Source organism: Arcicella sp. BE140 (assembly GCF_031456255.1).
Taxonomy (GTDB): Bacteria; Bacteroidota; Bacteroidia; order Cytophagales; family Spirosomataceae; genus Arcicella; species Arcicella aquatica.
Map to the genome: position 1 here is coordinate 1 of NZ_JAVDUE010000020.1, position 57,671 is coordinate 57,671.

Genomic DNA, 57,671 nt, shown 5'->3' on the forward strand with positions numbered 1-57,671 from the left:
CCACAAGGTGAAAGAAGAGAATTTAATTCGGGTGAACGTCGTGAATTCAAACCTCAAGGCGAGAGAAGAGAATTTAACTCGGGTGAACGTCGTGAATTCAAACCACAAGGTGAAAGAAGAGAATTTAATTCGGGTGAACGTCGTGAATTCAAACCTCAAGGCGAAAGAAGAGAATTTAATTCGGGTGAACGTCGTGAATTTAAACCACAAGGTGAAAGAAGAGAATTTAATTCGGGTGAACGTCGTGAATTCAAACCTCAAGGCGAGAGAAGAGAATTTAACTCGGGTGAACGTCGTGACTTCAAACCACAAGGTGAAAGAAGAGAATTTAACTCGGGTGAGCGTCGTGAATTTAAACCACAAGGTGAAAGAAGAGAATTTAACTCGGGTGAGCGTCGTGACTTCAAACCACAAGGTGAAAGAAGAGAATTTAATTCGGGTGAGCGTCGTGAATTTAAACCACAAGGTGAGAGAAGAGAATTTAACTCGGTTGAACGTCGTGAATTCAAACCACAGGGTGAAAGAAGAGAATTTAACTCAGAACGTCGTGAGTTCAAACCACAAGGCGAAAGAAGAGAATTTAACTCGGGTGAACGTCGTGAGTTTAAGCCACAAGGCGAAAGAAGAGAATTTAACTCGGGTGAACGTCGTGAGTTTAAGCCACAAGGCGAAAGAAGAGAATTTAACTCAGAGCGTCGTGATTTTAAACCACAAGGTGATAAACCAGCTTTTGAACGCAAAGAGTTCGTAGATAAAAGAAAACCTGTTGGCAAAAGATTTGATAAAGGTGACTTTAACAAACCTCGTCCAGATGCAGGAAGTTTTGAAAAAAAAAGTAGAAGCGAAAGACCAGAAAAAACATTTGGTTCAGCCAAAGCAAATTTTGGAGGCGACAATCTATTTAAAGCACACAGACCTGTAGAACAGTCTGATAAATGGACGCCAAGCTACAAGCTTGATAAATACAAAGAGACTGCTCCTAAAAAAGTGCAGAAATTGATTGAAAAATCAGAGAAGCAATCATTGGAAGTACGTTTGAACCGTTATATCGCTAATTCTGGTGTTTGTTCTCGTCGTGAAGCTGATGATTTAATCAAGGCGGGTGAAATCAGAGTAAATGGTGCGGTAGTTACTGAAATGGGCTACCAAGTAAAACCAGGTGATATTGTTAAGTACGGTAGTAAAAAGTTGAATCGTGAGAAAATGGTTTATGTGTTGGTAAACAAACCTAAAGATTTTATCACTACAACTGAAGACCCTAACGACCGTAAAACAGTAATGGATTTAGTGAAAAATGCTTGTGAAGAACGTATCTACCCTGTAGGTCGTTTGGATAGAAACACGACAGGTCTATTATTGTTAACAAACGATGGTGAATTAGCAGATAAATTGACTCACCCTTCAAACGAAATCGAAAAATTATACCAAGTAGAATTGGATAAGCCTTTAACACAAGAGCATTTCGAGAAAATTAAAGGAGGTATTACTTTAGAAGACGGTGAAATAAAAGCGGATGATTTAGGAATTGTTACGCCAGATGGAATGGTAGTAGGTATCAAAATCCACTCAGGTCGTAATAGAATTGTTAGACGTATTTTTGAATCATTAGGATACGAAGTATTGAAACTTGACAGAACTACTTTTGCTGGCTTAGACAAAAAAGATTTACCAAGAGGAACTTGGCGTTTCTTGTCAGAAAGAGAAGTAGTGAAATTGAAGTTTTTTAAGTAGTAGCTTTCAGACTTCGGATATCGGATGTCGGCTTTATAGAATTATGATAAAAGCTTTGCAGGATTTTCTGCGAAGCTTTTATTTTTACGAGTATTTCTTAATAAAGTTTCTGTTATTAAAAGAGCTTTTATATCAATAGAAATAGCAGAAATTACCACTACGTATTTTATACGAAAAAACATACTCATTAAAAAAGCCACTGAATTTGATTCAGCGGCTTTTTTAATATCAAACAATTTTTATAAATATAATCTCGAAGCTAATAGCTCAAGGCTACCAGCTACTAATTATAAATTCATTAACGACTCTCTGCGTCTCATTTTACCTGCTGGAATACCAAACATCATTTTGAAACGACGACAGAAGTATGCAGTATCTTTATAACCTACATCAGCGCCGATGGCACGGATAGATTTCTTAGAAGTTCTTAACAAACCTACGGCAGCTTCCATTCTTTGATATTCGATATAATCTTGTGGATTGATACCTGTTAACATCTTGAAATATTGCCCAACGTAGTCTTCAGAAACGTTTGCGACGTTCGCTAATACTTTATTTGACAAATCTCCACCGATATTATCTTTGATATAAGCAAAGATGTCAATTAAGCGTGGATCTTTGAAATAAGTACTGTTTGTTGCTAATTGTTCAACAAACAAACGGTTTTTGATGATGTAACGAATAATTTCGATAACAATCTCTTCCGTTTTTATTTTAATCACACGTCCTTTTCCAAGAATATCCGTCATGTCTTCTTTCAAAATTTCCGCTAGCATGTGTGCTAGTTTGTCGTCTCTTTTGATTAAGAATGGAGGAATATCTAAAGAAGTAAAGAAGTTTACCGAATCAAAAACTTTTGCTTCAAAAGCAACCATCCCGAAAGAGTTTTCGATTTGGCCAATTCTTGATGGTTCAAGGTTATATTCAAAATAAGACTCTCTATGAGTCATAAATTCTTCATTTGAAATAGCCTTTGGTTTATCAGCACTACCATAAGTTATCGAAAGCATCTTACCTCCAGGGATAAAAAGCATGTCGCCAACCTCTGCATGGATAGCCTCCTCGCCAAAAGAAACCTCACCGTTGTACAAAATCAAGAGTGTATTTTCTACATCATAAAAGTTTTTGATACGGATAGGTTGTAATATTCTAATGTTACGTGACTTAATAAACTTCACGCCGAGCGATTCTATTATCTTATTATAATCTTCCATTTTGCATCGTAATTTGGGTAATTGGAATTATAGAGCATTTAATTTTGGACAAAACTAATAAATCCATGTAAAATTCCAAAATTAAATGTAAAAAAGTCTTATATAATTATTTTACGGTAAAATAGTTCCGCTATTCAAATTTATTGTAATATCCTAAGAATTGAAAATTTTACAGATTTTTTTTTTAAAATTTAATATTTGGAATTTTAGGGGATTTCTATAAAAACAATTATTTTTAAAAAAAATGATGCTCTTCAAAACACTATAACTATAGTAAGAACTTGCGATTTTTAAGAAACCCAAGTCATATTTCTTCTTCAAATATTACAAAAAATTATCGAAGATTCCAGAAAGCTTTGAGTAATTATTTTTAAATAATTGGAACATTAAAACTAAGTAATAGTTCTTATCGAAAAAGGCATTTAATAAGTATAAAATCGTAAATATACACACACCTAGAAACTGATAATATTTACTTTAATTATCATAAAAAGGAAATAAACTATCCAGCCTTCAAATTATACTATTCAGGGGTTGGGAATAATCAATGCTGCTGTGTAAAGGTTTGTAAGGTCTCTTTAGTAAAACTACTTAGTACAAGTTTCCCACTGATTTCTGCCCTTTCCTCTAAAAGTGTATCCCAATGGTCAGTATTTTTCCAAAAGATTTTTTTTAATGCTGTTAACGCTGCCGGATTGTAGGATGCTAGGCGTGTTGCCAATTCAATGATGGCTTTGTCCATTTCATCTACCGTTTCGAATACTTCCATAAATAAGCCTTTTTCTTTTGCCCAATTAGCCGAAAAAAAATCTGTGGCATTCAACGCCAATGTGGCAAATGAGGAAAGTCCTATTTTTCGTTCAACGGCAGGTTCAATCACGGCAGGAATTATTCCTATCGTTAGCTCGCTTAATTTGATAGCAGCAAACTTGGTTGCCAAACAATAATCAACAGTAGCAGCGAGGCCTACCCCCCCTCCGATAGCCTTCCCTTGAATGCACCCAAGAATTATTTTGGGAGATTTTCTACAAGCATTGATCACTTTTGCAAAACCTGTAAAAAATATTTTTCCAGCATATCTATCATTGATTGCCATCAATTCATTAAAATCTGCTCCCGAACAAAAAGTTCTCTCTCCTTCACTTTGCAGAATAATGATTTGTACTTCCTCTTGTTCCCCTAAGTTTTCTATGGCTATTGCTAATTCTTCCAAAAGTACAATAGACATTGAATTAGTAGGCGGATTACCAAACACTAGCCTTACCACACCCAATGCGACTGACTCAATCCTAATGGTATGCATTTTAGGTTGTTGCATAATGAAATTATTTTTAGATATTACAGTACTATTTCTATTTTAATATCATTAAATTACAATTATTTAAAGGAATAATTTTATAATATATTAGTTTTTTATCATAAAATATACATTAAAAAAGTCCCTTTTATTTCTATTTAAACAATCTCAACAAACAATTTAACATTAAAAATGTACAAATCAGAACAATTAACGTTAGTCCGACAAACTGCCAAAGAATTTGCCGAACGTAAAATAAGGCCTCATATCATGGAATGGGACGAAGCCCAGACTTTCCCGATTGAATTAATGAAACAATTGGGCGAACAAGGTTTCTTGGGTGTACTCGTCCCCGAAGAATATGGCGGAGCAGGTTTAGGCTACCACGAATACGTTGCCATTATCGACGAAATCGCACAGGTTTGTGGCTCAATCGGCTTGTCGGTTGCTGCTCATAATTCACTATGCACCAATCATATCTTACAATTTGGTTCAGAAATTCAAAAAAAGCAATATTTACCCCAACTTGCTTCTGGTAATTTTATTGGTGCATGGGCATTGACAGAAGCCAACACGGGTTCAGACTCCGCTAGAATGCAGTGTGTGGCTCGTCGCGAAGGCGATAATTATATCATTAATGGCGCTAAATGCTGGATTACACACGGTAAATCGAGCGACGTAGTCGTTGTAATGACACGTACTGGAGAGACTGGTACAAAAGACAATGCTACCGCTTTTATTGTGGAACGTTCAAACCCTGGGTTGAAATTTGGTAAAAAAGAAAACAAATTGGGTATGCGTGCTTCTGAAACTGCTGAGGTGATTTTAGAAGACTGTATTGTACCGATGTCGGCTCGCTTAGGAAATGAAGGCGAAGGCTTTAAACAAGCCATGAAGATTTTGGATGGTGGTAGAATTTCTATTGCTGCACTTTCTTTGGGTATTGCCAAGGGTGCTATGGCTGCTGCTGCTCGTTATGCACAAGAACGCCAACAATTTGGGCAGGCAATTGCTAGTTTCCAAGGTATCAGCTTTAAATTAGCCGAAATGGCTACTAAAATTCACGGAGCGGAATTGATGACTCACCATGCAGCCGACCTTAAAATGGAAGGTACGCATTTAACCAAAGAGGCCGCCATGGCAAAATTTTATGCTTCGGAAGTAGCCGTAGAAGTAGCGACCGACGCTGTGCAAATATTTGGTGGATATGGCTATACCAAAGATTTTCCTGTGGAAAAATTCTATCGTGATGCCAAGTTATGTACCATTGGCGAAGGAACATCCGAAATTCAAAAAATTGTAATCGCCAGAGAGGTATTAAAAGAATATCCTATTATATAATCAAATATTCCCTGCATCAGAAAGATTGATGCAGGGAATAATATTTAAGTATTATTCCACACTCGCAGTTATTTCGCCTTTATTCTTAATTTTGCAATACGTCAATTAATAAAACCTCGATTGATGTCATTACAAATGTTAAAGATTCTTAGACAACCTTATCCGCATAACGATTCTACTAGACGCAAGCTTTTTTTGTCGTTCGGGGCAGGTATTTTCATTTCATCTTTCTTAATTTTCTTCGAGCCATTTGGTATTGCCAATTGGCAGAATCCTCAAAAAAACTTATTACTCTCAGGCTTTGGTATTATTACTACTATTACCATGCTTTTTATCTATTTTGGTATTCAAAGGCTTTTTCCTAAGTTTTTTCAAGAAGAACAATGGACTGTCGGGAGAGAGATATTTATGGTAGCTCTCAATTTTTGCTCCATTACGGCTATCAACATCCTTTACTCACAACATTATTTCTCTAATGGTTTTAATCTATTGGGCTTTATTTCAATGATTATTTACACTTTTGTATTGGGTGTTTTTCCTGCCACAGCGATTATTTTAATCAACTATATTTATTATTTAAAACAATACAGTAAACCTCCGCAACCTAGTCATCTTCCCGAAAAACACGCAATACATGATGAGTCAGATGAAATAAACCTGATTGCCGAAAATGGAAAAGACAAAATTCAATTGAATACTGATTCGTTTTATTACATAGAATCAAGTGATAACTATTCTACTGTGGTATTTAAACAAAAAGATGATTTCAAAAAGGATTTAATCAGAAGTAGCTTAACCCGTTTAGAAAGTCAGACACAACAAAAACAAATTGTTCGTTGTCATCGCTCCTTTATTGTGAATCTCGATAAAGTTGAACGTGTTTCTGGCAATGCCCAAGGCTATAAATTACACCTTACCGAAAGCAATTTTATCATTCCTGTAGCCCGAAGATATTCTCAGATTGTCTATGAGTTGAAGTAGTACGCTTAGTTTTTCTCATGTACTTCCGTTAGGATTTTACTTACTTCTTTTCTAATCTCTGACATTGGCTTCATAAAGCTATTGTTCATAATACTGAAAATTAACACTTTACCTTTTTTAGTAACCAAATAACCACTTAGGTTATAATTATTGCTAAAAGAACCCGATTTAGCAAAAATGAATGGCTTTTCGGTAGACGATAAACTTTTCAACGTACCCGATTTGCCAGCGGCTGGTAAAAGCTGAAAAAGTCTTTCCTGTGGCACAATCAGGTAAATATTTTGCAACAATTTTACGATACTCCTTGGCGTAAACAAGTTATAACGTGAAAGTCCAGAGCCATCTACCCATCTTGAAGCATCTGGCAAATCTGTCATAAATTTCTTTTTCACGGCATCAATACCTTTGCTTACATTCAACTCACCTACTAAGGCATCAGCATTCAGTACCATTAGATGTTCTGCAATCATGTTATCACTTACATGAAGCATTCTTTTGTATAAACTATCTGCGGGAAGGCTGTAAAATGTTTTGGCAGATTTATCCAAGGCTTTATTAATCAAAGTCACTTCTTTCTTTAATGTATCGCTTAGTAAGGCAACAGTAATATCTAAACCCGTTTTGAAGGGTACATCTTGTTCAAAAGTAGGCTTCATCTTTTGAAGACTTGGATGGCTAAACAAATTAGCCCCAAGGTCACGCTGCATAGAAAAGCTATTTGTATTCGACCAGTCGTACACTTTATTTTCAAAGAATTTTGGTGACACATTTAAGGCATTCTGCCCATTCGCTTTGAACCTGACAACATTTCCATGAATAGGAAATCCAGATATTTCAGCCGCATAATCATCATTATAATCATCCCAAGCCCAGCCTTGTCCAAAAAATAAACCAGTGAAATTATCATTAGAAAAGTAAATTTTCTCTGGGCGACTTTTCAAAAAATCATATACTTTACTTTTGGCTAAATCTGGATGAAGGAAAGATGGATCTCCTGTTCCCCAAACAATCAAAGAATCGCCAGTAACTTGATAATGAAAAGCAGGAATAGAATCTCCTAAGGTTTTTAGACTAGCATAAAAAGTAAAGAGCTTAGTATTAGAAGCAGGCATAAAAAAACGATTCGCTTCTTGTTCAAACACAGTTTTTTGTTCGGTTATATCATAAAAAACAACGCCTGTTTGGTTTTGAGAAAACACTTCTGACTGCTGAATTAATCGAGCTGTGGATTTCATCTGTACCTTGCTAGTACTACACGAAAAAGAAATAGCAACCATCAAAAACATTAAGCAAGTAGGGATACGCTTCATAAACATCAAAAAAATTTAGGGATTATGCTGATAACATTGAGGAAATCAACGGAAAATACACATTTTTCCTACATCAAAATCATAAAGCAAGATATATTGTTTTGTGTGATTCTCAGTCTAGAATGTGTCCAAAAGTATTTTCTTCATTACCTTTGTGTTGCTATAACTAAGTCTTTGTAAAACTCCTAGGCTAAATTTCCGTTATCTAATTAGATTAATATTATTCCATAAAAAATATTTCGTAATCATAAAATGTCTGTAAAATATTTTCATCTCACAGTAAAAGAAATCATCGACGAAACGCCCGATACAAAAACCTTTACTTTTTGGCACCCTGTCCATCAATCTGTTAGTTACAAAGCTGGTCAATTCCTTACGTTAATACCTGTTATTAATGGACAAAAAGTGCGTAGAAGTTACTCTATGTCAAGTTCGCCCAATAAAGATGCTTCTATTGCAGTAACTGTAAAGCGTGTACCCGGCGGTTTAGTATCTAATTATCTGTGCGATTCAGTAAAAGTAGGTGATGCTATCGAGGTGATGGAACCGATGGGGCATTTTGTGGTTGAACCAAACCCGATGAAAGAACGTACTATCGTGCTTTTTGGCGGAGGGTCTGGAATTACACCTTTGATGTCTATTCTGAAATCTGTTTTACCTGTAGAACAAGGTTCAAAAGTGTATTTGGTATATGGCTCAAGAAGCGAGGAAGATATTATTTTCAGAAAACAATTAATCGAATTAGAGCTAAAATATGAGGGTCGTTTCAAAGTATTACACATACTCACGAAACCTTCTTATACTTGGACGGGCTACAAAACGCGTATTAATCAAGCATCAGCGGTAATTTTCTTGAAGCAAGACCTTGCTATTGACATTGCCAAAGCTGAATACTACCTATGCGGACCAGAAGGAATGATGGAACAGGTAGAAAATGCGTTGAAGATGTTTAATGTCTCTACGGAGAATATTCATAAAGAACATTTTGGAAGTGCAGGTTCTCATGAAATTCTTGTAGAGGAGGAAGACGATTCTATCAAAGCACAAACGGTAACGATTCAATACGAGGGTACCGACTATCAAGTATTGGTAAAACCACACGAAACGATTCTGGAGGCGGCTTTGCGTGAAGACATTGATTTGCCATACTCGTGTCAGGCGGGGATGTGTACTGCTTGTTTAGGTAAATGTGTGGCTGGAAAAGTACACATGGACGAAGAAGACGGACTTACTGAAAAAGAAATTAAACAAGGTTATATCCTTACTTGTGTATCTCATCCAAAAACGGCTGGTGTTGTTATTGAGGTTGAGTAGATTATACAACTAGCTTATATAATTTTTAAAAGGTTGATATTAGAAGCGATTAGTGCTTTCAATATCAACCTTTTTATTTTATACTCATTGATTTTTCATCTGACAGCCGATTTCTGAAAGCTGATTGTTTTTTTACCCGCTGATTTTCGGAGATTTGAAAGCACAGATTAACGCTGATTTTTAAAAAGCTAAAATCCGAAAGCTAATTGCTGAAAGCTGACAGCCTAAAGCTTAACTGCCTTTTTAATAAAATATCCCAGCCCCAACATAGACACCAATATTAATCCAAAAATGATAAATTGAATACTACTCCCCTGACTTGGGTGTTCTATCAGTTTACGGATTTCCTGTGCTTGTGTTCCTAGCCAGATGGAAAGGATTGTGCGAGGCAACATACCAAGGAAGCCTGCCGTAAGAAAGTTCTTCAACTTTGTTCCCGAAAAAGAGAATAATACATTGGTAACTGCAAAAGGCAAAACAGGCGACAGGCGAGCCAATAAGATAATCTTGAATTCATCTTTTTGAAGATTGTCAAGTATCTCTCTTACTTTGGGTTTCTCAGAGATTTTACTCAAGAATCTTCCCCCGTCTATCAGTTTAGCAGTTTTAAAACCTAAATAGGATGCTATCCAATAGCTAATAGCGATAGGAATGAAGGCATTCCAAGCTAAAAAGTAGCCACTTAGCAAAGCAATAAATGTAGTAGGCGTAAGGGCAAAAGCCATGCTAAAGCATGAGGCAATGTATACTAAAATCCATTGAAGTATCGTGAAATGCTGCACTGCTTGCTCATGCGTAATCAGCCAATAACTAATACTAGAACTAGCAAAAATGGGCATTAGACCCAAAAAGAAAGTGTATATAATAGAAAAAGTATTTTTCTGGAGGAAATCTAACATTTCACAAAGATAGATACCGACTAGTCATTCTACAAAGAACTTAGAAATCAGTAAATTTTATTGGCAGTAAATCTCCAATCGATGATGTTACTAGTATCTGGTTGTTGGCACCCAACATAATAAAGCGAATAGGTTCTTTTTGGCGAACTTCATATTCCAACATTGCCTGTCGGCAAGCTCCACAGGGAGAAACCCCTCTAAATACGTCCCCTTTCCCCGGGCGAGCAATGACAGCGATGGATTTAATTGTACGTTCTGGATAGTTGGCACCCACCCAAAATATAGCAGATTGTTCTGCACATGAGCCAGAAGGGAAGGCAGCATTTTCTTGATTATTCGCTATTACGATGGTATCATCATCTAACAAAATGGCGGCTCCAACATGGAAATTAGAATAAGGAGCATACGATTTATAGGTAGCTTTTCGGGCTTCGTTCAAAAGTTTGTTTTCCTGTACAGATAGTTCTGTATCGTTGTTGTACGTTTCGAGGGTAATTGTCAAATTAAGTTTCTGCATATCAGTTTATTCGGTATATTTTCATTAGTTTTTTAGATGGGGAAAGCTATAACGAAAAAAGGCTTTAGAATAGTTCATAATATTATCGAAAAGATAATGTAGTTATTTAAAAACAGTAGTTATACTTAACTAAAAAATTAAACCCGTAGAGAAATTCCTACGGGTTTATCTAGGGGCAGAATCTATTGACTATTTATTCTCTTTCTCAGGTAGTGCTTCAGCAGCAGTTTTCTCTACTTTCTTGCCTACTTCTTCCATTAAGCGTAAGCCTAATAATCCACTCAAGGCTCCGTTTTGGTCGTTTGAACCACCTGTTATTAAAATATCTGGCATTACCTTTATTTTCTCTTTACCGATGCTCTCAGTGATTTTCAATTGCGTAAAGTTACCTTCACCCATTGCCGAAACAGCCAATTTATACGCTTCGGCATCGGCCTTACCAATCGCCAAGATTTTTTCAGCTTCGGCAGTACCCGTTTTACTGATTTTTTCGGCTTCGGCATTCGCAATCAATTTGATACGTTCTGATTCCGCACTTGCTTGTACCCTCACTCTTTCTGCCTCCGCTCCTGCTTGTAGTTTTAAACTTTGGGCTTCACCCTGTGCTTTTTTCACAGATGCATCGGCTACTCTTTCGGCAATCACTACGCCTTGGTCGGCTTTAACAATATCTTTCTGAATATCGGCAATAGCGGTTTCTTTCTCCAATGCTTGACGTGTTTCCTGAGCCATCTTTTGGGTTTCATAGGTTACCTTTTGTTCCTCCGCTAATTTTCGGTCAGTAAGGGTTTTCATCAATGATTCAGGTGGTACGATATCACCAATCAAAGTATCCACCGCATTTACATTATATTGCGAAAGTACTTCCGCAATGTATCGTCTAGCGGTTTCCTGACGCTCTTTTCTTGACCCTAAAAATGAAATCACATCAGAATCTTGTGCTGAGTTTCTAAAATAGTTACCAATGGTTGGTTCTAATACTTGGCTCACTAAGTTGTTCATATTACCGAAACGGGCAATTACTTTAGGGGCTTCGTAGTTGGGAATGTGGATAATCTGCGAAACATCTAAATTAAATGGGAAACCGTCTTTAGAACGAACTGTTATTGTTGACAGGTTCTTATCCAATTGGTGCGATTCCGACCTTGCACTTGCCCAGTTTAACACCAAATTGGTAGTAGGTACTACTTCAATTTTTTGTACATAAGTATTTACAGGATATTTCCCTGGACCAAATGCTTCTGCCCAAACACCTTTATAGCCTTTTGAAACAATGTTACCATGTTTAAATTCTGTACCGCTAACATCAATTCCTTCTTCCCCAACGTAAGAAATCACTACACCTACATTACCAATCGGGATTTCGGTCATGTGTATTTCTTCTACTTTCACAAACCAAGGATTGAGGTTATAAGAACCTGCCAAAATTACTTGTTGCTGTAGCCCTCTATTACCGCCCTTACTCAGGAATGCATCAGCATTTTGAAAATTATTATGTCCTTCGATAGACTTACCAGCTATCTGACCTGCTTCAATTGATGCCCCGTCCATGGTAGTGATAATGCCCACCATGTTTTCATGAATTTCGGTAATGTCTGTAATCACAACTTCGAACAAAAAAGTATTAATCCTATAAGACCCCGCCGTGATTATTGCTGTTTGTCGTCCTTTTCTCCCACCATTCTTCAAGAACGATACTGTATCCTGAAACCCATCACATTCAATCTTTCTGGCAAGGATAGAACCCGTTTCAAGCTCCTTCCCATCTTTTGCCAAAATCAATCCTATTTGTCCCGTTGGAATAATAGTAAGGGGTTGAAGTTTAATATCATATTGCCAAATCCAATACCAAAAATAAATACCTGGTGCCAAGGGTTCGGCTTGATATCCTGCTTCACCTTCGGTGGCAATGATTCGTCCTTCTGGTAAAGATTTCTTATCTCCAAACAGTACGAACTTCTTGGTAACTAACCCAATCTTGTCTTCTGGAATAATAATGATGCCCAACAAGCGAAAAATAAATTTGTAGAAAACTAAGCAAAGCAAAGGAACTGCGATGCTAATAACAGTGGCAATAGGAACTTCCATTTTTTATATCTATTTTGGTTAAATTGTGAACTAAAATATTAAAGTTCATGAACCAAATTTGACAAAAAGAATGTCAGAATATCCCAAATTGTGAAGAATGGTTAGGCGGTGGCTTAAATGGGTTTAGGAGGTTTTATGTTGCAAAACATTCCTCCTTTGACGTAGTTAATTGGGTTATTTATTCCTCTTATCTATAAAAAGGTTAAGTTAGTCGAAATATATTGAGATTACGAAGTAGGTCGGGACAAAAGCATATACATTATAAAGTAACTTTATAAAAAATTAGAATAGCAAAAAAATATTCATACATACGTAATATGAAGCAAAAAAATACGCTCTCAATGGTATCTGTTGGGGCTTCAATCTGTTTAGCATTGGCTGGTTGTCATAGTAAGAAACCTCAAGACTCTAATAAAAAAGAAGATCAGCCTGCCATTGTTGATGTAATCATCGCAAAAAAACAAAGTATTAGTTCAAATGTTGAAGCCAACGGTTCTATTATAGCCAATGAATTCGTAGAACTACACACAGAAGTGAGTGGTCGTATTACCTATCTTAATATTCCCGAAGGCAACGTTGTAACCCAAGGAACGGTATTAGCCAAAATCAACGATGCTGACTTACAAGCTCAACTCGCTAAAACAAAGGTCTTACTGGATTTAGCCGAAAAAACAGAGAAACGTTTAGGCAAGCTTTTATCAATTAATGGTATTAGCCAAGGCGAATATGATACTGCCTTGAACCAAGTAAATAGCCTAAAAGCAGATTTGGCTTATACCCAAGTATTAATCGATAAAACTGTATTAAAAGCACCATTTACTGGTGTGGTTGGTCTTCGTCAGATAAGCTTAGGGGCTTTTGTTTCAGCTACTACCATTATTGCTACTATTCAGCAAGTAAATAAATTGAAAGTTGACTTTACTGTCCCAGAAGAATACTCTCCACTCATCCGTAAAGGAAGTGTTGTAGAGGTGGAAGTAGAAGGGCAAAGAGGTGGTCGTTGTAAAGCTGTGGTAGTAGCCCGCGAACCGCAAATCAACCAAACTACCCGTAATTTACTGGTGCGTGCCTTGCTGACAAACTGCAATGCCAACCCCGGCACTTTTGCAAAGGTATATTTTAGCGCAGGTCCAGCACAAAATAGTATCTTGATTCCTACCAATGCGATTATCCCAGATGATAAAACGAAAAGATTGGTCATTGTAAAAGATGGCAAAGCTAGTTATGTAGTAGTAGAGACTGGTTTTAGAAAAGAAGATGTTGTGGAAATTACAAGTGGCTTAACTGAGGGAGATTCTGTCGTGGTTGATGGCGTTTTATTTGCTCGCGCAGATAAACCTGTAAAAGTAAGAAGTGTCAAAAAACAGTAGCTATTTGAAGGTGAATGGGCTGTCAACGATTTTGGCGTCATCATCCAACATCATCATTAAAAAGATTTCATAAAATTGCTTTTCATCTTCCACAAAAAGCTGAAGGTAATTTAATCATCAATATTCATGAATATTTCAGAATTATCTCTTAAAAGGCCCGTACTTGCCACAGTGCTGAATATCCTGATTATCCTTTTTGGGATAGTTGGATTTTCGTTTTTGGCAGTAAGGGATTACCCAGCCATTGACCCACCTATGGTTACTGTAAGAACAGCTTACACTGGTGCCAACCCTGATATTATTGAAAACCAAATTACTGAGCCTCTCGAAAAACAAATCAATGGTATTCCAGGGATTCGTTCTATTACCTCATCAAGTACTTTAGGTAGTAGTTCTATTTCAGTAGAATTTAACCTTGATGTACCGTTGGAGGCAGCCGCCAGTGATGTGCGTGATAAAGTGGCGCAAGCCGTTAGAAGTTTACCCCAAGATATTGATGCGCCCCCTGTGGTATCAAAAGCGGATGCTAATAGTGACTTTATTTTGTTGTTGGCTATCCAGAGTAGAAGTAAAGGTTTATTAGAACTGAGTGATTATGCCGAAAACGTATTACAACAACGTTTCCAGACCATTAATGACGTAAGTGGTGTAAACATTTTGGGACAAAAGCGTTATGCCATGCGAATTTGGTTGAAAACAGACCGTATGAATGGCTATGGTTTATCTTTTACAGATATTCAAACAGCTTTGGCTCGTGAAAACGTAGAATTGCCAGCAGGTAAAATTTATGGAAGTAACACCGAGATGACTATCCGTGCTTTGGGTAGATTAACATCAGAACAACAATTCCGTGATTTAATCATCCGTGAAAGCAATACGGGTATCGTTCGCTTAGGTGATATTGCTGATGTGGAATTAGGACCCGAAACCCTAGAACAAAGCTGGAAATACAATGGTGTGTATGCCGTTGGTTTAGCCGTTGTTCCTCAGCCCGGAGCTAATTATATCAAAATTGCAGATGAATTTAATAAACGTTTGAGGGAGATTGAAAAAGAGAATAAATCTGATATCCAGTTTAAATTATTAATTGACAATACTAAAAACGTTCGTCGTTCATTAGAGGAGGTAGAAGAAACCTTAATTATTTCTTTTGGTTTAGTAGTATTAGTAATTTTCTTCTTCTTCCGAAATTGGCTCATTGCGATTCGTCCCCTTATCGATATTCCAATTTCATTGGTCGCTACCTTCTTTGTAATGTATTTCTGTGGTTTCACCATTAATGTACTTACGCTGTTAGGTATCGTTTTGGCGACAGGGCTTGTGGTTGATGATGGGATTGTTGTTACCGAAAATATTTTCCGAAAGCTCGAACAGGGCTTGCCTATTCGTAAAGCTGCCTTAGAAGGTAGTAAAGAAATTTTCTTTGCCGTAATTTCTACTTCATTGACTTTGGCGGTGGTGTTCCTACCTGTTATTTTCTTAGAAGGATTCGTTGGTAGCCTCTTCCGTGAATTTGGTATTGTGGTTGCGGGTGCGGTATTGATTTCAGCCTTTGTTTCGCTGACGATTACGCCTGTACTGAACGTGTACTTAACACGTAAAAAAGCAGGTCACGGTTGGCTTTATGACAAAACAGAGCCATTCTTTACAGGCATGGAAAGTGGCTACAAGGGTATCCTAAAGGGATTTATGAGGGTCAGATGGATGGCTTGGGTAATTGTATTTGCCTGTGGATTGTTGATATGGCTAGCTAGTGGAAATCTTCAAAGTGAGATTGCTCCGATGGAAGATAAAAGCAGTATTCGTTTTACGGTAAGTACGCCCGAAGGTTCTAGTTATTTATATACTCAGAAGGTTTCTGATGATGTAACTAATTTCTTGAACGATTCTATTCCTGAAAAAGAATTTGTATTTAATGCTGTGCCAGGCTTTGGTGGGAATGGTGGTACAAACTCTTCAGCAGCTCGTATTGGTTTAGTTGACCCCGACCAAAGAACCAGAAGCCAAGATGAAATAACCAAGTTATTGAACAAAAAAATGAGCAGGTTCAACAATGCTCGTGTATTTGGTGTGCAAGAACAAACTATCTCGGTGGGTTTAGGTTCACGAGGAAGTTTGCCTGTACAGTTCGTATTGCAAAATATTGACTTTGCTAAGATTAAAGACGCCATTCCGAAATTTTTGGAAGAGGCTCGTAATGATAAAACGTTCCAAAACGTTGACGTAAACTTGAAATTCAATAAACCTGAGATTTTAATGACCTTCGACCGGATTAAAATCAAAGATTTAGCCCTCACGACACAAGATGTTGTAAGTGCTGTCCAAGGTGCATTCAGTGGTAGAAGGTTAGCGTATTTCACCATGAATGGTCGTCTATATGAAGTAATTGCACAAGTTGAAAGAAAAGACAGAAAAGAGCCTACGGATATTGAAAACATTTTTGTGACCAATACGCGTGGTGAAAGAATTCCTTTGAGTGCAGTAGTGAAGTTGGAAGAAAGTAGTAACCCATCTACATTGTTTCACTTCAACCGTTTGAAATCGGCCACTGTTTCAGCCTCTTTGGCAGAAGGAAAAACTATTGGAGATGGTGTAAAAGCGATGCAAGCTATTGCAGACAAAGTATTAGACAAATCTTTCCAAACAGCGTTGAGTGGCCCTTCAAGAGATTATTCTGAAAGTTCTTCTAACACAACTTTTGCTTTTGGGTTAGCCTTAACATTGATTTACTTACTATTGGCTGCTCAGTTTGAAAGTTTCAAAGACCCTTTCACTATTATGATTACCGTGCCTTTAGCGTTGGCTGGTGCATTAGGTAGCCTTTGGTTGTTCGGACAGACATTGAATATCTTCTCGCAGATTGGTATGATTATGTTGATTGGACTAGTAACCAAAAACGGAATTTTAATTGTTGAATTTGCCAATCATAAGCGAGCCGAGGGGATGTCAAGAATTGAGGCTGTTGTTGAAGCCGCAACCCAACGTTTGCGCCCGATTTTGATGACAAGTTTAGCAACATCTTTAGGTGCTTTACCCATTGCTTTGAGTTTAGGGGCAGCATCTACTAGTCGTATTCCGTTAGGTACTGTTGTTGTAGGGGGTATTTTATTCTCTTTAATTCTTACGTTACTAGTTATTCCAGCAGTTTATACATTTATCTCTAGTAAAAATTACGTAACAGAAGAATCTAAAGTAGTAGCAGAAGAACAAGCGGCAGATTAAACTAAAGCTGAAAATCAACAAAAAAATATGAGAATCATTTTTAAAAGTAATATACTGTTGGTAAGTTGTTTGCTAATGATTGGCTTTTCAGAAGGTTTTGCTCAACAGCAAATAACATTGAACCAAGCCGTTGAAACAGCCTTGAAAAACAATTTAGATATTCAGGTTTCTAAAAATACGCTATCTGCCAACACTATCAATAATTATATTGGGGTGGCTGGCGGTTTGCCTACGGTTACGGGTGCTTTCAGTACAAACGAACAAATAACGGGACTGAACCAAGAGTTAAGCAATGGTACAAGTACCAACAGAACGGGCGTAGTTTCCAACAATACCAATATGAGTTTTACAGCAACCATGATGCTGTATAATGGTGGAAGAGTAATAGCGACAAAAAAGCGTTTAGAGGAATTACAAAAGCTAAGTCAGGAGCAATTGAATGCTACAGTACAAAATGTAGTGGCTGATGTAATGTTAAAGTATTTTGCAGTAGTTCAGCAACAAAATTTTGTAACTACCTTACTTCAATCTATCGAAGTATCAAAACAAAAATTATCCCTGATTGAAGCGCGCAAAAGCGTTGGTTTATCAAACGAAGCAGAATCTTTGCAAGCTACGATAGATTTGAATGCTCAAACACAAGCGTTACAAACCCAGAAAATAGTAATTGAGCAAAGTAAGGCTGATTTACTCCGTAGTTTAGTATTAAATCCAAAAACTGCTATTACTATTTCCGACACGATTGTATTAGATAGAAGCCTGCAATGGGAAAATTTAGATGCCAACATAAAGAAACATCCAAGTATTTTATCGGCTGAGGCACAAATTAATATAAACCTTTTGTTAGAAAGAGAAGCCAATGCGAGGCGGTATCCTACTATCAATTTGAATACAGGCTATAACTATGGTCGTAACCAAAGTGGTGCAGGTTTTACGCTATTAAACCAAACCTATGGCCCTTTTTTAGGGGTGAATGCCAGCATTCCTATCTATGCGGGGGGAGTAAATACCCGACAAGTACAAATAGCGAAAATCAATACAGAAACGGCTCGATTACAGAAAGAAATAGTTTATCAGAATTTTGAAAATGCGGCGGCCAAATCTTGGGAAGCATATAGCAATACGTTACAATTGATAGAAGCCGAACGAGAAAATTATGCGATAGCAGATAAATTATTGAAATTGATGAATCAGCGTTTTCAATTAGGTCAAGCTACTATCATAGATGTAAAACAAGCCCAACAAAGTTTTGAAAATTCGGGCTATCGTTTGAATAATTTAAACTATACTGCTAAAGTAGCTGAAATTACTTTGAAGCAAATAGCTAGTCAGTTGGGTAATTAGGCTTTACTCAAATTTTTCTTTTAGGGTGCGACTTAAGTTCCACCCTAAAAGAAAAATAACATTAATATTCCAAGATGGGGAATAGATACTTTTTCGGTAAGTATCCCCTAAACATCTTTAATTAAGGCTACAATTTCACATTCAATAAATGTGGTCTTTCTCTTTCTATCTTCAACATTAATTCGCCGAACAAAGTATTTGCCCAAGCAAACCATTTACGTGTAAATTTAGTAGCATCATCTTTGTCGAAAGACTCGTGCATAAAACCTGTATTAGCATGTGTCTTTTTCAAGAAACGCAATTGTGCCAATATTTCTTGGTCGTTTGTAGAAGTCATGGCACGCATAATAATACTCATTGGCCATATTTGATCCACTAAAGTGTGCGGGCTACCAACACCCTCAGCATCTTTTCCTTTAAAGAAATAAGGGTTATTATCACTAAAAATAAATTTACGGGTATTCTGATAAATAGGGTCTGATAGTTTCAAGGCTCCTAAATAAGGCAATGCCAGTAAGTTCGGTACGTTGGCATCGTCTTGTAACAAACGATTGCCATAACCATCTACCTCCAAAGCATAGATTTGCCCAAAAGTAGGGTGATTGATAATTGCGTATTTTTTTACTGCTGTTTCTACTTCATTGGCAAAAGCTGAACACTCTTTGGCAAATGAAGCATCCTTATAGACCTTCTCGGCAATTTCAGCTATCTGACGGAAAGATACTACCGCAAATAAATTGGAAGGAATTAAGTAAGGGAAAACCGTTGCGTCGTCTGAAGGGCGGAAAATACTATTGATTAAACCATTTGGTTTTGTCGGATTACCATAGCCATTGCCCGGCACCGTATCTGTAGACCATGAAGTAGTTCTTCCGAAATGGTATGTGCCTTTGCCATGAAAACGTTGTTGTTCTCTGCAAGTAGCAATGATGAGTTTGGCAGCTTTCAGCCATTTTTCATCAAAAACGCTTGTATCGTTAGCAGTTTTCCAATAATGAAAAGCTAATCGAACGGTATAACACAATGAATCTAATTCCCATTTTCTTTCATGCAATTCTGGCTTCATATCTGTATGGTCGCTAAGCCATTCAGATTTTCCCGGACCATCATTAAAAGCATTGGCATAAGGATCAATCAAAATACATTCTGTTTGACGGTTTACTACGCCAGCAATCAGCTCTCTTAGTTTATCATCTTGTTTAATTAAAGGCAAATATGGCCAAACCTGAGCAGTACTATCGCGCAACCACATCGCATGGATATCGCCCGTAATCACAAAAGTATCTGGACGATTATTCCTGATTTGGAAGTTAACCGTGGTATCTAACGTATTAGGGAAACAGTTTTCAAACATCCAAGCTACCTCTGCATCTTTGATGCTGGTTTTCATACGCTTGATGGTTGATTCAATCAGGGGACTATTAAATTTTCTTTGTCCTACGCCTACACGTACCGTAGGAAATTCATTGGCAAAAACAGGCGATTTTACCATTAAGCCTGCACTTGCCATAGACGAAGCCTTAATAAATGTTCTGCGGTTGATGTTCATTAATTTGTTGTTTTATAATTGTATTGAATTGGATAAGGCTTAAATATCCATATTTTATGAAGGCTATCTACCCTTTTTTGTAAAGATATATTGATGGAATACTACTCATTTGGTAAGTATTAAAGCCTTTTCTCAAACGGTAATTTTGTAATGTCATATATAAAATCTGAGCGCTAAAAACACCTAAGGCACGGACTTTTTGCCGTGCCTTAGGAAGCTACTATATATTTCTAATACTAAAAACTATATTCTTTTACCGTATCAATAAAGCATTTTACTTTTTCTGGGTCAGTATCTGGGTATACACCGTGTCCTAAATTGGCAATATATTTTTGTCCGCCAAATTGCTGAATCATCGAGCGAGTATGTGCCTTTATTTCAGCGAATGAGCCATACAATACACATGGGTCAAGGTTTCCTTGTAGCGTTTTACTATCGCCAATTAATCTTCTAGATTCGGCAATGTCCATGTTCCAGTCTAAACCTATTGTTTCGCAATTCAGTTTACCCATTTCTTCGCGCGCAAAAAATGCTCCTTTAGCAAATACCGTCACGGGTACTTCCGTAATGGCATCACAAATCTGAGCGATATATGGCAATGAATAAATACGGTATTGTTCAGGTGAGAGAATACCTGCCCAAGAGTCAAAAATCTGCACAAGGTTGGCTCCCGCAGCTATTTGTGCTTTTAAATAAGCAATAGTACTATCGGTGATTTTCTGTAGAAGAGCATGCGAAAGTTCAGGTTCTGAATACAAGTATTTCTTAGCCTTCGAGAACGTCTTTGAGCCTCGTCCTTCTATCATGTAGCAAAGCAAAGTAAAAGGAGCACCAGCAAAACCTATTAGTGGTACACGACCATTCAGTTCTTTCTTTACAATTCTGATGGCATCTAATACATATTTCAGTTCTACCTCTGGGTCTGCAATACGAAGCTTATCCACATCTGCCATTGTTTTAATTACCTCTGGAAAGATTGGCCCTACTTTTTCTTCCATCATATATGGCAAGCCCATAGCTTCGGGAATAACCAAAATATCTGAGAAAATAATGGCTGCATCTACGCCTAAAATATCAACAGGTTGGATGGTTACTTCGGCAGCTAGTTCGGGCGTTGTAGCCAACTGAATAAAACTCCCTGCTTTCTCACGAACAGCACGGTATTCAGCTAAAATTCTTCCTGCCTGACGCATCATCCAAACGGGTACACGTTCTACTTGCTCGCCACGGGCGGCTCTTAACAATAAATCATTTTGTAAAATTTCCATATAAACTACACGATTGCATGAATCGTTTGTGGTATTGATAAAAGCGAATCGTCTTAATCGCTGTAATTCTCACAAAGATACGATTGTTTCATTAGAGTGGATTTTTGATACTGAAATAAATCGTTGTGCTTTCCCTTAGATTATGATTAGTTTGTGAGATAATTGTCGTTAAAAAGCTTAGAAGCAAGAGAAGTGCTAAATCTTCCGTAAATTTGTAAAAGTTTAAAAAAGAAGTATCGCCTTTAACAAGTAGGCATACTATTTTAACATTAGTTTTATGAAAATCACAGAAGCAATATTTTTACAGAGTAATACAGAATACGAAAAATGCCCCAAACCTGATAAACCAGAATATGCGTTTATTGGTCGTTCGAATGTGGGTAAATCATCGTTAATCAATACGATTGTTCAAAAAAAGGGCTTGGCTAAAACTTCACAAACGCCAGGGAAAACACAGTTGATAAACCATTTTTTGATTGACCAAAAATGGTATTTAGTAGATTTACCGGGGTATGGTTATGCCAAAATCAGTAAAACAGAACGTGAAAAGTTTGAGTCGATGATTCATGATTATCTTTCAAACCGTGAAAATTTATTGTACACTTTTGTATTAGTAGATATTCGTCACGAGCCACAGAAAATTGATATGGAATTTATCAATCGTTTGGGCGAAGAGGGCATTCCCTTCTGTTTAGTTTTCACGAAGGCTGATAAATTATCTAAAACGGCTGCTGACAGAAATGTTGCTTTGTATCAAGAAAAGTTACTGGAAACATGGGAAGAAATGCCACAATTTTTTGTAAGCTCTTCCGTTAATGGCTCTGGTAGAGAAGAAATCCTTCATACAATTAGTGATCTAAACCAAGAGTTTAAAGCTTGAAAAATATCTACCTCGTTAGGTTTTCAGCCTTAGTACTATTTTGCTAAGAACTAATTGAGTAATTTTGCAAAAACAAATCATTAAAATAAAACATGGAATTATTAAAAGAAATAGCCAATATTTCTGGCCAAAGTGGGTTATACAGAATTTTAAAACCAACACGTACAGGAGTTATTGTTGAAAGTTTAGATGGCAAAAAAGCTCGTTCGGTTGTGGGAGCCAATGCACGCGTATCTGTATTAAAAGATATTTCAGTATATATTGAAGATCACCAAGATGCAGCAATGCCTCTAGCAAATATTTTCTTAAAAATCAGAGAAACGCATGGTGAAAAGATTGAATTGAACACAAAAAATGCTACGGAGGCTGATCTTTTTGATTTCTTAGGTACGGTAGTTCCTAATTTCGACCGTGAACGTGTTCATGGGTCAGATGTGAAAAAAATGATTAATTGGTATAACATCATTTCACAGAATTTACCAGAAGCATTTGAAGTAGAAGAAGCTACTGAGGAAGCTGTTGAAACAGAAGAAACAAAAGCAGAAGAAGCTTAACAATACGATGTAATAACTAAAAAAGGCTTGGGTGTTTGATAACACCTAAGCCTTTTTTAGTTATTACGCTGTTATATATTCCGTTCTTAATTCATAACCATTTTGGGAAAACGATACGATTGTGAATCATACACCATCAATTGGTCTATCTCTAATTCAAAATAGCTATATAGTGGCGAACGTTCTAGGTATTTATGAACACTTTCCTTGCTTTTAGCATTGAAGATAATCCATCCTCTGCCAGCTTCTGCTGAAATAGCATAAGAATCAATTACTCCTTTCAGAATTAAGTCGTTGATAACACTACGATGTTCAGGCACTAAACTCATGAACTCTTGGTCAACACTAAAATATACAGTTACTTGGTATTTGTTCATATTGATAAAAAATTGTGGCTCGAATTAAAAATACTAATATTGTGCCAACAAAAAAAATACCTTGACAGTTCGTTAACGCCGTCAAGGTATTTTTTTAATGTTGAAAAGTATTAGCTTTTTTTGCTTTTTCCTTTAGACTTCGCAGCTAGTGAATTAATCCAACCTGCTATTTTCAAAGCATCTTCTTTAGGTACTTTCAAAGCAGCCATTGGTGGATAACCTGGCCAGTTTGATGGCTTAGGAGCACCGATTAATTCTACGATTTTTTCATTCGTATATTTCTTTTTTGCAACATCTGTATAGGCAGGACCAACTAATCTAGCATCTACTTTATGGCATGCTGTACAAGCATACTTTGTTACAAGTGGCTTAATATCTTCAGGAAAATCCTGTGCTTTTGCATTAATTGCTAGGGCTGAAAGCAACATCGCACTTAATATCGTTTTTTTCATAATAAAGAAAAGAAAGGGTTACTGATGTATTGATTAAATCTTATTGTTGTATAAAATAATGAGACATAAGACTAGTTCGCCTTTTAAGTAATATAACTTATAACGACAAACATACTTGCTTGTTTTTGTACTTGATGTTAATGATATGTTAATGATTTGCTCGGTAGGCATCTACAGAGGCTCTTACACTCCCATGTTGTTGTAGTAAGCTCTCGGCTTCTTCACGGCTAATGCCTAGCTCTTCCATCACCATATTTTCAGCCCTAACTACCAATTTATTATTGCTTAATTGCATATCAACCATTCTGTTTCCTCTTACTCTTCCCAATTGAATCATCACAGAGGTGGAAATCATATTCAAAATAAGCTTCTGAGCCGTTCCAGATTTCATACGCGTACTTCCTGTTACGAACTCTGGGCCTGGTATTGCTTCAATCTTAAATTCGGCTGCTTTTGATATTTCGCTGTCTTCATTACATGAAATTGAGCCTGTCAATAAGCCGTTTTCACGGGCTTTGTTCAAACCGCCAATTACATAAGGCGTTCTTCCAGATGCCGCAATACCGATTACGGTATCTAACTCATGAATATCATAAGTTTCTAAATCTTTCCAAGCTTGTTCTATATCATCTTCGGCATTTTCTACGGCTTTACGAATGGCACCATCGCCCCCAGCAATCAAACCAATGACTAAATCAAAAGGTACGCCAAAAGTAGGCGGACATTCAGAGGCATCTACGATTCCTAAACGGCCACTTGTGCCTGCTCCGATATAGAAAAGCCTGCCTCCTTTTTTCATTCTAGGAACAATTGCCGAAACAAGTTTTTCTATTTGCGGGATTGCCTTCTCTACAGCATAAGGCACTGTTTTATCTTCATTATTGATGCCTTCTAAAATCTCACGCACAGACATCTCATCAAGGTTATCATACCGTGAGGTTTCTTCTGTGGTAAGGGCTTCTAAATTAATTTCGGTCATGATGATTATAATTCTTTCAGAAAAGGTAAAATCAACACTAATACCTCTCTTTAATCTATGTTCTTAAGATATTTCTTTGCTTTTGCTCACTTCTATCTTTTTGCAAATATAACAATTTAGCATTTTAATTAAGCACTGTATTGTATTGACTATTTTGTGATTAATTTAAAATTCAGAAGAAAATCGCAATATTTTATACTATTACTTATGATTCTGTATAGTATTTAAAGAATAAAGGTATTGTTTCTATGCCTTTATAATAGTTAAATAAGCCATAATGCTCGTTAGGAGAGTGAATCGCATCTGAATCTAACCCAAAGCCCATCAATACAGTTTTTAAGCCTAATTCTTTCTCAAATAAAGCAACAATTGGGATACTTCCTCCACCGCGAGTAGGCACTGGTTTCTTGCCAAAGCTCTCTTCCATTGCTTTTTCGGCTGCTTTATATTCCTTAGAGTCTGTCGGGGTAACATAAGGTTCGCCACCATGATGTGGACGAACGCTTACCTTAACTCCTGCTGGAGCGATAGACTCAAAGTGTTTGGTAAACAGTGCTGTTATTTGATCTGATTGCTGATTAGGCACTAATCTCATAGAAATCTTTGCTGAAGCTTTTGAAGGCAATACCGTCTTGGCACCTTCTCCAATATAACCTCCCCAAATACCATTCACATCTAACGTTGGACGAATGGATGCTCTTTCTAACGTAGAATAGCCTGTTTCTCCTCTTACATCATCAATGCCCAAATCTTTCTTATATTCGGCTAAGTTGAATGGCGTTTGTGCCATAGCTTCACGTTCAGCAGGTGTTAATTCTACCACATCGTCATAAAAAGTAGGAATAGTGATATGATTATTTTCATCATGTAATGAAGCAATCATTTTGCTCAGCACGTTGATTGGATTAGCTACTGCCCCTCCATAAACGCCAGAGTGTAAATCTCTATTTGAACCCGTTACTTCAACTTCTAGATAACTCAACCCTCTCAATCCCACATCAATAGAAGGAATATCATTGGCAATAATAGCCGTATCAGAAATCAAAATAACGTCTGCTTTTAATCTTTCTTTATTGGCTTTTACAAAAGTTCCGAGGTTATCAGAACCTACTTCTTCCTCGCCCTCAATCATAAACTTTACGTTGCATGGCAAAGCGTCAGTAGCAACCATTGTTTCAAAAGCCTTGATGTGCATATATACTTGTCCTTTGTCATCACAAGCTCCGCGAGCATAGATTTTTTCATCTTTTACTACAGGCTCAAATGGCGGAGAATCCCACAGGTTTAAAGGGTCTGCTGGTTGTACATCATAATGCCCATATACCAAAATAGTAGGCAGTGATTCATCTATTATTTTTTGTCCAAAAACAATCGGATGCCCTGCTGTTTCACTTATTTCTGCAAAATCAGCCCCAGCCGTTTTAATTTTATCAGCAATAAATTCAGCGGCTTTCCTAACATCATCTTTGTATTTGCTATCAGCACTTATTGATGGAATTCTTAGCAAGTCGAGTAATTCAGATAAGAAACGCTCTTTATTAGCTTCAATATAGTTTTTCATGTTGTCGTGATTGTGTAATGAATGATTCATTATTTTAATTTTGAAACAATGAGCCAAAAAAAATACCTTCCGACACAAAAATGTCAGAAGGTACAAATATAATATGTTCTACCGATTTAAACGGATTCTTTCTTTCGACGAAGGTAAATTCTGCTTTCTTGTCCTTTGAATAACCTCACTACGTTTTTACGGTGAGTAATCAGGATAAGTAGGAATAAAATGAAACCAAAAATAATTACTAGGTCGTTTTCTTTGCCAAAAGTCTTTAATAAGAGTAATATTGGGAAAGACAAAGAGGCAATAATAGCTCCTAATGATACATAGTGAAATGAGATAAAAACCAAAAAGAAAATCACCATACAAACCAAGGCAGCTTCTGGATGTACCGACATCACCATTCCTAACAAGGTAGCTACTCCTTTTCCTCCTTTGAAATTAGAAAATACAGGGAAAATATGACCCAAAACCGCCGCAAACCCAAAAAGTAATTTCAAATTTTGACATTCACTCCACTCAATAAGGTGACCATAGTACATCATTAATGCTAGTGAAGTAGCTATCCAGCCCTTAATAGCATCAATTAATAATACAATCGTTCCTGCTCTTTTACCTAAAACCCTAAACGTATTAGTAGCCCCTGCATTACCACTGCCATGTTTACGAATATCAAACCCAAAATAAGCTTCACCATACCAAATAGCAGTTGGAATAGACCCCAGTAAATATGCTGCGATTGTACAAGAAATTATAAGTACTAAAATTGACATTGATTGAAAGTAATTAATATACGTTGACTGTGCTATTATTTTCGTTAAAACAAATATAAATTAAAAATCATTAAAACAAGAAACCCTCTAAAAGTTCTTAAAATTGTACAAATTGGCTCTTTTAAATGTTTTATTTTTAATTAGATGTTAAGTTTTCATTTATCTAAATATGAACGTTGATAGAAATATCACCCAAAAAAACAGCCTTGATACTTCATCAGTATCAAGGCTGTTTTTCTTTATCGAATGGATAAATTTTAGCTTTTGTCTCCCCCTATTTTTCTATATACTAGGGTGGCACTGTCTTTCTCTTTATAGTAAATACTCCCTTCAATGGCTTTAGTAAATTCTTCAGCATAAGTATCTCCCACAGGAATCCTCACTACTTTATCCAAGATTACTTCATCCCCTTCTATCCCTGTTATTTTCTCAGTAGAGATAATATAAGAACGGTGAATCCTCATGAAACGGTCTTGTGGTAAGCGTTTTTCTAAATCCGAAAGCGTAAGGTTGGTTGTTATGCGCTCTTCCTTGGTATAGATTGACGCATAGCTTTTCTGAGCTTCCATATATACCACATCTTTATAAAGAACTTTATGAAACTTTCCTTTTACATCCACCTTCACAAAAATAAATTCCTCTCTTTTGGTGGGTGGTTCTGGTACTGTTTCTATTGTTTTAGTAGGGTCTTCAACAAGGGTCATATTGAAAGGCATTTTATTAACTGCCTTCAAAAAACGTTGATATGAAAAAGGTTTTACTAAGTAATCTAATACGCCATACTCAAAACTTTTCAAGGCATATTCTTGATACCCCGTTGTCATCACAAATTTCACTTTGTTTTCAAATAAGCTCACCAAATTAAGTCCATTCATTCTTGGCATTTGAATATCTGCAAACACTAAATCCACCTCTCTAGACTGCAAAATTCCTACTGCTTCCATAGGGTTGGTTGTAGCAGCCACTAAATTAAGGAAGGGTGTATCATTGATATAATCCACCAAAAGATCTAATGCAGATTGTTCATCATCTACCACAATACAATTAATCATTTCTTCAGAAGGTTAAAATTTACTGTAAATATAACCGTATAGTCTTCTTCGCCATTTATTATTTCTAAACTATGGGCTTCAGCTGGATACGTCGTTAAAAGTCGTTTTTTAATATTTTTAATCCCTATACCTGTTTGTCCTGCATCGGCAATGGAATTTGGATAAGGGTTTTTCTTGTTAGAGGCAATAAACACAAATTCATCATCAATCAGCGTCGCTCTAATACGGAAGGCTATTTCTGGGTCATCAAAAATCCCATGTTTAATACCATTTTCAACGATGGTAATCAGCACCATCGGTACAATTCTGTGATAAGTAAAATCACCGTCTTCTTCAAAGTCAATATATACCTTATAATGAAAACGTTGCATGTGTAATTCTATATACTGCTTTACAAAGTCTAACTCTCCGCTCAAACTCACCTCATCTTCTTGTGACTTCGTACTAGTCGCATATCTTAACATTTCAGCAAAAGCTAAGACAATATCTCCTGCTTCACGAGATGCTTTTCTTACCCTTTCAAAAATCATATTAAGGGTATTGTACATAAAGTGCGGATTTATTTGGGCTCTTAAAAATGCCATTTCCGCCAAGGCTTTTTCTTTCGCTAAGATAGCTATTTCCAATTCTTGTTTAGCAATTTTCGCTTCCTTTTCTGCAAGAGCAATCTTTTGTTCACTTATTTCTTTGTCTCGAGCAGCAATTTCGATTTGTTGATTAAGTGATTTTTCTGCAAAATAATAGCCTAAAGCATAAAGTGTGAAAATTTGAGCATTCCAAGAATGTATCATTAACTCCCTTTGGCTAAATATTGCATCCGGGTAATTGGGAAATAGGAAAACAATCAAAGAAAGATTAATTACGGAGATAACAGATACATTCACAATACATAGTAAAAGTGTTATTGAGTATCTTTTAGTTACTAAAAATTTCGGAAAAATAAATAATATACAATTATAGAAAATGGATATCCAACAAAAACAATTGATTAATATAATTAATCCAGTTGCTAGCTCCGATTTATCTAGGTATGCAATAATATAGCTTAACTCGTAATAAACAACATATAATGACCAAACAATTACATGCATTCTTGTTTTTTGATTCATTTCAAAGAATTTTAAAAAAATTATATCACAATAATCCTTATATATTATTGAATGTTTACCGATTCACCTATTTATTATGTCAAAGTTTGAATCTATAATAAGGACTTTTAGACTGATAATAAGTCGATTAAAGCTAAGTTTGATTTTAACCTCTCTTTTTTGTCCAATTTTGAATCATCAAAACAGACACATATCATTAATTAAAAAACATCTCATAAAATTTTAGACTTTACTAATACAAAATGAAAAGCAACAAATTAAATCTCGCTAAAAGAATCGTTTCTAATTTAGAAAATACAAATAATTCAAAACTTATCAAAGCTAAAGAAGTTACGCATCTTACTTCTTGGAGATAGTAAAAACGAATATTCAACAACCTTTTCAACAGTTTTCTTTAACATTTTAGCAATATACAAAAATGAAAAACAGCAAATTAAATCTCGCTAAAAGAACCGTTTCTAATTTAGAAAATACAAATAATTCAAAACTTATCAAGGCTAAAGAAGTTACGCACATTACTTCTTGGAGATAAAATTAGACTCCAAAAAAAATCCCACCTCACAGATTTTTTATAAGCTGTAAAGTAGGACTTTTATGTAAAGCTAATAAGTTTGCCTTAAAAAGAGAAATGTACTGACCCTTTTAGTGCAAAAGGAGAAGGGATTCTTCCAGAAGGAGAAACGTGATCAAGATATGATAGGCGATGAAATGCCTGTAATCTAAATATCTTAAAAATGTTATCAATACCATATCCTACTTCAATGTACGGCTTGTCAGATTCTAAACCTGAAAAACTGTATCTTGGTTGAAGTTCACCTTTTATGTGACGTGGATTAATCACGGGTATTGCTTCTTGCATCAACTCAGTATTTTCTGCTCTTTGGCTACCAAATAGTACATTGGCAGAGGCAATCAAACGCCATTTTAATTGACGAATGGCAGGAATACGATTGAAAAGTAATCCATCAAAATTGTGGTTATAATTCAATGATACGTATTTATCACTTACGAATTCAAAGTAGTGCATCGTATTAAAGGCTGCACGGTTGTAAAAAAAGGTCTCGTTCCCTAAATGTGGGAACAATAGCGGTGCAGGCAATACTGTTGGTATATAGCCTGCTTGTAAGGTATAGTCTGAACGACCTAATGTTCCTATTCTGAAAGATTGAAAGACTTTTGCCATGAATTTATCATAGCTAAAATCGCCGTTCAAGGTCTTCATACCATGCTGATACGTTAATGTAACAGTTGGAATACGTTTACTGCCAAGCGTTATGCGTTCGTTACCATCCATCAAGAAGGTTTCGTTCTTTGCAAAACGTGCTTCAATGGTAAAAAACGTATCGTCATAATGATCTAAAGTTGGTGATTTTGGACCTTCTTGGGGTATGGTTCTGTATTGAAATTGGAATAAAGGGTCAAAACCTCTTGTTGTTAACGCCCCTGTAAAAGTAAACCCTTTGGTTGGTTCTGTTTTTATAAATACTTCGCTTTCTCTTCTATAGAAAGCCCCTGAAAACGCACCCCATCGCGAGAAGGCGTAAAATATTTTGTTGTCTCCAATTAATTCTGGTGTCAACCCAATACGCTCTAAATCGTAACTATGTTTAGCTCCAACGACAGTCCAATGTCTGCGAGAAAGAATATAATCTACCTCACCACCGTATTTTAATACTAAATCTTTGGTTCCAAAACCTGCCCAACCTTTCAGAATCCATTCTTTACTAAATTGAGAATTGGTTTTAAATCCTAATCTCATTCTAAAACCCTCTACCTTATTGACAGAGAATAAATTGATATATGGGCCTATTCCAAACTTATTAAATCGCTTATAACCACTTGCTATAATCTCGGCTACTTCTACGTAAGTTTTCACAATAGGAACATTCCTAACAGTATCTATCAGTCTGGATGCAAGAATATCTTGGGCAGAAAGCGATTCATGCCTAGCACCAAGCCAATAATTTGGGTCTGGTTCTTTAGAATCCTCTGCTACTTCTATCGGTATATCATAAAAGCTTAAATCTTTGGGCTTGTTGATGACAAAATCTTTGTTAGAGATATACATTTTCAACAACATACCCGCTGAATTTTTCGATAGCTCGGCGATATCAACTAAAAATCTGGTTTTGGCTGGTAGCCAAGCACCTTCTGTTGTTTGTTCTAATTCTTGAGAGATTTTTATTTTGTCAATGAAGTTGATATTGGCTTCTTTTCCAATGGTGGCATCTATTTGTACCAAAGCGTATGACGTAGTATCTACATAAGCTTTCCCTACAAAGACTAAGTCTTTATCATTTTTTGGGTCAAATTCCAAGCCATAACAAATATGTCCATCTACATCCGTAGTATCTGATAAAAACCATTTATAAGTTCCTTTCCAGTTTTCACCAAAGGGCGATATAATATCTTTCCCTAGAAAAGGGACAAAGTTGTCATAGAAATTATAATTGGCAAATAGATTCCCGCCTACCAATTGTGATACAAACCCTCCTTCTTTTACGCCAACTCCTTTGATATTATTTTTCAAGATTATTTCTTTCTTTCTTGAGGGGCTTTCACGGAAATAATATTTTGAAATAGTTTCTGAAATGAAGGTTGGAATGACAGCTTTTCCATCTTCGCCCGCCAATTTTTCAAATTTGGCTATCGCTCCTTGGATTTGCTTCATCACTTTCCTTTCCTTAAATTTTTCAGAGATGTTGTCTACGTCCAATTCCATTTTTGAATATGAGTCATACTCAAAAGCTGATAGGCGTTTTCTATCATTTTTTTCTCTGTTTTCATTAAGTTTCCGAAGAATTTTGAAGGCAGGATTTTCACCAGAATACACAACGACTTCATCCAAGGATTTTGTTTCTCCTTGCAATTGAAAATCAATTTTCTGACTCAAAGCTTTTTTGTCAAGCACTTTGGTGCGCTTCTTATAATTGACAGTACTTACATAAATTGAATCTGTAAGTACTTTGCTTTTTATTACATATACTCCCTCAAAATTTGTTTGAGCTCCAACGTTCACACCCTTCAAGCCGACTGTTGCAAAAGGCAAAGGGTCACCATTTTTTGCGTCAGTCACCACTCCAGTTATTACATATTGGGCATTCGTATTTTGATAAATTAATATAAAGATTAAAGCAATTAGTAGTTTTTGGATTTTGGAATAAGCCATTCTATGTAGGAATGTTTAAAGAAATAAAATATTTTTTTTATCGAATTTACATTATTTAGATGCAATATCAAATTTGCTCTCATAATACAGACATTTCATCTATTCAAAACCCCTATTCGGCGGTAAAAATCTTATTAAAAGATTAAAAGGCGATTATACGTTTACTTTCTCTATGATAAGTGTTTATATATCCTCCTAAAAAAAATCACTACCCTAAATAAAGTTACATTTAAGGTAGTGACTTACTATTAATGAATATTTGTTTATTTTAAAAAAGCAATTAATTTTTCCACCGCCCTAGCACGGTGCGAAATCTTTCCTTTTTCGTCAATACTCATTTCAGCAAAGGTTAAATCAAAACCTTCGGGGACAAAAATTGGGTCATACCCAAACCCTTCATTCCCCTTTAATTCCTCAATAATTGTCCCTTTAATGATACCTTCAAATTGAGTTACGTCTCCGCCTAAAATCAGCGTAATTACCGTTCTGAATTGTGCAGAACGATCTTCTTTACCAGCAAGGTTTTTTAATAGCAAGCTGATATTATCTGCATGGCTTCTTTGTTCTCCTGCATAACGGGCTGAAAAAACGCCGGGTTCGCCCCCAAGTGCAGCTACTTCTAGCCCCGAATCGTCAGCAAAACAATCTACCTGATAATGTTCGTACAAATATTGTGCCTTTTGTAAAGAATTGGCTTCTAATGTATTACCTGTTTCTGGCAATTCTTCACTACAGCCTATCTGGCTGAGGGTGAGTAGTTCAAAATTTTGTCCTAATATGGCTTGAACTTCTTCCACTTTATGGGCATTGTTCGTAGCAAAACAGAGTTTTTTCATAATAAAATAAATAAAAAGCCTCCTCAAGAAAAATGAGGAGGCTTCAAATGAGGTAATATATTTATTTAACTGCAGTAACTTCTATTTCAAAATTCAATGGCGAATATGGTGGAATAGAATAAGCCCCAGTGGTATTATCTATTTTTCCAGCTGTTCCATAACCTAATGAAGAAGGAAACACAAAATTACCTTTATCTCCTACTTTTAGTTTAGCAACAGCTTCTTCAAAACCTGCAACCGTTGAACCTTGTCCTAATACAAAGCTAAAACTTCCTGTATCAAACTGTTCATTATAAATATAAAAGCCATTACTATCTCTTTTCTTTGTCGGATATAATAACTTTCCTGTATAAGTTACTGTAACCGTTTGACCAGATTTTACTAGTTCTCCTGTAGTAGCTTGTTTTGTTATTACATATTGTAATCCGCTACTACTTGTGTTGACAGTCAACCCTGCAAATTTACTTTGTACAAATTCACCAACTTGCTCTACTTCTGTACGTGTAGAAATTAACTGTAGTGTTAAAATTGTTGGTTCTGTATATTGGCTTGTTTCAGGAAAAATAAATACGCCTTTTTCGCCTTCTTTCAACAAACTAACAGGGACATTTAAAAGGCTATTATAGGTTAGATATGGATAACCAACAGGTACTGATGTTGTACTATCAAGCAAGGTTCCATCTAACTTCCTATATGTATAATAAACTTTTACTAATTCTGTTGCCTTTGGGCTTCTTCCTGTGGCATTAATAGTCGTCAGGTTGTAATAAGCTCCAGAACTAGCATCTTTGGTAAGAGTTAGGTTATTATCTTTACCGAATTGAATTACCTTGTTCTCATTGTCAAGATACCTCTGTGTTGTATCTTCTCCTGAGCTCATGCAGCTACTTAGTAAACCTACTATACTAGCCAGCATCAGCCAAAATGTACTTTTGTTCATAATTTATTTATTTTTATTGATCCTTTAATGCTACTATTTCGACTTCAAAAATAAGGGGGGTATATGGCGGTATTGTTGTATTACCAGTTGAACCATATCCCAAAGCAGACCTGAAAATTAATGTTGCTTTTTCACCTAACTTCATTTTATTAATACCAACTACGAAGCCAGTCACAAATGAAGTTGATGATGAACCAACTGTTAAACTCAAAGAGTCTGTTTTACCAACATTGGTATCAAAGACTTCTCCGCTCAGGAACTTACCTGTGTATTTTATCTTAGCTACTTTTCCCGAAATTAAATCTGCCGACCCATCTCTTGTTTTGATGTATCTAACACCTTCGGTTGTTTTTTCAGTAACTGTAATCTTATTTTTAGCAATATAGTGGTCAATATCGGCTTCTTCGCCGAAAGTGTAGAAATATGAAATATCACAACGCACTGGTTGATTCGCCGCTAGATTCGGAAATGCTACTCCTGCGCCAACTAATCTTGAAGGTAAAATAAACGAACCTGTTTCACCTTCGTGCATTAAATAAAGAAATTTCAAAAAGATATTAGTATTTACTCCGTTATGATAAAACGTAAAAGGCTTATTGGTTAGTACTGACGAGCTATCAATTTTAACACCATCTAGTCTTGTAATTACATAATGCACGCTAATAGTATCTCCCAATATTATTTGGCGACCACTAGGATTTGCCTTATTGATAGCATAATAAACCCCATTTGAAGCTTTTTGCATCGTTAGGCTTTTACTACTGATATACTGCTGAATTTGTGTTTCGTTTTGTTGGTCGATTACATTCTCTTCCAATACAACTGTTGAAAGACATGAACTGAGCATACACACTAGCGCCCCAAACACTAAAAGGTTTAATAATTTGAACTTCATCATTACTGACTGTTATTTGATTATCAGTTATTCGTTAAATCATAACGAAACTAAACTCCTAAATGAAACGCAAAATAACGAAATCCATTGCTGTTAATTCGTTAAAAACTGTTAAAATGGCACAAAACAAAAAAGGTAAGCAAAAAAGTACAATAAAATCTTTGAAAAAATTAAAAACAAGCCTCATTGGGTTATGCTTTTAATTTTTTCTTTTCATTGTCCTTCGTACTTACCTTCTTGTAAGGGCTATTGTCCTCCTTTTTTGAAATCGATTGCTTCAACAGTAAATACTAAAGCAGAGTTTGCAGGAATCGGACCTTGAGCAGCTTCGCCATATCCTATTTGAGGAGGAATCAAGAAAGTACCTTTTCCGCCTTTTTTCATCATCAACAATGCTTCATTGAAGCCAGGAATCATACCACCGATAGGCATATCTAATGGGCTTGGGCTTTGGTCAAACACTTTTCCATCTAAAAACTTGCCTACATACATACATTTACAAACATCACCAGTTTTTGGTGTTTCGCCAGTACCTTCTTTTGTAATGACATATTGTAAACCTGATGGAGTAGTTTTGAATGCTAATCCAGATTTCTTAACATAGTCAGCCATCAATTCAGGCAATTTAGCTTTACGTGCTTCAGCCTCAGCTTTTGCTTTTGCTTGGTCAGCAGCCATATCTTTTTCAAATTCAGCTTTAGACTGTACTTTCAAGATTTTAACTGTATATTTTAAATCTGAACCTTTCTTTAAGAATGGAGGTAATTGTTGTCCACCTTTTGCCAAAGAATCTACAGGAACAAAAATTGTTGCACTATCTCCTACTGAAAGTAAGCGTAATCCATCTTCAAAAGAACCTTTGAAACCTGATACTCCAGCAGGTTGTAACATGGCACGTGCTGGCTGAGAAGCTGGAGATTCTTGAAGAACAGAATCAGTTGAGTTTTGAATTTTAGCAGTAAACGAAATGATATCTCCGTCTTTTAATTTTTTTGCTTTGTCATCGTGACTATGAATTTGGATTTTCACTCCGTCTTTTACTTCTACACGATTCTTGTTACATGCAACCATCATGCTGGCAGCAAACAATACAACACTGATTCTTTTTAACATTTTGTTTGATTTTATTGATTTTATTTTTGTTTTATGACTCAACAAGAGTTTTTATTTTTAAAGGGGTACTGCCAATAATTCTGATTGATACTCTGGTAATATACTAATAAATTTTTCGACGGTTGCGTCTAAACCAATCCCTGTAGTTTTTCCGCCAGAGGCATTTTTGTGTCCTCCGCCACTAAAATATTTTGAAGCTATTTTATTTACAGCAAACTCTTCCACAGAACGGAAAGACATTTTTACAGCTTCTGGTCTATCTACAATAATAGCCGACATCACCATTCCTTCAATTTGTAAACCATAATTTACAATGCCTTCCGTATCGCCAGTTTGTGAATTAAAACGCTTTAGTTCTTCTTCGGTAACAGTAAAATAGGCAACCCTGTATTCTGGCAACACTACTAGTTTTTCAGAAAGTACATAGCCTAAGAAATTTAAGCGTTCGGCAGTAGTGCTATCATAGATTCTACGGTGAATCAGATTGGTATTAACGCCTATTTCCATAATGTCTGCTACAATCCTATGCACGGCTGGCGTAGTACTTGGATGACGGAACGAGCCAGTGTCTGTCATTATTCCTGCATACAAGCATTCACAAATAGCCACATCTAACAAAGCTTCGTCTCCTAAAAGAACAATTAACTGGAATATTAACTGTGCAGTAGCAGCGGCATTGGTATCATGATAACTAAACTGGGCAAAATCTTCAGGAAAAGTATGATGGTCAATCATCACTTTGATTGCCTGCGACTGCCTAACAGGCTCGGTCATACTTTCAATACGCGATAGTGCCGAGAAATCTAAACAAAAAATTACTTCAGCCTCAGCAATTAATTTATTAGATTTTGCTCTTAATTTATAATCTTCATAATTGATGACCTCCTCATTGTTAGGCATCCAAAATAAAAATTTAGGGTAATCAGATGGCGTGATTACTGTAATTTGATGTCCCTTCTTTTTTAAATATCTTGCTAGTCCTAATGATGACCCAAGTGCGTCTGCATCGGGTTTAAAATGGGTTGTAATTACAATTTTTTTGGGCGTATTTATCAACTCACGAAAGGCTTCAAGATTTTGCATTATATACGATTGATTATCAGGATATTATGTTTTATTCTAAAAATGAATAGCAAAGTTAGCGAGAATTCTCCACAAAAAAAGCTGCAAGGTTTCTAAAACCTTACAGCTTTGTCGTAATTTTGCAGAAATAATCTATTTAAAATCAGTTTTATAACTTTTTAATAAGATTTAATGCATTTCAATGACTTCAAAATTACATTCCACACATTTCATAAATCCAAAATATGGCAACTAACAGAACTTTTACAATGATTAAGCCCGATGCAGTAGCTGAAGGTAATTCGGGAGCAATTATTAAAATGATTGAAGAAGCTGGTTTCCGTATTGTAGCTATCAAAAAAACGCTACTTACTAAGGAAAGAGCAGGAGAGTTTTATGCAGTTCACGCTGAAAGACCTTTTTATGGTGAATTATGCGACTATATGTCGTCGGGGCCAATTATTCCAATCATCTTGGAAAAAGAAAATGCAGTATTAGATTTTCGTACTTTAATAGGAGCAACAAACCCTGCTAATGCAGCAGAAGGGACTATTCGTAAAGCTTTTGCTAAATCAGTTCAAGCAAATGCTATACATGGTTCTGATTCAGATGAGAATGCATCAATAGAAGGATTCTTCTTTTTCGGAGGTATCGAGCAATTCTAAAATATGATGTTAATGATAAATATGAGTAGCAAGGATTATTTTACTACTCGTATTTATCATTATCCCCCAAATCCTCTCCAATAATTCTACTTGCCGCTTGCTTCAATTTTCCAAAAAAGCCCAAAGAGCTTTTCTTTCCGTTGGTTTCAGCAGTTTTGGTATTTTCTCTACCGTTTTTATTAATACCAGTATTATTATTGATAGGGACGATTGGTATAATTACAGGCGCATCTTTTCTAAGGATTTTATAGCCTTCTTCGCGCTCGTCTATTTCTCTGATTCCTTTCCAAACCAAGCCTACGGCTGTAGAATAGGTTGGATTTTTAATTTCTTCAGTAAATGATTTTCCTAAGTTTTCGTTTGGATAACCGATTCTTACGTCTCTTTGCGCTACTCTTTCAAAAAGTTGATCGATATATGGCATTTGCGCAGTACCTCCTGTGATAACAATACCACAGTTGATTCTATTTAAGTAGCCCGAACGAGTGATTTCGGCTACGACCAATGTCATAATTTCTTTGAGTCTTTCTTCAATGATGATGGCAATATTTTTTACCGAAACTATTTTAGGCTTACGTCCATTAGCACTCGGGATAGAAACTACCTCTTCGATAGCTACTTCTTCCGCAATAGCCGACCCAAATTTCACTTTCAATTGTTCTGCTTGTTCTACAGATACGCCACATCCCTGTTCAATATCAGTAGTAACTGAATCTCCAGCAAATGGTAGTACTGCGACATGCCTAACTATTCCTTTATAGTAAATTACGATTTCTGTAATTCCACTTCCTATATCAACTAGTGCAACGCCTGTTTTCTTTTCTTGTTCTGTCAATACAGCCAATGAAGCAGCCAAAGGAGAATAAACCAATCCACCTTCAATCTCCATTTTATCTTTTGAGCGTTCAATACAGCGTTTTGTTTTATCTAACTCAGCTTGTGGCGAAACAATCATTAAAAATTCGCCTTGCAATTTTAATCCACTAATACCTACTGGTTCTTGAATACCATTGGCAGAGTCTACAGAATATTCCTGAGGTAAATTATGAACAATAGCATTCCCCTGCGAAATAAAAGTTCGCTGGGCATCATTGGCAACTTGGTCTACATCTGTAACAGTTACTTCTTCACCACGAGTTTGTCTGGTAATACCAGCCTTATGTTTTGAACTATGTATGTTGGGACCAGCGATACTGGCTACAACTCCTCTGATATGAATGTTAGCTTGGTTTTCAACTTGCTCAATAGCAGACTGAACTGCTTCTATTGTTTTATTGACATTCAAAACGACACCTTTGGAGACTCTTCCAGTGGTGTCGGCTTTACCCAAACCAAGAATCTCCAACTTGCCCAAACTGTCAAGTCTGCCAGCAACAACACTTACTTGCTTACTGCCTATGTCAAGTCCAACGATTATTTCATTCATGGAAGGTAGAATTTAAATAATTTGTGATAAAAAAATAGCTCCACAATAAACTTTCCCAATAAGCCACCTAAGGTAACTACTCTTATTGAATAATTATTTACCGAATAATAAAGCTTATGGTAAAATGCCATTTTTACTCACAAATAATCTGATTTCTGTATTTTACACTTACTTTATGATAGGTATCCCACCCTTTTACGGGCAAAATATCCTTATAAAAAATTTTAATTTTCTTAAATTTTGCTTCAATATCAATGCCCATTCCAAATTCTATCACATGATTCCCTATTTCGGGCACCATTGTAATCCCACCATCTTTCTCAACGATTAATTGTGTTATTTGTGCTTTCCAAAAAGTATCCTCATTGATTGCATTGATTAGTTCTAAGATAGGTTTACTTTTTATTTCTTTTAAATTTTGTATTTTTTCAAAATACCCTCCCGAAAGCAGTAAAACTCTGGGAGTAAAATGCTGAGAAATACCGATAAAATCGCCTTTCTCTGTTACGTAACTATCTGAACCTTTATTAAATAATACTCGGGCGAGTGGTGTGTGTTCTACAATATCTATTGTCATTTCTCCACTTAAATCTCGGTGAACCTGACACGACTTTACTAATTTATTTAAACTAACTTTTTTTTCTATTTTCTTAAAATCAATCTTATCAAAAGGTTTTCCCTCTGGGCTATCCACTACATTTGGGCTAACAATGGCTAATATTTCATTAGCCGTCACTAATTTACTTTCATTTGCCCCTTCAATTCTTACATTTATCTTCTTACATTTCTGATGATGATGAACATTTTCAGCATAAATTACAATCAACAGTAAGACTATAGCTAGTACTGTTGGCCAAATCCATTTTTTAATTTTTCGTAAGGGGTTCAATGTAATTTAATTAAGGTTATTGTTATCAAGCAATTAGAAAAGTCTATTCATACCCTAATGAAACTAATCATTATACTATGAAAATTTCTAAAAGTTTGAAAAAACCATACGAAATTAAAAAAAATAACTTAAAACCTTCACATTATTTATTAAAAGGCAATTAAGTACCCAAAAAAGTGGAAAAAGTGTTAATTCTTCTATTTTTCTAAATATAAAAAAGTATCACAGTACAAAAATCTTTAATAAATAGCTGGAAACTTTGTAGGATAACATTCAGCCATCAATTGGTAGGCCGTATCCACTACATTCTCAACGTTTGGTTTAGAAAAATAGTCACCATCTGAACTATAAGCTGGTCGATGTGGCACAGCCGCCATACAAACTGGTTTGACATCTAAATACCTGTAGGCATTTTGTCCATCCACTACTTGTTGCATCATATAGGCCGAACCTCCGCCTGGCATATCTTCATCAGCAAATATTACTCTGTTTGTTTTTTTAATCGATTTAACAATTTTATGCGAAATATCAAATGGCATCAGTGTCTGTACATCTATTACCTCTATAGAAATATCCATGTTTTCTAATTGGCGAGCGGCCTCCATCACAATTCTGCACATTGAACCATAAGTAACAATTGTAATATCTCTTCCTTCACGAATTACCTCTGGCACACCCAATGGTACTTTTGTTTCATACAGATTGACTGGCAATTTTTCTTTCAATCGATAGCCATTCAAACATTCAATGACGATTGCTGGGTCATCCGAACTTAATAATGTATTATACATTCCTGCTGCTTGTGTCATATTTCTTGGCACACACAAATGGATTCCTTTTAAGCCACCTAATAAAACCGACATGGGCGAGCCTGAATGCCAAATTCCTTCTAAGCGGTGTCCTCTTGTTCTAACAATCAAGGGTGCTTTTTGTCCTCCTACTGTTCTATACTGCAAACACGCTAAATCGTCTGATAAAGTAGCAAAAGGATAAAATATATAATCGAGATACTGTATTTCAATGATTGGACGTAGCCCTCTCATTGCGGCACCAATTCCCTGACCTACTATGGTCATTTCTCTGATTCCAGTATCTGTAATTCTCAACTCTCCAAATTTCTCTTGTAAACCTGCCAATGTTTGATTTACGTCCCCAATTTTCCCCACGTCTTCACCTAAAATAAAAATTCTGGGGTTTGTACTGAACAAATGGTCGAAATTTTTATTTAAAATCTCTCTTCCATCTAAAAGTGGGGAATTAATTCCATACTCTGGTTTAATTTCTTGTACTTTTAATGGCGAATATTTCGAAATACTGAACTGACTAGAATTAAATCGTTGGTCATTCTTAGCATCAGTTTCTTCAAGCCATTTTTTTAATCCTTGCTTAGTAGAAGAATTTTCCAATCGTAAAGCTCTCAGTGCTTTCCTAGCGGCTACTACATTCTCATGATGAATTGGATTAACAGCTTTGCGTAATTCCTCCGCTATTTTTTTAATCTCAACGCCATTTTCACTTTCAGCAGCAGCTTGGTATAACAAAGAAAGTAAATCTTCTCTTTCTGGCTTTATCGAGTTCATATAAGCAGTCCAAGCAGCTTTCTGGCATGCTTTCGCTTCTTTGATTGCTTCACTATCAATGCTTTCCAACTCTGCTTCAGTAGCAATTCCTTCAGCAATAATCCATTCTCTGAATTTTAAATTACAATCAAAATCCACTTCAAATTTTAGTCTTTCCGCAGACTTATATCTTTCATGTGACCCTGAGGCAGAATGACCTTGCTGTTGTGTAGCATCTTCTACATGTACTAAAGACGGAATGTGGTATTCTCTGGCCAATGTTGCTGCTTTTTGATATGTTTCCATCAAAGCGACATAGTCCCAAGCCTTTACCGTAAAAATTTCTATGCCAGCCCCATCTTCATTTCTTTGATAACCAGCCAAAGCTTTGGAGATAGACGATTTTGTTGTTTGATATTCAGAAGGAACAGATATACCGAAGCCATCATCCCATACTGACATCACCAAAGGAATTTGTAACACCCCTGCTGCATTCACACATTCAAGGAACATTCCTTCTGAGGTAGAAGCATCTCCAATAGTAGAGAAGCATACTTCATTACCATTACGGGTAAATTTTTCTGAAATTTCGTGAAGTTCTGGTAGTTGTCTATATAATTTTGAAGAATATGCCAACCCCACTGCCCTCGGCATTTGCCCAGCGGTTGAAGAAACACCTGCGACAGAATTAAATAATTTTGTTTGGTCCACCCACTCTCCTTCTTCATCTAGCCATCGGGTTGCATGATGATTATTCATGGCTCTTCCTCCTGTGTGTGGGTCGAATGCAATGTCTGGATGTCCGTATAATTGAGAGAAGTATTGCGTCCAAGTCATATCGCCAACTGCGGCTACAATGGTTTGGTCACGATAATATCCTGAAACAAAGTCTCCTGCTTTCATTGCTCTAGCTAAAGCCAGTTGACAAAGCTCCTTACCATCACCATAAATTCCAAATTTAGCACGCCCTGCAAAAACTTCCTTTCTTACAATAAGGCTACACTCACGACTCATGCGAGCAACCTTGTAATCAGTCAAGACTGATTCTTTGGTAAATACTATTGTTTCTGACAGAAGTGTGTTTTCCAAGACAGTGAGATGGGTAAAAATGAACGATAATATACAAGTTTCAGTACCAAAAATAACAAAAATTAATTAGGGTAACAAATGTAAAGCTTTCAACAAAGTAATTTATACCCTTGTTAATGATTTGTTAAAACCTATAAAACATTTTGTAAAGCATCTATAAGACTTTATTTTTGTTTTGTGAATTAAGGTTAATTTTTATTAAATTAATCAAAATTTTCATTTTAAAGCATCGTTTAACACTTTGTTATAATTATAATAATTTTCACATTTATTTTAACATCATTTTAAAACAAAACTATTAAAGCTAATATGAAAAAATTACTTTTCGTTTTTGCATTGGTATTTGTTGCTTCTTTTGCTAATGCTCAAGGAGTGATTAAATTCAAATCAGAATCTCATGATTTTGGTAAAATAGAAGAAGGCGTTGTAGCTACTCACGTTTTTGAATTTACAAATACAGGTACTGCTCCAGTTGTTATTTCTAATGCCTCTCCTTCATGCGGTTGTACAACACCAGACTGGACTAAAGAGCCTGTAATGCCTGGTAAAACTGGTAAGGTGACAGCAGCATTTAGCTCGGCTGGCAAAAGTGGTGTTTTTCAAAAAACAGTTACTGTCATTAGTAATGCAGAGACTCCTCAAATAGTATTATCATTCAAAGGCGAAGTAGTTCCAAAAGGTACTCCTGCTGAAGCTGCTGCTCCTGTAGCACCTGCAAAAGCTCCAGCCAAAAAGAAATCGACAAAATAAGATTTTCTAAAATTTTAGAAAAAAGGCGTAGACAGCAATGTTTACGCCTTTTTTGTTTTTTAAGTGCTTTAATAAATCCAAAACGTTATTGCTTGCGTAAATCTGTTTAGAAATGTTTAGAAACAATAACTTAAACAACCGCCAGTTAAAATGAAAAAGTTAATATTAGTATTAGGAATAGCTTATTGTAGTGCTACTGCATTCTCATCAAAAGCTCAAAATGTTACTGTAGGTCAAGAGGCAATGTTACCCGCCAAGAACATTGTTCAAAATGCAGTTAATTCTAAAGTACATACTACTTTAGTAGCCGCAGTAAAAGCAGCCGATTTAGTAGGTACTCTTCAAACGAAAGGACCCTTCACAGTTTTTGCTCCTGTAAACGACGCTTTTGAAGATTTACCTGCGGGAACAGTAGAAAATTTATTAAAACCAGAGAACAAAGCAACCTTAGTGAAAGTTTTAACGTACCATGTTGTAGCAGGCAAGTTAGACTTCAATGCAATCGCAAAAGCTATTAAGGCCGGCAACGGAACTGCTACATTAAACACTGTGAGTGGTGGCAAATTATATGCAATGATGAATGGGTCTCATAATATCATGTTAAAAGATGAAAATGGAGGCACTTCAAACATTAGTACATATGATGTCTATCAGTCGAATGGTGTAATTCATGTGTTAGATGCCGTAGTATTACCCAAAATGTAATCCCTTATCTAAAAGGTATGAAGTTAGTTATGAATACTTTCTTCACGCCTAATAGACAGGTGTGGTTTAATAATGGGTAATGTACAAAGGGCTTTCTTTTTGGAAGTCCTTTGTTTTCAAAACGCTTATTTCTCTTCACTCGTCTTCCCAATTATCCACGCTACCTTTCTAATTATTTAAGTAAGCGTAAAACAGTAATGTATTATTGTCTCGTAACATTTTCATATAAATGAATGATTATTAAACCATTAGATTAATTTTATAAACACACATTGTTTCAATCATAGAATATTGGAATAATCCCATTATCTTTATTAAGCCCTTTTATAAGAAGGTAAAGTATGAAAAAACTTCCTTAAACATAACTACTATTTTGTTGTTACATTAAGAGAAGTTATTCTTCACATCATCTTACATTCATTGAGAAGCAAACACTCATGTCTAAACGCAAAACCATTATAGCTGAAGAAGCGCTCGTTGCCTTACTGCAAAGTCAGGATGAGCGAGGATTCTCCATCTTGTATGATAATTACTCATCAGCACTTTACGGCGTTATTCTGAAGATAGTTCGCTCAGAAGAGGTAGCCGCTGACGTCATGCAAGACACCTTTGTGAAGATTTGGCGAAATATTGAAGCTTATAATCGTACCAAAGGAACATTATTTACATGGATTCTGAATGTGGCTAGAAATACAGCCATTGATAGAATTCGTTCACAAGAATTCCAAAATTCGCAGAAAAACCACGATATTGACGAACATGTAAATGTCATCGATAACCAAGGGGGAAGTCAATTTGATATTGATGCTATTGGGGTAAAAAAGGTAGTAGAATACCTAAAACCTGAGCATCAACAAATTATTGATTTACTTTATTTCAAAGGGTATACTCAAGCCGAGGTTGCTGAAGAATTCGGTATTCCGTTGGGAACCGTTAAAACAAGAGTAAAATCTGCCATTACACAGCTAAGGCAGTATTTTGTTCAATTTGGATTGATATTCCTTACTGGATTTTTTGATTTGTAATTGAACGATTTAATGATTGCTCAACACAAGTCAATCAGAAATCAATCTTTCACAGAAATCAACCACGATCAACATTTATAAAAATGAACATTCAAGAATACATAGAATCGGGTATTTTGGAAAGCTACTTACTAGGAGTTACCAGCCCTGCGGAATCCGCGGAGGTAGAACGCCTCGTGGAAGAGTATCCCGCCCTTCAGATGGAACTGATGGCCTTACAGGGTACGCTTGAAAATTATGCTCTTCAATTTGAACAAGAACCTCCTGCTACTCTTAAGAATAGAGTAATGGAAGCCCTTACGATAGAACAAACTAACACTGAAAATACTGGGAAACAGTCCCTTGAATTACCATTGCCTAAAGAATCTGAAAGTAATATTAAGCCCTTGAGGACTTATAATACTTGGCAAATGGCAGCATCATGGGTGCTTTTAGCCCTAAGTATTGCAGGCAATGTTTGGTTCTTCACTAATTGGCGAAATTCTGAAGAGAAAGTCCTTGCTTTGGAGTCTCAGAATCAAATTTTAGCGCATGAAGGGCAAACCTTAAAAGCTAATTATCAAGAAGAAGTAGCGATTTTGCGAAGTCCTCATGTAAAAATTGTTCCCTTAGCAGGTCAGAAAGATTTTCCAACTGCTAGCGCTGTGGTATATTTTGACCAAACGAGAGAATCGGTATATTTATCTGGGCTCAATTTACCAACCGCACCTGCTGGAAAACAATATCAGCTTTGGGCTATTGTTGACGGCAAACCTGTTGATGCAGGGATGATTGATGGGAATTCAATATTGTTAAAAATGAGGTCATTCTCGACAGCCGCAGCCTTTGCGATTTCATTGGAGAACACTGGCGGTAGCACTACTGAGGCAGGGCCAAAAGGAGCTATTTATGTAATGGGAGCTGTTTAGAGTTGTGAGTGAGGAATGCTCCGCCGTTATGATTGAGAGCAGTCTTCCGCTGACGTTTAAATATTTATATACACTATTTAATTATCAATAAAAAAGCCTAAAAGTGTTTAAAATTCACTTTTAGGCTTTTTTTTATATTTATTTTTCATCGAACTAATTAATACCTGATACCCGAAATCCGATACCTGAGTACCCCTATATTATTCCTCTCGATTTAAGTTCAAGGTATTTGTTTACAGTATTTACCGTGAGGTTTTGAGGAGGCGTTAATAATGCCTGAATACCATACTGACCTAATTCACGGACTATTTGCTGTTTTTCGTAAAAGTATTTCTCCGCAATCGTTTTATGATATATTTCTTCGGTGGTTACTGCTGGTTTATCCAACAATGTTTTTAGCTCTGTATTTTCGAAAAAGATAACCATTAACAAGTGGTCTTTGGCAAGTTTTCTAAAATAAGGCAATTGTCTTCGCATAGATGTTACCGTTTCAAAATTAGTGTACAACAATAGTAAACTTCGCTGGCGAATATGGGTTTTAGCGTAAATGTATAAAGCTTCATAGTCGGTTTCTAGAAACCTTGTTTTTTGTTTATACAGTAATTCCAAGATTTTAGTCATCTGTCCACCCCTTTTATCTGCCGCTAAAATCTGTCCAATTCTATCTGAAAAAGTAATTACGCCCGCCTTATCTTGTTTGTTAATGGCAATGTTGGATAAAATCAGCGTTGCATTTATGGCGTAGTCTAACAACGATAGGCCATCAAAGGGCATCTGCATTACCCTTCCTTTATCTATCAAGCAATATACGTTCTGTGATTTTTCTTCTTGGTAAGCATTCACCATTATATCGTTCCGACGAGCCGTAGCTTTCCAATTAATATTCCGTATATCATCTCCCTGAACATATTGTCTGATTTGTTCAAATTCTTGACTTTGCCCAATTCTACGGATTTTTTTGATACCTAATTCAGTAAGCCTATTGGATATCGCCATTAATTCATAAGCCCGCATTTGTAGAAAAGAAGGATATACAGCCACCATTTTTTCATTAGAAAACTGATACCGACGTTTTAATAAACGAATAGGGCTTTTTACATATACATTCACCGCACCAAAACTGTACTCTCCTCTTTTGGTCGGGCGTAGTTGATATTCAATAATTTGCTTTTCCGACGATTTTAAAGTCGTGTTAAATAGTAAATCTCGTTTCTGAAATTGAAAAGGAATTTCATCGATTATTTCCAGTAAGATTGAAAAGCTATAACGGTTTTCGATAAAAATAGCAATTGGGTTTTCATCGCCATTTGAAAGCCTCTCAGGAACATTTCTTTCGCAGAGAATCCCTTTCTTAGTTTTATATAAAATAATGCCATCTATTAATAGCATTAATATCAACACCATAAAAAACAGCTGTGTAATACCCAATAAGAAAGGGAATACAAAAGCCAATACAAACAAAAAGACAATCCCGACAATAAAGTAATATACTACTTTAGCAATATACAAGGACTTGAAAAAATGTATCATATTTGTTTCACGGGATGATTAGCGGGTGCTTTTTTTAACGTATCAACAGGTGTTAGCTTAGGAGAATTCACGGCCTTACGTCTATCTTCTAGTTCTATTTTTACCTCTTCATAAATATTTTTAAAAACCTTGGGGTTTAATATATAATACTTTAAGCTAACATTAAACGTTGCAGTATCAGTTTGGTGTTTTTTCATGACCTTCCAACGTAGGCGTTGATACACCAACAAAGAAGAGTCTTGGCTACCCAAGTGCATATTATTTACACTAGCCTCGGCTTCATGAATGTCTGCCAAGATTTTTGCCATCTTATCTTGTTCAATCAAGTTTGCGGGCTTATCTTCCGAACCGCAAGCTATCAACAAAGTTGCTATCAACAGAATTATTAATCTCATATTTCAAATTTACAGGGAATTTGGCTAGTTTTAAACTTGTAAAAGTTTTTTAAGTAAAATTATGAAATGATTTTTGTTTGAAGCACGCTTCAACGAATGATAATAATAAATGACTCCCAACGAATTTTTAGCCAAGCTTTATAAATATGAAATTAAAATCCGCAAGGCTGTTACTTCACAGATGCGGGGAAATTTTCATTCTATCTTCAAAGGCTCTGGTCTAGAATTTAGCGATTTACGACAATATCAATACGGCGATGATGTTCGCTTGATTGACTGGAATACTTCTGCCAAAGGGCATGGGACATATGTTAAAATCTTTAAAGAGGAAAAAGAACAATCTGTTTTTTTTGTAGTTGATGTAAGTGCCTCGCAAGATGTAGGCCGAACCGACCGTTCTAAATTAGATACTACTAAAGAAATTTGTGGGGTATTGGCACTATCGGCCATTAAAGAGGCAAGCCATGTGGGGCTATTGTGTTTTTCTGACCAAAAAGAAAAGTATATCAAACCTGCCAATACGCTAAAACATGGTTATCAAACGATACTGGAATTATTTAAGCTAAAAACAGAATCTACAGGAACGAATCTGAAAAAGATGATTTTGTTTACGCTGAATGTATTAAAACGGAGAAGTTTGGTCATTTTAGTGTCTGATTTTATTGATACTGGTTATGAAGAAAACCTCAAAGCGTTGGCGCGTAAACACGATTTAATCGTTATTCATTTATACGACCAGCGAGAAACCAATTTACCTCGTTTGGGTATTATTCCAGTGTATGATACTGAAACACGTAAAACGATATGGGTAAATGCTTCGTCAAGTTGGTTTAGAAATCGGATGAAAATACTTTTCGATAAAAACTCTCAACAAGTAGAACAGGTGTGTAAACAACATAGAGCCAATTATTTAGCCATTGATGCTTCCGAAAATTATGTACCTAAACTAATAAAATTATTCAAAGTAAGAAAGTAGATTATACAAACCCATTGGTTGTAAAACTCAGTATGAACCCTTTTTTAATGAAGCATTCAAACATTAACTTCACAGATTCATTAAAAGAAACATCAAAGATTACTGTTGCCTGCAAAGTTTTCAAAACTTTACAGGTGTTTCAGCATAGGTTCAACTTTGGTATTAATACTATTAAGTTTTATATCCTACATCTTAAATCCTATGGCTTAACACCCAAACCTTACTCAAAGGCTAGTGTCTTGCGTCTTGTATCTTACGTCTTGTATCTTACATGCTGTCTTCCAATCACTCATACAAATGCTCAAAATACTTACTGGAAATTGCCTCGAGGGAAATTCATGAGTGAGAGTTTGAAAGTAGGTTTACCCATAAAATATGCATTGAGTTATCGACACAAGCCAACGGCGGATGTTTTCTTTCCAGATTCTACGTTCAATTATGCCCCCTTTGAATTAGTTTCTCGAGAATACTTTCCAACCATTACGGACGAAAAAGGTAGTCTTGATAGTGCTATTTATACCCTCATTTCATTTGAAGTAACCCCTGTACAAGAACTTAGCTTACCTATTTTTGTCAAAGAACAACTGGACTGTACGAGTGTATTTGCTCCTATGGATTACGTTCGCTTGAAAGGTACAATTGCTGAAAGTGGACAAATGGATACGCTATCCTTAAAAAAGGATACTAATGTTATCCTTTTATCGCAACAGCCTAACTATCCCTTAATATTTCTATTTATTATTGGGCTAAGTTTTTTAGGTGTTCTGACGTTTTGGTTTTTTGGTACTCCTATCAAAAGACAGATTAAACTCTTTCAATTCAAGCGACGATATGATGAGTATCAAAGAAGTTTTCAAAGGTTGAGCAGGGCTACTGACGACCAGAAAAAAGGACTAGAAAATGTAGAAAAAGCGGTAATCCTCTGGAAAAAATATGTGGAACGCCTAGAAAGTAAGCCCTTTACTACTTTTACGACGAAAGAGATTCTAGATAATTTACAAGACATTCGTTTGTCGGAGGCACTCAGAGAAATTGATGCTACAGTGTATGGAGGTATTTATTCAAAAAAAACAGCCTCTTCATTGGATATTCTTCAAGAACTGGCAGAGACTCTTTATCGAAAACATCGAAAAGTTCTGGTGCAAAGTTCTTAACTTGAACGAATTACATTTTTATGCAAGATTGGTTTTCAAAATATTGGTTTTTACCCTCTACCCTTTTAGGTTTTGATTGGGCACACCCTTTTTTTCTGTATGGATTGGCCGTTATTCCATTGCTTTTTCTACTGAGGAGTTGGCTTCGTGGCGGTGCTATCCAAAAATTAAACATTTCTTTCCCTGCTAACGATATTCAATCTAACTGGATAAGTTATTTACGTTTTATTCCTGCCATTTTTTTAATATTATCTATTGCTACGATGCTCTTGGCGTTGGCTCGTCCACAAAAAGTTATTTCCGAAACTGAAGAATTTTCAGAAGGTATCGATATTATGCTTGCATTGGATATTTCTAAATCAATGGATAGCAAAGATATTCCGCCATCCAGACTAGTAGTGGCCAAAAAAGTAGCCAAAAAGTTTATTGCAGGCAGATTACATGATAGAATTGGTATGGTAATTTTTTCGGGTGAGCCTTACTCCTTATGCCCCCTAACAACAGACTATGAAATGTTGGATGAATATGTAGATGAAATTTCGTCGCAACTTATCCAAACCTCAGGTACGGCCATCGGAAATGCCTTAGGAATGTGTATCAATCGTTTAAGAGAAATAGAATCAAAAAGTAAAGTTGCCATCCTTATTTCTGACGGTGATAATACATCTGGTAATCTAGACCCTGTAACCTCCGCCTTACTAGCCAAGGCCTTTAGCATTCGTGTGTACACTATTGCTGTAGGAAGTAATAAAAATGAAACCGAAAAAGTAGACGAGGGTACGCTTCGTGAAATTGCGAAAGTAAGTGAAGGCAAATTCTTTAGGGCAAAAGATGCGAAGTCGTTAGAAACAATTTTTGAAGAAATTAACCTTTTAGAAAAGGTAGAAATCAAACAAAATAAAATGCGAAATGTACGTGATTTTTATCATGCTTATTTGCGTTGGTCTATTGCATTTTTACTTTTATCATTCGCTTTCAAAAACACCTTTATGGGCAATATTCTAGAAGATTAAAATAATTCAGTATTTTTTGATTCATTCACCTGCAATAAAATCCAACAAAAACTAAAATAAATCTAAAAAATCATATTTAAACACTATCTCGCTTAGATTTAATAATTCCTTAACATTCCGATAACTAAGTATTTATACCTTTGTGGCGAAATTACCAATATGAAAAACCACGATACTTGAAAACTTACTTAATAACCCAAAGTTTCTGTAAATTTTCAAGTTAACATTAGGGCAATTCTTTGCTCTTCAAATCAATAAAATAATGTTCGGATTAGACACGTCTCTATTCATTTTACTTTTCCTGTGTTTGTTTTTGGCTTGTGCTTTTGAGTTTGTCAATGGCTTTCACGATACAGCCAATGCTGTAGCTACAGTAATCTACACCAATTCGTTAAAACCAACACAAGCAGTAGTTTGGTCTGGTTTAATGAATTTCTTAGGCTTACTTACTGGCGGTGTGGGTGTTACTATGTCAATTATCGGTTTGCTTCCCACAGAGCTCCTCATCGACCCCAACGTCTATCACTCTATGGCAACTGCCTTAGCGATGTTGATTACTGCCATTCTTTGGAACTTAGGAACTTGGTATTTTGGCATTCCTGCTTCTTCTTCGCATACTTTAATTGGTTCTATTATTGGTATTGGTGTAGGTTATGCACTGCTTCCTGAAAATAAGGCCGGTTTAGAAACAGTTAACTGGGACAAAGCTATTGAAATTGGTAGAGCCCTTTTATTATCTCCATTATTTGGTTTTGCAGTGGCTATTGTATTGATGTACCTTATGAAGAAAGGTATTTCTAACAAAGATATTTTCAAAGAGCCCAAAAAAGATACTCCTCCACCAATGTGGATTCGTGCTATATTATTTACTACTTGTACATTGGTAAGTTTCTTCCACGGCCGTAACGACGGACAAAAAGGTATTGGTTTGGTAATGATGATTTTGATTGCTTTCTTACCAGGATATTTTGCGATTAATACAGATGTTGATCCTTTTAAACTACATGCTGAAGTAAATACTGTACAGCAGATAGTTACTAAAATAGATACAACAAAATTATCGGCTACTGAAAAAGAAGGATACCACAAAATCATTAAAGCTACGAATGGCTTAATTGTTATTTTGGATGATAAAACCCTTACAAACGATAATCTATCTGTTGATAAAAAATTAGAGATTCGTAAAGATGTTCTTTCTATCAACAAATATTCTAAAAAATTGACTGAAAGTGATGCTGTTACGTTGAGCAAAGACGATAGAGATGCTTTGAAAAAAGCTACTGCTGGTTCGGCTCCTGCATTCTTCACATTTGGTACTTCTTCAAGTGGCTTATCTTCTTTAACAGATTTTGCTCCTACTTGGGTAATGTGGATGATTGCTCTTTCATTAGGACTAGGAACAATGATTGGCTGGAAACGTATTGTAGTAACTGTAGGTGAAAAAATCGGGAAACAACATTTGTCTTATGCACAAGGTGCTTCTGCTGAATTAGTTGCTTCGTTTACGATTGCCTTATCTACTTTATATAAATGGCCTGTATCTACCACACACGTACTTTCTTCGGGTATTGCAGGTTCAATGGTGGCATCAAAAGGTATTAAAAACCTACAAGGTGGCACGGTAAAAAGCATCGTAATGGCTTGGGTACTTACATTACCTGTTACCATTTTGGTTTCTGCCACAATATTTTATTTACTACGTACTTTGATTGGATAATTCAATCATATAAAAGTCATGTGAGAGGAGGTTGTTCTATCACATGACTTTTAAGTATTATAGCATTTCAATTACCCCAACTACCAATATAGAAAATCCTAATGAAAAACTTTTTATTGTCGGCAATCCTATTGCTGACCATGTTAAACACATCCTTTTCCCAAAGTCCAAGGCAGTATTATCATATCTCGAATGGTTGGACAGACATCAATATCTCGGGAAAAATAGCTGGGAAATTTACTTGGCAATTAGAAAATCAACATCGCCGTGAAGATATGCAGGGTGACTACAATGCTGCTACCACCACAGGAAACCCTTACAACAACCTCAATCAACACGTTTTTCGTCCTTGGGTACATTATCAGTTTAACCCTAATGTTCGTTTTTCATTGATGCCTTTGGGCTGGATTGGCTCTAATCGTTTCGCAGAAGGTGCCCCTTCGGCTTTCTTTTCTGAAATCCGTGTCTCACCGCAAGTAATGTTAACACAAAATCTGGGAAGAGTACGCATTGATCATAGGCTACGATATGAATTCCGTTGGTTCGGAAAAAATCAGGCAGTTAATGATAAAAGCTTTATTTATGGTGGCGATTTCTCAACGACTACTTATAAAGAGCGTTTTCGCTATCAGATAAAAGTAACTGTGCCGATAAATCATGCTAAAATGGATGATAAAACATTATATGCACAGACTTATAATGAATTGTTTATCAATACAGGAGAGCAAGTAGGTAATACTAATTTATTAGACCAAAACCGTGTATTAATCGGACTTGGTTATAAATTCAATAAGTTTTTAGCTATTGAAGCAGGTTACATGCAACAAACGATATTTAAGTTTAATAATAGTGCGAAGAACAATGTTGATGTCAATAATATTCTTCAACTAAATTTAGCTGTGAGTAATTTTGAGCAATTGTTCAAGAAGTAATGAAATATGAGTCATTTTTAATATAAAATCATCAAAAAAGCGGTCAAAATTAGTTTTTTGACCGCTTTTTTGATGATTTTTTACGTTACTATATTAAGCTCTTTTTAGTTCAAATACTGTAATTTCTGGAGGCATCCCTACTCTACCTGGATAACCAATATAACCATATCCACGGTTTACATACAATTGTTGGTCTCCTTCTTGATATAATCCTCCCCATTGTTTATAAACATACTGTGCGGGCGTCCAAGTTTGTCCTGCCACTGTAATCCCGAATTGAGTACCATGCGTATGTCCAGAGAACATCACATCAATATCTTTATACTTTGTGTTTACTTCTTTATCCCAGTGGGTTGGATCATGGGATAGCAATAGTTTCACAGGCGCTTCTTCCGTGCCTTTTACTGCTTTTGATAAATTACCATAAGTATGAAAACGATTTTGTCCACTGATATTTTGTACGCCAATAATCGCTAATTTTTCACCGCCTTGCTCAATAAATCTATTTTCGTCCATCAGCAAATCATAGCCTAATACTTTATGCGCATGCATTAAATCTTGCAGGTTTTTTTGTTTAGCCTTAAAATCTTGCCCCCAATTTACATAATCTGCATAATCATGATTCCCCAAGGTGCTATAAACCCCCAAGGGTGCTTTTATTTTATTGAAAATATCAATATACTCCTGCACTTCACTGGCAAGGTTATTCACCAAATCGCCTGTAAAGAAAACCACATCAGGTTTTTCTTTCATCAACATCTCCACGCCACCTTTTACAGCTACCCGATTAAAAAAAGAACCTGAGTGTATATCTGAAATTTGGGCTATCGTCATACCATCAAACTCCTTTGGTAAGTTTTTCAACGCTAGCTTTACTCTTCTTATTCGATAATCATGTGCGCCAGAGATAATACCCCATGTTAGTGCTAATGCAGGAACTGTGCCCGCAATAACAGCAGTCTTCATTAAAAATTCACTCCTAGTAATAGGCGTATTTAATACAGAAGGGGTATCGGTTGTGGTAGTAGTAGGAGTAGCTTCTGAAGAACCTGTAAATTTAGAAATCACCAAACGGAATAATCTAATGATATCGTCAATCAATAAAAATAGTACTACAAAAATTTTAGAAATATAACTGATAAAAACACCTACCATAATAATGGTTCTAAGGTTTTTACCTAGCCATTCGGGTGGTGTAAAATTATAAAGCCACAATCCCAACATGCTGATAGCAGTAAATGCCCAAAAAACATATTTAACAATGTTCTGTGTATTAGCGGAGGTATTTTGAACGGAAACTTTTACGGCTTGCCAAACGTACCAATCAATCAACAAGAGAATCATTGATAAAATTGGAATAATAATTAATTTATTCATTGAAGTAAGGGCTATTATATAACAATAACAGAAAGAGTATTAAATGATTGAAACAGGGTGATGTTCACCTCTAAGCTAAACGATATTCGGTAAGCCTAGGTTCTGGACGGCATTATTTTTATGATAAACGGTAATTTTCTACCCTATTATTTACTTTTTCCTATATAATCTTTGGTAAGCTTGTGGTTTCATCTGCATCAATGATTTGAACGATCGATTGAAATGTGAAAGATTATTAAAGCCACTTTCAAAAGCCACTTGCGATATACTTAGTTTTTCACCTGCTAATAGTTTACAGGCGTGCCCTATTCTGAGTTCCTGTAAAAACTGAAAATATGTTTTGCGGGTATGGGTTTTAAAATATCGACAAAATGAATTTACACTGATATTAGCTACCTCAGCTACTTCTTCTAAAGTAATTTCGCGGGCAAAGTTGTTCAATGAAAAAGAATAAATCATATCTATTCTCCTTGTGTTATATTCATCCAACGAAACGTTAAATTCTGTTTTTGATAAATCTACTACATCTTCTGCATTAGCTATATAGCTTAGAATACTTAGTAACTGAATTACTTTATCTATGCCAGTGGTGTTTAACATTTCTTCCATCAAAACGCCTACCTTTTCACGTGCCCCTCCGCCAATGAGCAATCCCTTTTTGGCCTTTTGAAATAATTCGTTTAATAATATCGACTCTGGTATTTTCATGAACCCATCACCCCAAAAATTTGGGTTGAAGTGAATCACGATTGAACGAGACATTAAAGTAGAATTTTGTTCAAAATAATGTGGGTCACTTCTAAAAAAGTGAGGTACATTAGGACCAATGATTATCAAATCGTTTTCACGGAAACTTCTTACACCATTCCCTACTAAAAGTGTTCCAGTTCCTTCAAAAATATATACTATTTCAATTTCAGGGTGATAATGCCAATGATTATAAAAATAGGGAACAAAATCCTTGTTAACATTGAATGATTGCTCGGGCATTACCTGAACTTTTCTAAATAATGGCTTCATGGTATGTAAATTATTACCGAATCACGGTGTCGCTCAAAATTAATGCTAATATAGTATCAAAATGTACTAATAACGGAAAAGTTTATGTAAGAAAAAAACGTTCACTTTGTAATGAAGTTTTTTTATAATTTATTGTAATAAAAATAGATTTAAAGATGATTAAGCGTCCGCATTACGATAATTTCGAGCTTTGGCAAAGATTTAAGAAAGGAGACCAGCAGGCTTTTCACTTGATTTATAAATTAAATCATAAAATTTTAGTCAATTATGGTAGTAAAATAACACAAGACATCGAGCTTGTGAGAGACACCGTACAGGATTTATTCGTAAACTTATGGCTTAGAAAACATAATCTTGCTGATACTGACAATATTGAACCCTATTTAAAAACTTCGTTGCGTCATGATTTGGTCAGAAAAATTACTGAATCAAGAACTGGCGTTCCTTTTGATAATATTTCTGAGCTTGCCCATCAGCTTGAGAAGTATCATTTTTCTTATATTCATGAAAATGAAGAGCGAGAAGAGATGTTTATTAAACTTGAAAAAGCGCTGTTATCGTTGCCAACCAGAGTCTCACAGGCTTTAAAGATGCGCTATTTTGATAAAATGGGTAATCAAGAAATTGCTACTAAAATGTCGATTAACTATCAGTCTGTTAATAACAATATTCACAGAGGCGTAGAAACCTTAAGAATTGCCATGACTCAGTAATATACTACTTGTCTATTTATTTTAAAGTATTACTAAAAATAGTAGACAGATACGTTATTTCAGAATATTTACCCCTTTTCCCTCTTATCTTTCATTTAAAGCCTACTTTATCCTTTCTTATTATATATTTAATATTTAGGTTGTTTTTTCATCTCTATTATTTTTCAAACAACTCCAAAATACCTCACTAATTGAATATCCACGCTTTTTATCTTCTTAACCTTTGATAATACGTGTATAGACACATATATTTGTGATGTAAATAACTAATCACAATTTACCCACTTAATTTTTATAGAGATATTTATACTGTTTTAGTATAGATTCAAGACTCCTGAAGGATAATCTTTAATGTATTACAAACTAAAGTGGCGGCTTTAATTTGTAAGCAAGGATAAAGATTAATAACAGGAGTTTTTTTTATTCCTTTGTTCCTATCAATTCTTGCCCTTGAACAATTACTTTCACTCCTGATATCAATCCGCCCGTGCGAACAAATATAATTTGAGCACCAAAGTTACCTTCTTCAAATTCATCATCTTTCTTTTTAATTAGCTTAGTCTCTGGATAATCTGCCGCTTGTCCATACAATTCGCCTGCTTTAAAGAACACTTTCATTTTTGGCACATAAGGATTA

General features: G+C 35.8%; 50 protein-coding genes (1 of these 50 running past the window's edge). 20 read left to right on the forward strand and 30 right to left on the reverse strand.

Annotation, left to right across the window (positions count from 1 at the left end; translation table 11 throughout):
* Positions 1-1,731, forward strand: a 1,731-nt coding sequence (locus J2Y60_RS21430; RefSeq protein ID WP_309994745.1) for a pseudouridine synthase, incomplete at its 5' end; no start/stop codon positions are given.
* Positions 1,732-1,772: 41 nt separating this feature from the next.
* On the opposite strand, the gene J2Y60_RS21435 is transcribed toward J2Y60_RS21430, so the two are convergent.
* The 3 genes from J2Y60_RS21435 to J2Y60_RS21445 all read right to left on the reverse strand — a co-directional run bounded on the left by J2Y60_RS21435 (position 1,773) and on the right by J2Y60_RS21445 (position 4,263).
* A complete protein-coding gene (locus tag J2Y60_RS21435) occupies positions 1,773-1,967 on the reverse strand; it encodes a hypothetical protein (RefSeq protein WP_309921908.1) in 195 nt (64 codons plus the stop codon).
* Positions 1,968-2,018: 51 nt separating this feature from the next.
* A complete protein-coding gene (locus J2Y60_RS21440) occupies positions 2,019-2,945 on the reverse strand; it encodes an AraC family transcriptional regulator (protein WP_309921905.1) in 927 nt (308 codons plus the stop codon).
* A 544-nt stretch (positions 2,946-3,489) separates the two neighbouring features.
* Positions 3,490-4,263 (reverse strand): enoyl-CoA hydratase/isomerase family protein, encoded by a 774-nt coding sequence (locus J2Y60_RS21445; RefSeq protein WP_309921902.1) that lies wholly within the window; start codon positions 4,261-4,263, stop codon positions 3,490-3,492.
* A gap of 171 nt (positions 4,264-4,434) precedes the next feature.
* Here J2Y60_RS21445 and J2Y60_RS21450 point away from each other — a divergent pair, with 171 nt between their 5' ends.
* Both J2Y60_RS21450 and J2Y60_RS21455 read left to right on the forward strand, forming a co-directional pair.
* Positions 4,435-5,583 carry an acyl-CoA dehydrogenase family protein gene (locus J2Y60_RS21450; RefSeq protein ID WP_309921899.1) on the forward strand — a complete coding sequence of 383 codons (1,149 nt, stop codon included), beginning with the start codon at positions 4,435-4,437 and terminating at the stop codon, positions 5,581-5,583.
* 135 nt (positions 5,584-5,718) lie between these two features.
* A complete protein-coding gene (locus J2Y60_RS21455) occupies positions 5,719-6,564 on the forward strand; it encodes a LytTR family DNA-binding domain-containing protein (protein ID WP_309959282.1) in 846 nt (281 codons plus the stop codon).
* 5 nt (positions 6,565-6,569) lie between these two features.
* Here J2Y60_RS21455 and dacB read toward each other — a convergent pair whose 3' ends face one another.
* The gene (gene dacB, locus J2Y60_RS21460; protein ID WP_309921893.1) at positions 6,570-7,799 is read right to left on the reverse strand and encodes a D-alanyl-D-alanine carboxypeptidase/D-alanyl-D-alanine-endopeptidase; all 1,230 of its coding nucleotides are present in this window, start codon (positions 7,797-7,799) and stop codon (positions 6,570-6,572) included.
* A 327-nt stretch (positions 7,800-8,126) separates the two neighbouring features.
* Here dacB and J2Y60_RS21465 point away from each other — a divergent pair, with 327 nt between their 5' ends.
* Positions 8,127-9,188 carry a ferredoxin--NADP reductase gene (locus J2Y60_RS21465; RefSeq protein ID WP_309921890.1) on the forward strand — a complete coding sequence of 354 codons (1,062 nt, stop codon included), beginning with the start codon at positions 8,127-8,129 and terminating at the stop codon, positions 9,186-9,188.
* Between the two features lie 224 nt (positions 9,189-9,412).
* Here the strand turns inward: J2Y60_RS21465 and J2Y60_RS21470 are convergent, their stop codons facing one another.
* The 3 genes from J2Y60_RS21470 to J2Y60_RS21480 form a co-directional block, all read right to left on the reverse strand.
* Positions 9,413-10,087, reverse strand: coding sequence for a VTT domain-containing protein (locus J2Y60_RS21470; RefSeq protein ID WP_309921887.1), 675 nt, complete (start codon positions 10,085-10,087; stop codon positions 9,413-9,415).
* Between the two features lie 40 nt (positions 10,088-10,127).
* Positions 10,128-10,604 carry a cytidine deaminase gene (locus J2Y60_RS21475; protein WP_309921884.1) on the reverse strand — a complete coding sequence of 159 codons (477 nt, stop codon included), beginning with the start codon at positions 10,602-10,604 and terminating at the stop codon, positions 10,128-10,130.
* Positions 10,605-10,793: 189 nt separating this feature from the next.
* Positions 10,794-12,692, reverse strand: a complete 1,899-nt coding sequence (locus J2Y60_RS21480) for an SPFH domain-containing protein (RefSeq protein ID WP_309921882.1) — start codon at positions 12,690-12,692, stop codon at positions 10,794-10,796.
* Between the two features lie 317 nt (positions 12,693-13,009).
* On the opposite strand from J2Y60_RS21480, the gene J2Y60_RS21485 reads away from it, so the two are divergent.
* The 3 genes from J2Y60_RS21485 (at position 13,010) to J2Y60_RS21495 (ending at position 18,628) form a co-directional block, all read left to right on the forward strand.
* A complete protein-coding gene (locus J2Y60_RS21485; protein WP_309921879.1) occupies positions 13,010-14,062 on the forward strand; it encodes an efflux RND transporter periplasmic adaptor subunit in 1,053 nt (350 codons plus the stop codon).
* A 126-nt stretch (positions 14,063-14,188) separates the two neighbouring features.
* Positions 14,189-17,284, forward strand: coding sequence for an efflux RND transporter permease subunit (locus J2Y60_RS21490; RefSeq protein ID WP_309921875.1), 3,096 nt, complete (start codon positions 14,189-14,191; stop codon positions 17,282-17,284).
* A 27-nt stretch (positions 17,285-17,311) separates the two neighbouring features.
* On the forward strand, positions 17,312-18,628 hold the full coding sequence (locus J2Y60_RS21495; RefSeq protein WP_309921873.1) for a TolC family protein: 1,317 nt from the start codon (positions 17,312-17,314) through the stop codon (positions 18,626-18,628).
* A 127-nt stretch (positions 18,629-18,755) separates the two neighbouring features.
* On the opposite strand, the gene J2Y60_RS21500 is transcribed toward J2Y60_RS21495, so the two are convergent.
* Positions 18,756-20,177, reverse strand: coding sequence for a glycoside hydrolase family 125 protein (locus tag J2Y60_RS21500; protein ID WP_309921870.1), 1,422 nt, complete (start codon positions 20,175-20,177; stop codon positions 18,756-18,758).
* Positions 20,178-20,413: 236 nt separating this feature from the next.
* Entirely contained in the window at positions 20,414-21,445 is a 1,032-nt protein-coding gene (gene hemE / locus J2Y60_RS21505; RefSeq protein ID WP_309921868.1) for a uroporphyrinogen decarboxylase, read from the reverse strand.
* A 277-nt stretch (positions 21,446-21,722) separates the two neighbouring features.
* Between hemE and yihA the strand changes: the two genes are divergently transcribed.
* Both yihA and J2Y60_RS21515 read left to right on the forward strand, forming a co-directional pair.
* Positions 21,723-22,325 (forward strand): ribosome biogenesis GTP-binding protein YihA/YsxC, encoded by a 603-nt coding sequence (gene yihA, locus J2Y60_RS21510; RefSeq protein ID WP_309921864.1) that lies wholly within the window; start codon positions 21,723-21,725, stop codon positions 22,323-22,325.
* Between the two features lie 92 nt (positions 22,326-22,417).
* Positions 22,418-22,879 carry a DUF5606 domain-containing protein gene (locus J2Y60_RS21515; RefSeq protein WP_309921860.1) on the forward strand — a complete coding sequence of 154 codons (462 nt, stop codon included), beginning with the start codon at positions 22,418-22,420 and terminating at the stop codon, positions 22,877-22,879.
* A gap of 86 nt (positions 22,880-22,965) precedes the next feature.
* Here J2Y60_RS21515 and J2Y60_RS21520 read toward each other — a convergent pair whose 3' ends face one another.
* The 13 genes from J2Y60_RS21520 to J2Y60_RS21580 form a co-directional block, all read right to left on the reverse strand.
* Positions 22,966-23,256 (reverse strand): muconolactone Delta-isomerase family protein, encoded by a 291-nt coding sequence (locus J2Y60_RS21520; protein ID WP_309921857.1) that lies wholly within the window; start codon positions 23,254-23,256, stop codon positions 22,966-22,968.
* 110 nt (positions 23,257-23,366) lie between these two features.
* Complete coding sequence (locus J2Y60_RS21525; RefSeq protein WP_309921853.1) at positions 23,367-23,708, reverse strand: cytochrome C; 342 nt, start codon at positions 23,706-23,708, stop codon at positions 23,367-23,369.
* A 148-nt stretch (positions 23,709-23,856) separates the two neighbouring features.
* Positions 23,857-24,687, reverse strand: coding sequence for an N-acetylmuramic acid 6-phosphate etherase (gene murQ, locus J2Y60_RS21530; protein WP_309921851.1), 831 nt, complete (start codon positions 24,685-24,687; stop codon positions 23,857-23,859).
* A 205-nt stretch (positions 24,688-24,892) separates the two neighbouring features.
* Entirely contained in the window at positions 24,893-26,278 is a 1,386-nt protein-coding gene (locus J2Y60_RS21535) for a dipeptidase (RefSeq protein ID WP_309921848.1), read from the reverse strand.
* An 86-nt stretch (positions 26,279-26,364) separates the two neighbouring features.
* Positions 26,365-27,015, reverse strand: coding sequence for a glycerol-3-phosphate 1-O-acyltransferase PlsY (plsY, locus tag J2Y60_RS21540; RefSeq protein ID WP_309921845.1), 651 nt, complete (start codon positions 27,013-27,015; stop codon positions 26,365-26,367).
* 257 nt (positions 27,016-27,272) lie between these two features.
* Positions 27,273-28,067, reverse strand: a complete 795-nt coding sequence (locus J2Y60_RS21545; protein ID WP_309921842.1) for a LytTR family DNA-binding domain-containing protein — start codon at positions 28,065-28,067, stop codon at positions 27,273-27,275.
* Positions 28,064-29,176 carry a sensor histidine kinase gene (locus J2Y60_RS21550; protein WP_309921839.1) on the reverse strand — a complete coding sequence of 371 codons (1,113 nt, stop codon included), beginning with the start codon at positions 29,174-29,176 and terminating at the stop codon, positions 28,064-28,066. The genes J2Y60_RS21545 and J2Y60_RS21550 overlap by 4 nt, the downstream gene beginning before the upstream one ends.
* Positions 29,177-29,792: 616 nt before the next feature.
* Entirely contained in the window at positions 29,793-32,345 is a 2,553-nt protein-coding gene (locus J2Y60_RS21555) for a DUF5686 family protein (RefSeq protein ID WP_309921836.1), read from the reverse strand.
* Between the two features lie 263 nt (positions 32,346-32,608).
* On the reverse strand, positions 32,609-33,181 hold the full coding sequence (locus tag J2Y60_RS21560; protein WP_309921833.1) for a non-canonical purine NTP diphosphatase: 573 nt from the start codon (positions 33,179-33,181) through the stop codon (positions 32,609-32,611).
* Positions 33,182-33,242: 61 nt separating this feature from the next.
* A complete protein-coding gene (locus J2Y60_RS21565; protein ID WP_309921830.1) occupies positions 33,243-34,121 on the reverse strand; it encodes an FKBP-type peptidyl-prolyl cis-trans isomerase in 879 nt (292 codons plus the stop codon).
* 13 nt (positions 34,122-34,134) lie between these two features.
* Complete coding sequence (locus J2Y60_RS21570; protein WP_309921827.1) at positions 34,135-35,019, reverse strand: FKBP-type peptidyl-prolyl cis-trans isomerase; 885 nt, start codon at positions 35,017-35,019, stop codon at positions 34,135-34,137.
* A 243-nt stretch (positions 35,020-35,262) separates the two neighbouring features.
* Positions 35,263-36,129 (reverse strand): FKBP-type peptidyl-prolyl cis-trans isomerase, encoded by an 867-nt coding sequence (locus tag J2Y60_RS21575; protein WP_309921824.1) that lies wholly within the window; start codon positions 36,127-36,129, stop codon positions 35,263-35,265.
* A 57-nt stretch (positions 36,130-36,186) separates the two neighbouring features.
* Positions 36,187-37,212 carry a bifunctional oligoribonuclease/PAP phosphatase NrnA gene (locus tag J2Y60_RS21580; RefSeq protein ID WP_309921821.1) on the reverse strand — a complete coding sequence of 342 codons (1,026 nt, stop codon included), beginning with the start codon at positions 37,210-37,212 and terminating at the stop codon, positions 36,187-36,189.
* Between the two features lie 224 nt (positions 37,213-37,436).
* Between J2Y60_RS21580 and J2Y60_RS21585 the strand changes: the two genes are divergently transcribed.
* Positions 37,437-37,856: a nucleoside-diphosphate kinase gene (locus J2Y60_RS21585; protein WP_309921818.1), complete on the forward strand. Its 420-nt coding sequence runs from the start codon at positions 37,437-37,439 to the stop codon at positions 37,854-37,856.
* Between the two features lie 43 nt (positions 37,857-37,899).
* Here J2Y60_RS21585 and ftsA read toward each other — a convergent pair whose 3' ends face one another.
* From ftsA to J2Y60_RS21600, 3 genes are all read right to left on the reverse strand, one after another.
* The gene (gene ftsA / locus J2Y60_RS21590) at positions 37,900-39,282 is read right to left on the reverse strand and encodes a cell division protein FtsA (protein ID WP_309921815.1); all 1,383 of its coding nucleotides are present in this window, start codon (positions 39,280-39,282) and stop codon (positions 37,900-37,902) included.
* Between the two features lie 133 nt (positions 39,283-39,415).
* Positions 39,416-40,171 carry an FtsQ-type POTRA domain-containing protein gene (locus J2Y60_RS21595; RefSeq protein WP_309921813.1) on the reverse strand — a complete coding sequence of 252 codons (756 nt, stop codon included), beginning with the start codon at positions 40,169-40,171 and terminating at the stop codon, positions 39,416-39,418.
* Positions 40,172-40,410: 239 nt separating this feature from the next.
* A complete protein-coding gene (locus J2Y60_RS21600) occupies positions 40,411-42,819 on the reverse strand; it encodes a thiamine pyrophosphate-dependent enzyme (protein ID WP_409014241.1) in 2,409 nt (802 codons plus the stop codon).
* 309 nt (positions 42,820-43,128) lie between these two features.
* Between J2Y60_RS21600 and J2Y60_RS21605 the strand changes: the two genes are divergently transcribed.
* From J2Y60_RS21605 to J2Y60_RS21620, 4 genes are all read left to right on the forward strand, one after another.
* On the forward strand, positions 43,129-43,569 hold the full coding sequence (locus J2Y60_RS21605) for a DUF1573 domain-containing protein (protein ID WP_309921810.1): 441 nt from the start codon (positions 43,129-43,131) through the stop codon (positions 43,567-43,569).
* A 150-nt stretch (positions 43,570-43,719) separates the two neighbouring features.
* A complete protein-coding gene (locus tag J2Y60_RS21610; RefSeq protein ID WP_309921808.1) occupies positions 43,720-44,274 on the forward strand; it encodes a fasciclin domain-containing protein in 555 nt (184 codons plus the stop codon).
* Positions 44,275-44,711: 437 nt separating this feature from the next.
* Positions 44,712-45,299, forward strand: a complete 588-nt coding sequence (locus J2Y60_RS21615; RefSeq protein ID WP_309921805.1) for a sigma-70 family RNA polymerase sigma factor — start codon at positions 44,712-44,714, stop codon at positions 45,297-45,299.
* Between the two features lie 83 nt (positions 45,300-45,382).
* A complete protein-coding gene (locus J2Y60_RS21620) occupies positions 45,383-46,207 on the forward strand; it encodes an anti-sigma factor (RefSeq protein WP_309921802.1) in 825 nt (274 codons plus the stop codon).
* A 195-nt stretch (positions 46,208-46,402) separates the two neighbouring features.
* On the opposite strand, the gene J2Y60_RS21625 is transcribed toward J2Y60_RS21620, so the two are convergent.
* Together J2Y60_RS21625 and J2Y60_RS21630 are read right to left on the reverse strand one after the other, a co-directional pair.
* On the reverse strand, positions 46,403-47,734 hold the full coding sequence (locus tag J2Y60_RS21625) for a DUF58 domain-containing protein (protein WP_309921977.1): 1,332 nt from the start codon (positions 47,732-47,734) through the stop codon (positions 46,403-46,405).
* Positions 47,734-48,132, reverse strand: coding sequence for a DUF4296 domain-containing protein (locus J2Y60_RS21630; RefSeq protein ID WP_309921799.1), 399 nt, complete (start codon positions 48,130-48,132; stop codon positions 47,734-47,736). The genes J2Y60_RS21625 and J2Y60_RS21630 overlap by 1 nt, the downstream gene beginning before the upstream one ends.
* Positions 48,133-48,241: 109 nt before the next feature.
* On the opposite strand from J2Y60_RS21630, the gene J2Y60_RS21635 reads away from it, so the two are divergent.
* From J2Y60_RS21635 to J2Y60_RS21655, 5 genes are all read left to right on the forward strand, one after another.
* Positions 48,242-49,108 (forward strand): DUF58 domain-containing protein, encoded by an 867-nt coding sequence (locus tag J2Y60_RS21635; RefSeq protein WP_309921796.1) that lies wholly within the window; start codon positions 48,242-48,244, stop codon positions 49,106-49,108.
* 32 nt (positions 49,109-49,140) lie between these two features.
* Entirely contained in the window at positions 49,141-50,262 is a 1,122-nt protein-coding gene (locus tag J2Y60_RS21640; RefSeq protein WP_309921793.1) for a hypothetical protein, read from the forward strand.
* 20 nt (positions 50,263-50,282) lie between these two features.
* Positions 50,283-51,275 (forward strand): VWA domain-containing protein, encoded by a 993-nt coding sequence (locus J2Y60_RS21645; RefSeq protein WP_309921791.1) that lies wholly within the window; start codon positions 50,283-50,285, stop codon positions 51,273-51,275.
* 262 nt (positions 51,276-51,537) lie between these two features.
* Positions 51,538-52,992 (forward strand): inorganic phosphate transporter, encoded by a 1,455-nt coding sequence (locus tag J2Y60_RS21650; RefSeq protein WP_309921788.1) that lies wholly within the window; start codon positions 51,538-51,540, stop codon positions 52,990-52,992.
* Between the two features lie 101 nt (positions 52,993-53,093).
* Entirely contained in the window at positions 53,094-53,924 is an 831-nt protein-coding gene (locus tag J2Y60_RS21655; protein WP_309921783.1) for a DUF2490 domain-containing protein, read from the forward strand.
* Between the two features lie 93 nt (positions 53,925-54,017).
* On the opposite strand, the gene J2Y60_RS21660 is transcribed toward J2Y60_RS21655, so the two are convergent.
* Both J2Y60_RS21660 and J2Y60_RS21665 read right to left on the reverse strand, forming a co-directional pair.
* Entirely contained in the window at positions 54,018-55,301 is a 1,284-nt protein-coding gene (locus tag J2Y60_RS21660; protein WP_309921780.1) for a metallophosphoesterase, read from the reverse strand.
* Positions 55,302-55,451: 150 nt separating this feature from the next.
* On the reverse strand, positions 55,452-56,321 hold the full coding sequence (locus J2Y60_RS21665; protein ID WP_309921777.1) for an AraC family transcriptional regulator: 870 nt from the start codon (positions 56,319-56,321) through the stop codon (positions 55,452-55,454).
* 155 nt (positions 56,322-56,476) lie between these two features.
* Here J2Y60_RS21665 and J2Y60_RS21670 point away from each other — a divergent pair, with 155 nt between their 5' ends.
* Entirely contained in the window at positions 56,477-57,034 is a 558-nt protein-coding gene (locus tag J2Y60_RS21670; protein WP_309921773.1) for a sigma-70 family RNA polymerase sigma factor, read from the forward strand.
* Positions 57,035-57,454: 420 nt separating this feature from the next.
* Here the strand turns inward: J2Y60_RS21670 and J2Y60_RS21675 are convergent, their stop codons facing one another.
* Positions 57,455-57,671: the 3' portion of a hypothetical protein gene (locus J2Y60_RS21675; protein WP_309921770.1), read on the reverse strand. It continues 161 nt past the right edge of the window; 217 of the gene's 378 nt are visible here — the last part of the coding sequence; the start codon falls outside the window, past its right edge; it ends in the stop codon at positions 57,455-57,457.

What these genes read in the sequence shown, in the direction of transcription:
- J2Y60_RS21440 (WP_309921905.1), bottom strand. Translation starts at nt 2,945, where the DNA reads ATGGAAGATTATAATAAGATAATAGAATCGCTCGGCGTGAAGTTTATT.
- J2Y60_RS21445 (WP_309921902.1), bottom strand. Translation starts at nt 4,263, where the DNA reads ATGCAACAACCTAAAATGCATACCATTAGGATTGAGTCAGTCGCATTG.
- J2Y60_RS21450 (WP_309921899.1), top strand. Translation starts at nt 4,435, where the DNA reads ATGTACAAATCAGAACAATTAACGTTAGTCCGACAAACTGCCAAAGAA.
- J2Y60_RS21455 (WP_309959282.1), top strand. Translation starts at nt 5,719, where the DNA reads ATGTTAAAGATTCTTAGACAACCTTATCCGCATAACGATTCTACTAGA.
- dacB (WP_309921893.1), bottom strand. Translation starts at nt 7,799, where the DNA reads ATGAAATCCACAGCTCGATTAATTCAGCAGTCAGAAGTGTTTTCTCAA.
- J2Y60_RS21465 (WP_309921890.1), top strand. Translation starts at nt 8,127, where the DNA reads ATGTCTGTAAAATATTTTCATCTCACAGTAAAAGAAATCATCGACGAA.
- J2Y60_RS21470 (WP_309921887.1), bottom strand. Translation starts at nt 10,087, where the DNA reads ATGTTAGATTTCCTCCAGAAAAATACTTTTTCTATTATATACACTTTC.
- J2Y60_RS21475 (WP_309921884.1), bottom strand. Translation starts at nt 10,604, where the DNA reads ATGCAGAAACTTAATTTGACAATTACCCTCGAAACGTACAACAACGAT.
- J2Y60_RS21480 (WP_309921882.1), bottom strand. Translation starts at nt 12,692, where the DNA reads ATGGAAGTTCCTATTGCCACTGTTATTAGCATCGCAGTTCCTTTGCTT.
- J2Y60_RS21485 (WP_309921879.1), top strand. Translation starts at nt 13,010, where the DNA reads ATGAAGCAAAAAAATACGCTCTCAATGGTATCTGTTGGGGCTTCAATC.
- J2Y60_RS21490 (WP_309921875.1), top strand. Translation starts at nt 14,189, where the DNA reads ATGAATATTTCAGAATTATCTCTTAAAAGGCCCGTACTTGCCACAGTG.
- J2Y60_RS21495 (WP_309921873.1), top strand. Translation starts at nt 17,312, where the DNA reads ATGAGAATCATTTTTAAAAGTAATATACTGTTGGTAAGTTGTTTGCTA.
- J2Y60_RS21500 (WP_309921870.1), bottom strand. Translation starts at nt 20,177, where the DNA reads ATGAACATCAACCGCAGAACATTTATTAAGGCTTCGTCTATGGCAAGT.
- hemE (WP_309921868.1), bottom strand. Translation starts at nt 21,445, where the DNA reads ATGGAAATTTTACAAAATGATTTATTGTTAAGAGCCGCCCGTGGCGAG.
- yihA (WP_309921864.1), top strand. Translation starts at nt 21,723, where the DNA reads ATGAAAATCACAGAAGCAATATTTTTACAGAGTAATACAGAATACGAA.
- J2Y60_RS21515 (WP_309921860.1), top strand. Translation starts at nt 22,418, where the DNA reads ATGGAATTATTAAAAGAAATAGCCAATATTTCTGGCCAAAGTGGGTTA.
- J2Y60_RS21520 (WP_309921857.1), bottom strand. Translation starts at nt 23,256, where the DNA reads ATGAACAAATACCAAGTAACTGTATATTTTAGTGTTGACCAAGAGTTC.
- J2Y60_RS21525 (WP_309921853.1), bottom strand. Translation starts at nt 23,708, where the DNA reads ATGAAAAAAACGATATTAAGTGCGATGTTGCTTTCAGCCCTAGCAATT.
- murQ (WP_309921851.1), bottom strand. Translation starts at nt 24,687, where the DNA reads ATGACCGAAATTAATTTAGAAGCCCTTACCACAGAAGAAACCTCACGG.
- J2Y60_RS21535 (WP_309921848.1), bottom strand. Translation starts at nt 26,278, where the DNA reads ATGAATCATTCATTACACAATCACGACAACATGAAAAACTATATTGAA.
- plsY (WP_309921845.1), bottom strand. Translation starts at nt 27,015, where the DNA reads ATGTCAATTTTAGTACTTATAATTTCTTGTACAATCGCAGCATATTTA.
- J2Y60_RS21545 (WP_309921842.1), bottom strand. Translation starts at nt 28,067, where the DNA reads ATGATTAATTGTATTGTGGTAGATGATGAACAATCTGCATTAGATCTT.
- J2Y60_RS21550 (WP_309921839.1), bottom strand. Translation starts at nt 29,176, where the DNA reads ATGAATCAAAAAACAAGAATGCATGTAATTGTTTGGTCATTATATGTT.
- J2Y60_RS21555 (WP_309921836.1), bottom strand. Translation starts at nt 32,345, where the DNA reads ATGGCTTATTCCAAAATCCAAAAACTACTAATTGCTTTAATCTTTATA.
- J2Y60_RS21560 (WP_309921833.1), bottom strand. Translation starts at nt 33,181, where the DNA reads ATGAAAAAACTCTGTTTTGCTACGAACAATGCCCATAAAGTGGAAGAA.
- J2Y60_RS21565 (WP_309921830.1), bottom strand. Translation starts at nt 34,121, where the DNA reads ATGAACAAAAGTACATTTTGGCTGATGCTGGCTAGTATAGTAGGTTTA.
- J2Y60_RS21570 (WP_309921827.1), bottom strand. Translation starts at nt 35,019, where the DNA reads ATGATGAAGTTCAAATTATTAAACCTTTTAGTGTTTGGGGCGCTAGTG.
- J2Y60_RS21575 (WP_309921824.1), bottom strand. Translation starts at nt 36,129, where the DNA reads ATGTTAAAAAGAATCAGTGTTGTATTGTTTGCTGCCAGCATGATGGTT.
- J2Y60_RS21580 (WP_309921821.1), bottom strand. Translation starts at nt 37,212, where the DNA reads ATGCAAAATCTTGAAGCCTTTCGTGAGTTGATAAATACGCCCAAAAAA.
- J2Y60_RS21585 (WP_309921818.1), top strand. Translation starts at nt 37,437, where the DNA reads ATGGCAACTAACAGAACTTTTACAATGATTAAGCCCGATGCAGTAGCT.
- ftsA (WP_309921815.1), bottom strand. Translation starts at nt 39,282, where the DNA reads ATGAATGAAATAATCGTTGGACTTGACATAGGCAGTAAGCAAGTAAGT.
- J2Y60_RS21605 (WP_309921810.1), top strand. Translation starts at nt 43,129, where the DNA reads ATGAAAAAATTACTTTTCGTTTTTGCATTGGTATTTGTTGCTTCTTTT.
- J2Y60_RS21610 (WP_309921808.1), top strand. Translation starts at nt 43,720, where the DNA reads ATGAAAAAGTTAATATTAGTATTAGGAATAGCTTATTGTAGTGCTACT.
- J2Y60_RS21615 (WP_309921805.1), top strand. Translation starts at nt 44,712, where the DNA reads ATGTCTAAACGCAAAACCATTATAGCTGAAGAAGCGCTCGTTGCCTTA.
- J2Y60_RS21620 (WP_309921802.1), top strand. Translation starts at nt 45,383, where the DNA reads ATGAACATTCAAGAATACATAGAATCGGGTATTTTGGAAAGCTACTTA.
- J2Y60_RS21630 (WP_309921799.1), bottom strand. Translation starts at nt 48,132, where the DNA reads ATGAGATTAATAATTCTGTTGATAGCAACTTTGTTGATAGCTTGCGGT.
- J2Y60_RS21635 (WP_309921796.1), top strand. Translation starts at nt 48,242, where the DNA reads ATGACTCCCAACGAATTTTTAGCCAAGCTTTATAAATATGAAATTAAA.
- J2Y60_RS21640 (WP_309921793.1), top strand. Translation starts at nt 49,141, where the DNA reads ATGAACCCTTTTTTAATGAAGCATTCAAACATTAACTTCACAGATTCA.
- J2Y60_RS21645 (WP_309921791.1), top strand. Translation starts at nt 50,283, where the DNA reads ATGCAAGATTGGTTTTCAAAATATTGGTTTTTACCCTCTACCCTTTTA.
- J2Y60_RS21650 (WP_309921788.1), top strand. Translation starts at nt 51,538, where the DNA reads ATGTTCGGATTAGACACGTCTCTATTCATTTTACTTTTCCTGTGTTTG.
- J2Y60_RS21655 (WP_309921783.1), top strand. Translation starts at nt 53,094, where the DNA reads ATGAAAAACTTTTTATTGTCGGCAATCCTATTGCTGACCATGTTAAAC.
- J2Y60_RS21660 (WP_309921780.1), bottom strand. Translation starts at nt 55,301, where the DNA reads ATGAATAAATTAATTATTATTCCAATTTTATCAATGATTCTCTTGTTG.
- J2Y60_RS21665 (WP_309921777.1), bottom strand. Translation starts at nt 56,321, where the DNA reads ATGAAGCCATTATTTAGAAAAGTTCAGGTAATGCCCGAGCAATCATTC.
- J2Y60_RS21670 (WP_309921773.1), top strand. Translation starts at nt 56,477, where the DNA reads ATGATTAAGCGTCCGCATTACGATAATTTCGAGCTTTGGCAAAGATTT.